Origin of the sequence: Arthrobacter sp. AG367 (assembly GCF_007828995.1) — a bacterium.
Taxonomy (GTDB): Bacteria; Actinomycetota; Actinomycetes; order Actinomycetales; family Micrococcaceae; genus Arthrobacter.
In genome coordinates this window covers 1-57,671 of the sequence record NZ_VIVE01000006.1, presented here as the reverse complement: position 1 = coordinate 57,671, position 57,671 = coordinate 1, and the positions used below count along the sequence as shown (strand labels likewise).

Below are 57,671 nucleotides of genomic sequence, written 5' to 3'. Positions count from 1 at the left end.
CAGGCGAACGGGACCAGCCACAGGACCGCGATGGCCGCGGCCACCACCAGGGTGGCGATCTTGCCCGGGGTCATCGTCTTGCGGGGCTGGCGGGTTTCCTGGCTGGTGTTGGTGCCTGGTCGGGGCCGGCTGATGGTCTGGGTTGCCATGGTTATGCACTCCTGCGGCGGGTGATGACGAACTGCATGACCGAGACGACCACGATCAGTCCGAAGAAGATGTAGGAGATGGCTGCGGAATAGCCCAGCCGGTAGCCGGTGAACCCGGTTTCGAAGATGTACTGCACCACCGGCCTGGTGGACCCTCCGGGCCCGCCGGCGGTCATCTGGTACACCTGGTCGAAGATCTTGAGCGAGGCAAGGACCTGGAGGAGCACGATCATCACGGTGGTGGGGCCCAGTTGCGGCAAGGTGATCGAGAAGAGCTGGCGCCAGGCTCCGGCGCCGTCGAGGGATGCCGCCTCATAGTGCTGCTGCGGGATGTTCTGCATGGCCGCCAGGTACAGCAGGAAGTTGAACCCCACCGTCCACCACAGCGTGGCAATGACGATGGCCCACATGGCCACGTTGGGGTCGTTGAGCCAGGCGACTTTGGGGATGCCGATCCTGGACAGGGAATCGTTGATGAGGCCCAGCTGCGGGTTGTACATCCAGCTGAAGAACAGCGAAACGACGGTGGACGCGAGCAGGTACGGGGCAAAGTAGGACAGGCGCCACAGCCACTGCGCCGGCAGGCCGGCGTTGAGCAGTGCCGCCATCACCAAAGCGACCAGCACCAGCGGGACCGTGCTGATGACGGTGAAGTAGAGGGTGTTGCCGAGCGAACGCCACATGTCGGCATCGGCGAAGGCTTCGGCGTAGTTCGCGAAACCGATCACGCTGTCGTTGGCTCCGGTAAGGGATTTGCCGGTGAGGCTCATATAGATGCCGTAAAGAACCGGCCACACCAGGAAGACGACGAAGAAAGCCAGGAAGGGCGCCGCAAACCCCCAACCGCTGAGGTTGCTCCTGGCGAGGCTCCCGGTCCTGCGCCGGGCTGCTGGTGAAGAACTCATGAAGGACTCCTTTGTCGCTCGGGCGGTTAGACCGGATTTGGCCGGGAAAGAAGGGTGTTGGTGCGCTTTTCGAAGGCGTCCCATCCGGCCGCTGCCTTGTCGCGGCCTAGGAGGACGTTTTGGACGTTTTCGGCAAAGTAGGTCTGCCAGTCGGAACCGGAGCCGCTGAACCAGGCTTCGGGATCGTAGGCAATGACGTCCGCGGCGTTGGCGTAATGCACCTGCGGTGTGAGGGCCTTATACGCCTGGGACTGGACCACGGGCTGGTAGGCGGGGATGTGTCCTGCCTCCGCCCAGGACAGCGATCCTTTGAGGATGTCGCTGACGAACTTGTAGACATCGCGCCGCTTCGTATCGTCCACGTTCAATTGCCGTGGCAGGACGAAGGAATGCGAGTCCGCGTACGCGGCCGGGGTGCCAAAGAGCGTGGGGATCGTTGCAGCGTCCACCGGGAGGCCTGCCTTCTTCATGGTCGGCAGTTCCCAGACGCCGCTGAACAGCATGCCCGAGCCGCCGCGGGCGAATTCCGCGATGCCGGTGCTGATGTCGCCGCTCTTTGCCGCAATGGTGTCGTCGAAAAGCGATGCCATGAATTCCAGCGACTCAATGGCGGCGTCCCGGTCAACCTTCATCGGCTGGCCCGGCGTCAGCGTCATGTCCGCGCCGTGCTGCTTGTAGAGCGTGTAGAACAGCCGCCACATCTGCGATCCGCTGCCGAGGTAGCCAAAGGACAACCCGTGGGCCTGCGTGACCTTCTGCATTTCCTTGGCCATGGCCATGAACCCCTGCGGGGACGTGACCTCCTGCAGCTGCCCGTTACCACCCAGGACGCCGGCCTTGCGGGCAATGTCCGTGTTGTAGAACATGATGAACGGGTGCGAATCCAGGGCGATGGAAAACACCTTGCCGTCCTGCTGGCTCTTCTGCCAGATCCGCGGGGCAAAGTCGGCGCCGGTGACGCCGTGCTCTGCCAGCAGCGAGAGGTCCCAGGGCTCAATCAGGCCGCCCGGGGCGTAGCCCGGGACACGGCTGGCGTGCATGATGGCCAACTCCGGCGGCCGGCCGCCGGCCGAGGCCATGGCGAGCTTGGTGTAGTAGGGCGGGCCCCACGCAAGGACGGTCGGGTGCACCTTGAACCCGGGGTTGGCTTCGTTCGCCTTGTTGATCATGGCCTGCATCTTGATGCCGTCGCCGCCGGACAACAGATGCCAGAACTGGATGTCCCTGGCGGCCGCTGCGGAGGCATTCCCACCGCACCCTGCCAGGGCCGCCGCAGCAATGACGCTGCCCATTGCTGCGGTTCCCGACAACAGCTGCCGTCTCGACAGCTGCCTGCCTGCGAAAAAATCAAACTGCTTCACCCGTCACTCCTTTGGATGGGTCCGCTGAAAGTCATTCCCGCGCCACAAACCGTTGCTGCCGCATGCTGGGCAGCCATGCCCCGCGGGGCCCCCGGTGTGACGCACGCCTCACATTACATCGATGTAATGGCCACCGCAATGGATAATTGTTAGCGTTCGCAAAGTGACCCGCCACTCTCGATTAGGGCTCCCGCGCCAGGATCCCGGTCGGAGGGCAGGAGCCTAGGAGGTACTCTGCCGTTCCACGATCCGGTAATCGATGGCCACTACCTTCTGCGGGCCCTCACGGTCGGCCATGCGCTCGGTCAGGAGGCGCAAGGCCTCCCTGGCCACCTGGCGCTTGTCAAAGGAAACGGTGGTCAGCGACGGCACTGCATACCTGGCGTCGGCGATGTCGTCGAAGCCGGCTACGGCCACGTCGTCGGGCACCCTGATGCCCCGCTTCCACAGCACACTGAGGGCCCCGATGGCCATGGAGTCGGTGAAGCAGAACAAGGCCTCGGGCAGGGGATGCGAGTCAAGGTAGGTGGACAGCGCTTTCGCCGCCGTATCCGGGCTCCACTTTTCGCAGGGGATGATCAGTGAGTCATCCCAGCCAATGCCAAGTTCTTCGAGTGCAGCCTGGTACCCACGGGTGCGGAGGACGGCCGCCGCCGAGCCCCTGCCTTCCGCGGCCCCCAGCACGGCAATACGGCGCCTGCCGGTGCTGCCCAGCGCCAGCGTCATGTCCCGTGCGGCGGCAACACTGTCCACCCATACACGGTCAGCCAGTTTCTGCGTCACCTCACCCAGCAGGACCACCGGAGGCAGGGCAACCCCCACCTTCACGGCACTCTCGTCCAAAACCACGGGGTTGAGGATGAGCCCGTCGATGAGGTTGGACCGCGCCCGCGACATCAGCTCGTATTCGCGCGTGGGATCGGACCCCGTCTCCTCGATCTGCACGCTCCACCCCTGCTCGTGGGCCACCTCCACCACGCTGTGTGCGATCTCGGCGGAGTACGGCGTGGCCAGATCGGGCAGGGCCAGGGCGATGACGCCCGACCTTCCGTTGCGCAGTCCCCGGGCAGAGAGGTTGGGAACGTAGTCCAGTTCCGCCATGGCCTGCTCCACCTTGATCCTGGTGGGGCCGCTGACCGGAACAATGCCGTTCATGACGTTCGAGACGGTCTTTGGCGAAACCCCTGCGAGGCGCGCTACGTCCTTGACCGTTGCGCGCAAAGGCGCCCCCTTGCTCCCGGTGTGGCTTTGGTGAAGATTTTACCCGGCTCCGTGGAGCGTCAGCGTTCGCGCTGGTGGTCCCCCGCCACGGTCTTGGCAGCCTCGACTTCGAGCATGAGCCTGCCGTCCTCTTCAACCAGGGTTGGCTGGTAAACGTGGGGCTTGCGCTTGTAGCTCAGGTAGGCAATGCAGCCGTTGGCCGCGGCCATCTTCTCGAGCATGATTTCGGAACCCGGGACCAGCAGTTCGCCCAGCGGGCGGCCCACCGTGTTCTCCTGGCCTGCCTCGTCGCCCAGCGCCGTGGAGTTCCGCTCCTGGATCACCTGCGCGGCGTTGACCCACCTGCCCCACACGCCCTTGCCGTCCAGCAGCGAAGGTTCCTGGCCCAGCGGCACCGTGGCGGCGAAGTAGCGGGTGTCGAAGCGGCGGTGCGCGAAGTCGGGGCTGCGCCAGTTGACGAGGGACTTGAGCAGGTCGGTGCGCAGGGAGAGCCCGCGCTTGCCCAGCACCTGGGCAAGCGTCTTCTCCTGGTCGGCCACCGCCACGCGTGCCCGCATCCACTCGGACGTGGACGTGGCCTCCACCGTGCTGGACATGTCGGGACCGGCCAGGAGCACGCCGGTCTCCTCGAAGAGTTCCCGGATGGCGCCCCCCACGTGGCGGCGGGCCAGCCCGACGTCGTCCGTTCCCATCTGCTCGGCCCAATGCTGCGGTGAGGGTCCCAGCCAACCCATGGCGTCGTCGTCGGCCGGGTCAAGGGACCCGCCGGGGAACGCCAGGACGCCCAGCGGCGAGGAGCCTGGCCGGTAACCCAGCCAAGTCTCCAGGCCGGTGGGTGAATCACGCAGGAGGACTACGGATGAGGCGTAGCGCGCGGCCCGGGGGGTGCGCTCGCCGTGTTCGAGCCAGCTTTGCGCCGCCCCTTCAAGGTCTTGGGGAAGTGCAAAAAGGCGTCGTGCGAGGTGCGGCAAGGGAAGTGTCCGGTCTTAGCTGAATTCGGCAATGAGCTCGACCTCTACGGGAGAGTCGAGCGGAAGAACGGCAACGCCGACGGCGGAACGTGCGTGCTGCCCGGCGTCACCGAGGACGCGGCCCAGCAGTTCCGAGGCACCGTTGACGACGGCGGGCTGGCCCGTGAACGAGGGATCCGAAGCGACGAATCCCACCACCTTCACGATCCGGGTGATCCGGTCCAGGTCCCCGATGACGCTCTTGACGGCAGCCAGGGCGTTGACGGCGCACACCGCTGCGAAGCGCTGCGCGTCCTCCGGGGAAACGGTGGGCTCGTCGGCGTACCCTTCGGTGCCCGCGGACACCTTGCCCGTAGCTTCGAGTTTGCCGTTAATAAACGGCAACTGGCCCGAGGTGTAGACATGGCTTCCGGAGACGACGGCGGGAACGTAGGAGGCCACCGGGGCGGCGACCTCGGGCAGGGTGATGCCGAGTTCCGCGAGGCGCTGCTCGACGGCGGATACGGGCGCCGCTGCGGCGCTGGACTGGGCTTCTGCGGGGGTGCTCATGCTACTGCTTCTCCCTTTTGAGGTAGGCGACAAGGCCGTTGCCGTCAGGTCCGGGGACTACCTGGACGAGCTCCCAGCCGTCCTCTCCCCACTGGTCCAGGATCTGCTTTGTGGCGTGGATAATGAGCGGAATCGTCGCGTACTCCCATTTGGTCATGAAAGAAAGCGTAGCCCTTGCCGGTAAAGTGGAAAACATGGCGACTCGCAAGAACCCCTTATTCGACACTGCCACCACACTGGGTAAGATCCTTCTTTTCCTTGGTGTGAGCGCAATTTGCGGTGTCCTCGTGGCAGGCCTCCTGGTGCCTGCCGCGGCCGTCTCCGGCAGCGCGGCAAGCGGTTCCATCGACTTTTTCGATTCCCTTCCGGCGGAGCTGAAGGTAGATCCCCCCAGCCAGACCACCCGGATCCTGGCTGCCGACGGCAGCGAGATCGCCAGCGTCTATACCGAGAACCGCACCAAGGTTCCGCTGGACCAGATTTCACCGAACATGAAGAACGCCATCCTCGCCGTCGAGGACAGCAGGTTCTATGACCACGGCGGCGTGGACACCACCGGCATCCTCCGCGCGCTGGTCAGCACCATCCGAGGCAACAAGCAGGGTGCCTCCACCATCACGCAGCAGTACGTCAACAACGTTCTCAACGCCAACCTCGCCGCCGCCGGCGAGGAGGACCAGATCAAGCTGAACGGCGTCAACAAGGGTGTTGGTGACAAGCTCCGCGAGATGAAGCTCGCCATCGCCCTGGAGAAGGAGTTCAGCAAGGACCAGATCCTTGAGGGCTACCTGAACATCGTGTTCTTCAACCGTGATGCATATGGCATCGAGGCCGCTTCCAGGTACTTCTTCAGCACCACCGCCAAGGACCTGACGCTCCCCCAGGCAGCGCTGCTGGCCGGCCTGGTGAACAGCCCCTCCGCCTTTGACCCCATCATCAATCCCGACAAGTCAAAGCAGCGCAGGGACCTGGTGCTGGGACTGATGCTTGACCAGAAGAAGATCACCCAGGCGGAACACGACGCGGCCGTCGCCACCCCGGTGGAGCCCAAGGTGACCCAGCCCAAGCAGGGCTGCGCCTACGCGGCCTCGGCCCCGTACTTCTGCGACTACATCCTGCACCTGCTGGAGAACAACCCTGCCTACGGCGCGGACGTCAAGGAGCGCCAGCGGCTGATCTACGGCGGCGGGCTGACCATCACCACCACACTGGACCCCAAGGCCCAGGCCACGGCCCAGGAGCAGGCCAATGCCGCCGCCGGCGCCAACCCCGACAAGTGGGGCGCCTCCATGGTGTCGGTGCAGCCGGGTACGGGCAAGATCATCTCAATGGCCCAGAACACCACATTCCTGCCCGGCCAGGGCTTCGATTCCCAGCTCAACTTCAACGTGGACAAGCTGGATAAGGACGGCAACGACCTCAACGGCATGGGCGGCGCCCAGCCCGGGTCCACCATGAAGCCGTTCACCTTTGCCGAGTGGCTCAACGAGGGCAAGTCCATGAACACCATGGTCAACGCGGCCCAGCGCGTCTACCCGATCGGCTATCCGTGGCGCAACACCTGCGGCAAGGTTCAGGGTGCCTACAGCACGGCGCAGAAGAACGCGGGCCTGGACGCGGCTGACGACCTCCAGAACGCCGAGCCCCAGTGGTACAAGCCGCTGTCGGTCCTGGAGGGCCTTTACAACTCGATCAACACGGTGACGTTTGCGTCCGCGGCACAGCTGGACTTCTGCGGCATCCAGAAGATCGCTGATGCGGTGGGACTGCACAGCGGCCTGCCCTCAGCGGACGGCAGCGAGCCGAACCCCAAGGTGAACATGATGACGCTGGGCAACCTGCTGGGGTCCACGCAGACCTCTCCGCTGACCATGGCCAGCGCGTTTGCCACCTTCGCTAACGACGGCAAGTACTGCGAGCCCATCGCCATCACCTCGGTGACGGACGCCACCGGCAAGCAGCTCCCGGCACAGTCCAGCAGCTGCCGTGACGCCATCAAACCGGAGGTTGCACGCGGCGTGAACTACGCGCTCCAGGAAGTGCTGAACAGGGGCTCCGGTTCGCTGATCCAGCCCCGGATTTCCACCAAGACCAGCTTCCCCATTGGTGCCAAGACCGGTACGTCCAACAACAACGGCTCCACCTGGGTTGTTGGGCACACCACCGGCCTGGCAACGGCCGCGTGGTTCGGCGACCCGCTGGGAGCACAGGACCGTGCAGGGCAGAACATCACGGTCAACGGCAAGTTCTATAAAGGCATCGATGGTTACATGATCGCCGGTCCCATGTTCTCCAACTACATGGCGAAGATCGCCCCGGCATACGGCACCAACCCGTTCCCGGCACCGCCGAGCAACATGGTCAACGGAACAACCACTACCTCGCCTGGAAGGACCACCCCGCAGGCCACCCAGGCTCCCGTACCGTCCACGCCGGCAACGCAGGCGCCCGCCACCCAGGCGCCGGCCCCCGCCCCCACCAGCAATGGCAACGGGAATGGAAAGGGCAACGGCTAAGCACGCATGAGCATCGACAGCCTGGCAGGCCGCGCCCGCGCAATCGGGCGCGGCTTTGCCGTCACTGCAGGCGCCGGGGCCGCGGCCGGAATGGCAGCCTTCGGCTACGGCTTGTGGGAGAAGAACCAGTTCGTCCTCCGGGAGGAAACCCTGGCCATCCTCCCTCCCGGCCGCGGCCCGTTCCGCATCCTGCACCTGAGCGACATCCACTTCGTGCCGGGGCAGCGGAAGAAGGCCGACTGGCTAAGGTCCCTGGCGGACCTCCGGCCGGACCTGGTGGTGAACACCGGCGACAACCTCAGCCACGTGAAGGCTGTGGACCCGCTGCTGGATGCCCTGAAACCGCTGCTGCAGTTCCCCGGCGTCTTTGTCCCCGGGTCCAACGACTACTTCGCGCCCAGCCCAAAGAACCCTGCGTCCTACCTGCTGGGGCCGTCCAAGGCGAAGCCCAAGCCGGTTGCCCTCGACTGGCCGCGCCTGCGGTCCGGCTTCGGCATGAGCGGCTGGGTGGACCTGACCAATCGCCACCAGTCATTGGTCCTCAACAGCATGCGCTTCGATTTCTCCGGCGTCGACGACCCGCACCTGAACCGGGAACGGTACGCCGGCTGGCCCCGTGGAACGGTCAGCCAGGATGCCAAGGACCACCTCAGGATCGCGGTCATCCATGCACCGTACCAGCGGGTCCTGGACCACTTCACCGAAAGCGGCGCGGACCTCCTGCTGGCCGGCCACACACACGGCGGCCAGCTGTGCATCCCCGGGTATGGCGCCCTCGTGGCCAACTGCGACCTCCCCACTTGGCGGGCGAAGGGCCTCAACGACTGGACAAGCAACGGAAGCACGACGCCGGTCAACGTGTCCGGCGGCATCGGCACCTCACGCTTCGCCCCGGTAAGGATCGCCTGCAAACCCGAGGCCGTCCTGCTGACCCTTACCTCCCCCAACTGAACCGAAAGCATTACGGTCTGCAATGACTGGGCAAGCAGCCGGCCAGCACCGCAAATCCCTGTGAACCGCCTCACGCCAATGGCATAGGGTAGTTGCTAGAGGAAACTACATTCGTTTTAGAGCTTGAGAAGCGGGCATGGCCAAGCAGACTCCATTTTTCCGATCCATCAGCCGTCTTTATCCGCACGTCCGGCCCATCATCCCCAGGCTCCTGCTGGGACTTCTGTGCGCCCTGCTCGCCAGCGTCGTGGCGCTGACCATCCCCCAGGTGCTGCGGGTCCTGGTCAATACCGCGCTGCAGCCAGGGGCCACGCCGGAGGCGGTCTGGGTGTCGGCTGCCGTCATCCTGGTCCTGGGCATCGCTGAAGCCGGACTGGTGGCGCTGCGCCGGCAGTTCGTCATCAACCCCGCCACCACCGTGGAGACCCGCATGCGGGTGTCCCTCTACAACCATCTGCAGGACCTGACCGTCTCCTTCCACGACCGGTGGGGATCCGGCCAATTGCTGTCCCGGGCCATGACGGACCTGAACTTCCTGCGCCGCTGGATGGCTTTTGGCGCCATCATGCTGGTGGTCACCACCCTGACGGTGATCATCGGCGTCGTGGCCATGTTCGCCATGAGCTGGCAGCTGGCCCTGATCTTCCTGGCCGCCGCCGTTCCCATCACCATCAACAGCTTCCGGTTCCGCACCCGGTTCAGCAAGGTGGCGCGGCGAAGCCAGGACCAGGCCGGCGACCTTGCCACCACCGTGGAGGAATCGGTCCACGGCATCCGCGTGCTCAAGGCCTTCGGACGCAGCCGGGAAGCCCTGGAAAACTTCAACGAGCAGGCAGAAGGCCTGCGCCAGACAGAGATCGAGAAGGCACGCCACCAGGCAACGTTCACCATGGTGGTCACCCTGCTTCCTGAACTCGCCCTGGGAGCCGGCCTGGTGGTCGGGGTCATGCTGTGCGCCAGCGGCCAGTTGAGCATCGGCTCCCTGGTGGCGTTCTTCGCCACCGCGGCAGTCATCGCCTCCCCCGTGGAATTCTCCGGCATGCTGCTGGCCATGGCACTCACCGCCAAGACCGCCGTCGACCGCCACTACGACGTGATGGACACGCAAAACACCATCACCAGTCCCGCCCAGCCCCGCCGGCCGGCTGAGCTGGCCGGGGCACTGCGCTTCAACAACGCAACCTTCGCCTTCGAGGACGCCCCGGACAAGCCCATCCTCAAGGACATCAACCTGGACATCCGGCCCGGCGAAACCATGGCCCTGGTGGGCATCACCGGCAGCGGCAAGAGTGCGCTGATCCAGCTGGTGCCGCGCCTGTACGACGTCACCGGCGGCGCCATCACCATCGACGGCGTCGACATCCGGGACTTCGGCGTGGAGGAGCTGCGCCGGATCGTGGGGGTGGCCTTCGAGGACACCACGCTCTTTTCCAATTCCGTGCGGGACAACGTCCTGCTCGGCGCCCCGGCCCGCACAGAGGAGGTCCTGGACGAGGCCCTCGATGTGGCGCAGGCGCACTTCGCCTATTCCCTGCCCGGGGGTGTGGACACGTTGATCGGCGAGGAAGGCCTGAGCCTGTCCGGCGGCCAGCGGCAACGGATCGCCCTGGCACGTGCCATCGCCGCCCGTCCGCGGATCCTGGTCCTGGACGACCCGCTGTCAGCCCTGGACGTCCACACCGAGGAGCTGGTGGAGGCCCGCCTCCGCGAGGTCCTGAAGGACACCACCACCCTGATCGTGGCCCACCGGCCGTCCACGGTGGCCCTCGCGGACCGGGTGGCCCTGCTGGAAGACGGCCGCATCGCCGCCGTCGGAACGCATACCGAACTGCTGGCCCATAACCAGCACTACCGCTACGTCATCGCCAGCCTGGACCGGGAGCCGCGGGACCTGGACTCTGAACTGTCGGCACTTGAAGACAATGCTGGGGAAGTGTCCCGATGAGCACTGCAACGTTCGGCACCGCCAATGAAGACAATGCCCACCTCAGCAAGAGCGACAGCCGGGCAGTACGACGGCGGTCACTTGCCCTGCTGCGATCGCTGATCCGTCCCGTGCGGGCGCGGTTCTGGCTGACCATCGCCATGGTGGTCCTGTCCCAGGCCGCGCGGGTGGCCGGCCCGGCACTGATCGCGTTCGGGATCGACCATGCCCTTCCCGCCCTCCAGGCCGGCAACAACGCCCCCTTGGTGTTCACCGGCGTCGGCTACCTTCTGGCAGCCATTGCGACGGCGGGACTCACCGCCCTGTACGTCACCTCCACGGCGCGGCTCAGCCAGGCGATGCTGCTGGACCTCAGGGTGCGCGTCTTCCGGCACACGCAGCGGCTCAGCCTGGAGTTCCACGAGAAATACACCTCCGGCAGGATCATCGCCCGGCAGACCTCAGACCTTGAAGCACTGCGCGAACTCCTCGACTCGGGGGTCAGTTCACTGGCTTCGGGAATGCTCTTCATGGCCTTCACCGCCGTCACCATCTTTGCCCTGGACTGGCGGAGCGGTTTGCTGGTGCTGGCCGCCGGCGTGCCGATGTTCTTCCTTTCGCGCTGGTACCAGAAGCACTCGCAGATTGCCTTCAGGGAGTCCCGCGTGGTCTCCGCCCGGCTGATCGTGCATTTCGTGGAGACCATGACCGGCATCCGCGCCGTCAAGGCCTTCCGCAAGGAGAAGGAGAACTCGGAGCGCTACGGGAAACTCGCCGAGGACTACCGCCTGGTCACAGTCCGCTCCATCAACCTCAACGGCATCTTCCAACCGGGACTGGTGCTGATTGGCAACGTCTGCGTTGCCGTGGTCCTGCTCTTCGGCGGATTCCGGGTGCTGGACGGCGGCCTGGCAGTGGGCGTACTCCTGGCCCTCATCCTGTCCACCAAGCGGTTCTTCCAGCCGGTGGACCAGATGGCCATGTTCTACAACTCATTCCAGAGCGCGCAGGCAGCACTGGAGAAGGTGTCCGGACTGCTCGAAGAGGTTCCCACGGTCCGGCCACCCAGGAACCCGGTGGCCCTGCCCAGCGCCACGGGACGCATCGACTTCAACGGCGTCGAGTTCCGCTATGGCGACGGTCCGTTGGTGGTGCCGCGCCTGGACCTGCACATCCCGGCCGGACAGACAGTGGCGCTGGTGGGACAAACGGGCGCTGGAAAATCCACCCTGGCCAAACTCATCGCCCGGTTCTACGACGTCACCTCCGGAACGCTCACCCTGGACGGCGTGGACCTCCGCGACCTGGCCACCACCGACCTCCGCCGGAACATCGTCATGGTCACCCAGGAGGCCTTCCTGTTCAGCGGCTCGGTGGCGGACAACATCGCCCTGGGCCGGCCGGAGGCATCACGCGCCGAAATCGAAGAGGCCGCCAAGGCAGTTGGCGCCCACGAATTCATCCTTGAACTTCCCGAGGGCTACGACACCGACGTCAACAAGCGCGGCGGCAGGGTCTCCTCCGGCCAGCGGCAGCTGATCAGCTTTGCCAGGGCGTTCCTGGCGCAGCCGGCCGTGCTGATCCTGGACGAGGCAACCTCCTCACTGGACATCCCGTCCGAACGCCTGGTGCAGGCCGGACTGGCCCGCCTGCTGGCCGGCACGGAAGCCAGACGCCGGACGGCGTTGATCATCGCCCACCGCTTGTCCACGGTGGAGACGGCGGACCGTGTCCTGGTGGTGCACGACGGGCGGATCGTGGAGGACGGCACGCCGGAGGAACTGATCGGGGGCGGCGGACGCTTCGCCGACCTGCATGGGGCGTGGAAGGACTCCCTGGTCTGACCCGCGTCCCGCCCCGGACCGGGCTGGACCGGGCTGGATTTCGCATCGGGACCCGGAATCGGCTATCCTTGTAAAGTTGCTTTTGCAGCGGATCGGGATGTAGCGCAGCTTGGTAGCGCGCTTCGTTCGGGACGAAGAGGTCGCAGGTTCAAATCCTGTCATCCCGACCATAACGAAAAGAGGGTCTCCTTGCGGAGGCCCTCTTTTTTGTCTCGATGTGGTCACGGCCCGGCACCCCGGGGTTAAAACGAGTGGCCCCGGAGCTGTTGCTCCGGGGCCACTCCCGCCTCCTGTGTGAGGAAGCTGTTTAAGCGGGATCAGGCCAGTTGCCCACGTACGTTGTGTAGGTAGTATCGGTCTTCTTGTCCTTCTTCACCTTTGCTGAGGCGGGATCAGGCCAGTTACCAACAGCTACCGACACACCCGAATTATCGGCGACGGAACCTGAAGCCAGGACGGCCGGAGCCGCCGCAGAAAAAGCCAGGGCCCCAGCCAGGACGGCCGCGGTTGCGATCTTCTTCAACATATAAGTTCCTCAATACGAGTCGGATTCGTTACAAAGCCAGCACTGTCCTTGTTGACACACATTGTAAAATATTTTCCACAGGGACTGTCAAGCATTCGGCAGCCCAAGTGTCCAAAAGGAGGAAACGCGTGGGCAACGGGTTCGGAGAAAAGCTCCGCGCGGAGCGCCTGGAGCGTGGACTGACACAGGCCGAACTGGGCAAGGACCTGTATTCACCCAGCTACATTTCGCTGCTGGAAACCGGCCGCCGGGAGCCGACAGCCGAAGTAATTGAAGAATTGGCACGCAGATTGGAACTGGCACCCAAGGCGCTGGAGGCTTGGAGCCAGCCAATTTCCGTGAGCGACGCCGAGTACGTGCTGGCAGGCCTCTATGCCCGCCAGGCGTGGGACCTTCGTGATTATCCACTGGCGGCAAGCCACGCTGCCACGGCCGCAAAGATTGCCCTCGAGGGGCGGAACACCAGCGCCTGGTGGAACATGACCTATATGCAGGCCGAATGCCTCATCAAGCAGGGAAACTGGCGCGAAGCCCAGAAGATCATGGAGCATTTGCTGGAGCATCCCATGGCCAGGGAATCGGCAGGCCTTGCCGTACGGGCACACCAGATGCTGGCGGGTATCTACCAGGGACAAGGCCAGCTGAGCCTTGCCGTGGACCAGGGGATCCAGGCAGTGGACCTCTGCAGGCAGCTTCCCAAGGGATCCACCCTGATCATCAACGCCCATCACGCGCTGATCGGGGCGCTTGCAGAAAGCGGGCGGCTCGACGAGGCCTGGAAGTATTGCCAGGCCATGATCGACCACGTGGATGAGCTTTCCATGACGCAGCTCGCCGGCGAGGTGGCCTGGGTTGTGGGGAACGTTGCGTTCATGCGGCATGACTACACGGAAGGCGTCAAACACCATGAGCGGGCAGCACGCCTGCTCTCCCCCGCCAATGACATCGAACTGTGGGCCCGGTTCAACAAGGCCTCCGCAGCCGTCCGGCTTTCCTCGGGCATCGTGGAGCCGGAGACCCTGTCGGCAATCGAACGTGCCGAACTGGCCTTGTCGATTGTGGGTGGGAACAAGTCCGATCAGCTGGAGGTCGCCTTCATCCGTGCCCGCTGGCTGTACCTGACCGGGGACATTGTGGCCGCCGTCGAAAAGCTGCGGGAAATCCACGCCGAACGCGCGGAGCTCGCCACGCACACCGCGGGTGAAGTTTCCCTCCTCCTGGGCAAGTCCCTCAAGGCCGCGGGTGATACGGACGAAGCACTGGTGCATCTCGAGGAAGCCCAAAAGGCCTTCGCCACTGCCGGCGCCCAGGACCGGGTTCAACAGGCGCTGGACGCGATCCTCGAGATTAAGCTGGCGCAGAAACGCGCCGCCGCTGCGGCTGCGAAAGCCAGCTGACCAGGCCAGGTAAACCCGCAGTGCGGGCTTACCTGGCTTCCGGTTGTTCTAGGAGAACGCCTTCCCCGTGATCTTCTCGTATGCTTCGACGTAGCGGCTGCGGGTCCGTTCCACTACTTCAGCGGGGAGCGCCGGCGGCGGCGTGTCCGAGGCCTTGTCCCAGCCGGACTCCGCCGATGTCAGCCAGTCCCGCACATACTGTTTGTCGTAGGACGGCTGGGCCTGGCCCGGCTTGTAGGTGGCAGCGTCCCAGAAACGCGAGGAATCCGGGGTCAGCACCTCGTCGCCCAGGGTGATCGACCCGGAGGCTGCGTCGTAGCCGAACTCCACCTTGGTGTCCGCCAGGATGATGCCGCGCTCCCGGGCGATCTTTTCCGCCGTCGTGTAAATCTTCAGCGTCAACTCACTGAGGCGGCCCGCGATGTCGTCGCCCACCAGCGCCACTACGGCGTCGTAGGTGATGTTCTCATCGTGCTCCCCGATCAGCGCTTTGGCCGACGGCGTGAAGATGGCGTGCTCCAGCCGGGATCCGTCCACCAGCCCTTCCGGCAGCGGGATGTTGCATACGGTTCCGGAGGCCTTGTACTCCTGCAGGCCGGAGCCCGTGAGGTAGCCGCGTGCGATGCATTCCACCGGGAACATGTCCAGCTTCTTGCAGATCATGGCCCGGCCTTCAACCTCGGCCGGGACGCCGTCCTCCACCGTGGAGCCGAGCACATGGTGTTCCACGCCCAACTGGTCGAACCACCAGAGGCTCAGTTGCGTGAGGATGCGTCCCTTGTCCGGGATTTCGCTGGACAGCACATGGTCAAAGGCGCTGATGCGGTCGCTGGCCACCACCAGTACGCAGTCCTGCCCAACGCGCTGCGGGATGGATTCGTCGGCGGGCTCATAGAGGTCGCGTACCTTGCCGGAGTAGACGTGGGTCCAGCCGGGAAGATCCAGTGTTTTGGTGGCGTAGCCGCGGTTCTCTCGGTTTTCAGTCATGTCAGGCCTTTGCTTTCACGATGGGCATCGAACCGGTGGCGCCGTAAGGAACCTTGATCTCGCCACGGGCGGCTTTGCGGGCGATGTCGGTGCGGAACTGCGCCCCGTCCAGCTGGACCAGCTCCACGCCGTCGTACGCTTTCTCGCGCGCCTCCACCAGGTCACTGCCCAGGGCGACAACCGCCAGGACACGGCCGCCGGCGGACACCACCTTGCCTTCCTTGTCCAGGGTGGTTCCGGCGTGGATAACGTGCACGCCGTCGAGCGCTTCCACTTTCTTGAGGCCACGGATCCGGTCACCGGTGCGGGGCGTGTCCGGGTAGTTTTCGGAGGCAATGACGACGGCGACGGCGGCCTCCTTGGACCACCGCAGCTCCTCAGCCTTGTCCAGTTCGCCCTTGGCGGCGGCCATCAGCAGCGCACCGAGGGGGGTCTTGAGCCGGGCGAGGACGGCCTGGGTTTCCGGGTCGCCGAAGCGGACGTTGAACTCGATCACGCGGGTGCCGCGTGACGTGAGGGCCAGGCCGACGAACAGCACGCCGACGAAAGGGGTGCCGCGGCGGGCCATCTCGTTGACGGTGGGCTGGGCCACGCGTTCAAGGACTTCCTGCACCAGTCCCTCGGGGGCCCACTCAAGCGGGGTATAGGCACCCATGCCGCCGGTGTTGGGCCCTTCGTCGTTGTCGAAGATGCGCTTGAAGTCCTGGGCGGGCGAGAGCGCCACCGTGTTCTGCCCGTCGCAGAGCACAAAGAGGGAAACCTCCGGGCCGTCCAGGAACTCCTCGATGACCACGGAGCCGCCGGCGTCGAAGCAGGACTGGGCATGTGCCAAAGCTTCATCGCGGTTGCGGGTGACAACAACACCCTTGCCCGCGGCGAGTCCATCGTCCTTCACCACGTAGGGGGCGCCGAAGGTGTCCAGTGCCGATGCTGCTTCCTCGGCGTTGGTGGCCACCATGGCCATCGCCGTGGGGACGCCGGCTTCCGCCATGACCTCCTTGGCGAAGGCCTTTGAGGCCTCCAGCTGGGCTGCTGCCTTGCTGGGTCCGAAGACGGGGATCCCGGCTTCGCGGACGGCGTCCGATACGCCTGCGGCCAGCGGAGCTTCCGGGCCCACCACCACGAGGTCTACACCGAGCCGTGCGGCCAGCCCGGCGACGGCGTCGGGATCGTTGCCGTTGATGTCGTAGGTGGGAACCAGTTTGCTGATGCCGGCATTGCCAGGTGCCGCGTGGACCTCGGACACGTTGGGGTCGGCGAGCAGGGAGCGGACAATGGCGTGTTCGCGGCCTCCGGGGCCAATGACGAGTACCTTCACAGTGTCCAAGGGTACTTTGTGCACCCTCCCCGCTCCTAAGCTGTGTCCTCCCCCGCCTGGTCAATCCGGAGTCCCGCCCGCTCCGAACCATACATATGACAAAGCTGCGAAACAGGATGACAGGCGCCGGAACCATGGCCGCGTTGGCAGGCGTGGTGGCAGCCGCCGTCGTACTTGCCGTTGCGGAGCTGATTGGCGCATTTTTTACCGCCCGCGCCACCCCCCTCTTTGCCCTGGGGTCAACCTTCATCGACTTCACGCCGCCGTGGCTCAAGGACTTTGCGATCGCCACGTTCGGCACCAACGACAAGACAGCGCTATTCGTGGGCATGGGCCTGACCATTGCGGTGCTCGCCTGCATCCTGGGCGTGGTGGCCTACCGGAAATGGGCCCTCGGCGTCCTGGGTGTACTTTTCATGGGGGCCGTGATCGTGGCCAGCGTGGTGACCCGCGCCGGCGTGGGGCCCGCCGACGCCATCCCTTCGGTGCTGGGAACCCTGGCCGGACTGGTGGTCCTGCACCGCCTGATGGTGCCGCTGTGGGGGCTGAAGGCGTGGCCGGAAGCACCGGCGGATACAGCGTCCGACGGCGGCGAACGGCCTGGGGGCGAAGGCACCAGCCGCCGGCGCTTCTTCGCCACTGCCGGAGTCACGGCCGTAGCCGCGGGCATCGCCGCCACCGGTGGGCGGCTGCTGGCTGCGGCGCGCAGCAATGTGGCCCAGGCCCGTGAAGCGTTGAGCCTGCCAACGCCGGCGAAAGCTGCAGCCGCCGTACCGGCCGGGGTCCAGTCCACGGTCCCCGGCGTCCCGCCGTGGCTGACGCCCAACGGCGAGTTCTACCGGATCGATACGGCTTTGAGCGTGCCGGAAATCAACGTTGACGACTGGGAACTGCGCGTTCACGGGCTGGTGGAGCAGGAAGTGACGCTCACCTTCCAGGACCTGCTCGACGCCGAGCTCATCGAATCCCACGTCACGCTCACCTGCGTGTCCAATCCAGTGGGCGGCAACCTCGCCGGAAACGCCAAGTGGCTGGGCCTGCCCATCCGTGAGGTGCTGGCGCGCGCCAAGCCCAAAGACGGAGCAGACATGGTGCTGTCAAAGTCCATCGACGGCTTCAGCGCTTCCACTCCCCTTGAGGTTCTGCAGGATGACAGGGACGCCATGCTGGCCATCGGCATGAACGGTGAGCCGCTTCCGCTGGAGCACGGCTACCCCGTGCGGATGGTGGTCCCCGGACTGTACGGGTTTGTGTCCGCCACCAAATGGGTGGTGGACCTGGAGGTCACCCGTTTCGCGGACAGCAAGGCCTACTGGACCGAGCGCGGCTGGTCCGAGCGCGGCCCCATCAAGACGATGGCCCGCGTGGACGTGCCCAAGTCCTTCGCGAAGGTGCCGGCCGGGAAAGTCGCGGTGGGCGGCACCGCATGGGCCCAAACTCGCGGCATCAGCAAAGTGGAAATCCAGATCGACAACGGCGGGTGGGCGGAAGCCACCCTCTCCGCCGAAGCGTCCACCGTTACCTGGCGCCAGTGGTCCTATGAGTGGGACGCCACGCCCGGCCCCCACTACATCAAGGTACGGGCAACCGACGGGACCGGGGCGGTCCAAACCGACCAGCGCGCAGATCCCGTGCCTGACGGTGCGTCGGGCTGGCAGTCGATAATGGTCACCGTGCAGTAGGCCGCAGCCCGGAGTGCCCGGGCTTCTGCGGGGCTGGCCCATAGACTGGCAGTATGCCGCATAATCCGCATGCCACCTTCACTGTTGACTCCGCCGTCGAACTGGCCGTGATCGAACGCAGCGGCTTTGTGGAGTCGCGGCACATCGGTTCCGCCGTGCTCCTGTCCGCCGACGGCTCAGTGGTCACCGAACTCGGAGACATCAACACGCCCATCTTCGCGCGGTCCACGCTCAAGCCGTTCCAGGCATTGGCCGCCATGCAGTCCGGCGTTCCGCTGCGGGGCGCCCAGGTGGCCATTGCCTGCGGAAGCCACACGGGCTCCCTGGACCACATGGACGTGGTGGCGGGCATGCTCAAGGCCGCCGGAGTCCGTGAAGACCAGCTGCAGTGCCCCGAGGCCTGGCCGCAGGATGAAACGGCCCGGAACTGGCTGGTGCGCTCCGAAAAGGGCAAGTCGCGGCTGGCGTACAACTGCTCCGGAAAGCACGCCGCTTTCCTGTGGGCCTGCACGGAAAACGGGTGGGACACGCACAGCTACCTGGAGCCGAACCACCCGCTGCAGCAGCGCGTGCGCACCGTCGTGGAGGAATACACGGGTGAGAAGATCGCCCACCTGGGGATCGACGGCTGCGGCGCCCCCGTGGCGGCTGTCTCCCTGAAAGGCCTGGCCAGGGCTTACTCCCAGCTCGCCAAGGCTCCCGGGGACCAGAGCTTCAGCGCCAGGGCCGCCACCATCGCCACTTCGATGCTCGATTACCCCTGGGCGGTACAGGGCCGTGGCGAGGCCAACACCCTGGTGATGGACGAGCTGGAGATCATCGCCAAGATCGGGGCAGAGGGGGTGCTGGCCATGGCCACTCCGCAGGGCGTGTCCGTGGCCGTCAAGATCCTGGACGGAAACATCAGGGCCACCTTGCTGGTGGCCCTGACGCTGCTCGCCGCGGCGGGGGCCGTGGAGATCCCGGGAGTTGCCAGCGCCCTGGAGCAGGTGGTGGAACCGGTGATGGGCGGCGGACGGCCGGTAGGGAAGATCCGCCTGGGCCCTGCTGTTTCCGCCCTCCTGGACTGATGCCCCTTCCCACACCAGACATCAAAGGAAGGCTGACCGCATGGCCGTAGCCCGCCGTCGTATTGACGTCCAGCAAGGCGAAGCAGCCCTGAACGCATGGCTGGAAGCTGCCCAGCCGTCGTCGGACGTTCCCTTGCCGCGAACCGTCCTGGCCACTGCCGTCAGGTACTCGCTGGAGGAGCTGACGGCGCGTGCACCGGGAAACTCCGTGGAGGTGCGCGTCCCGCCGTTCGGCGTCACCCAGTGCGTTGAGGGCCCGCGGCATACGCGCGGCACCCCGCCCAACGTGATTGAGTGCGACGCCGCCACCTGGCTTGCGATGGTGACGGGACAGATGGAGTGGGCCGACGCAGTCAGCGCCGGAAAGGTGGCCGCGTCCGGGCTGCGCGCGGACCTGTCAGCCCTGCTGCCCCTCTAGCCCCTCCGGCCCTTCGCGCTGCTCCGGCCCGGCAGAAGCCTTAGCCGCGGCCGATGAAGGGCATGCCCGCAGCGGTGACCACTACTGACCCCACGCTGGCCGAGGCCGGCATGTTGGCCATCATCAGTACTGCGCGGGCCGCGTCCGCCACCGGAAACATGGGCTCCACCTTGCGGCTGCCGTCTGCCTGCAGGGCCCCCGAGCCGACGCCGATGGTGTCCATGATGTCGGTGGCGGTGTTGCCGATGTCGATCTGCCCGCAGGTGATGCCGTAGCCCCGGCCGTCCAGTTCGATGCTCCTGGTCAGGCCTGTCATGGCGTGCTTGGTGACCGTATAGGCCACCGTCCGCGGCCGCGGTGAATGCGCCGAGATGGAGCCGTTGTTGATGATCCGGCCGCCCTGGGGTTCCTGCGATTTCATGGTCCTTACCGCCGCGGCGGCGCACAGCACGGACCCGGTGAGGTTCACGGCAAGGGTGGCGTTCCAGTCTTCCAGGCTGATCTCATCCACCCCGGCGGCGGGACCGAACACGCCGGCATTGTTGAACAGGACGTCCACCCGCCCCCACTTCCGGCGCGCTGCCTCGAAAAGCCGTTCGACGTCGTCGCGCCGGGTGACGTCGCACGGCACCACCAGGGCCTCCGCGTGGCCGTCCGCCGTTTCAGCAAGTTGGGCCTCGCGGCGGCCGGCCAGCACCACGCGGTAGCCGTCGGCCAGCATCTGCCGGGCAACCTCCCGGCCAATGCCGGAGCCGGCCCCGGTCACTACGGCGACGCGTGCTGTGGGAAGGGAAGTGGTCATGCGGTCTCCTGGCCTAAAACTGCGCCGGCACGGCCGGCTTGTTCAGCGGCCAGCCTATGACGGTCTTGGGACGCGGCGCAGCGAAGGTCCGCACCTTGGAGGTGGAAAGGCCCATCCGGACCAGCGATTCGGCGATGGTTACGGCCGAGGCCACACCGTCCACCACGGGAACGCCTGCCCGTTGCCGGATCTGTTCGTCCAGCCCCGCCATCCCGCCGCAGCCAAGGACAATCACCTCGGCCTTGTCCTCAGTGACGGCCAGCATGGCCTGGTTGATGATTGCCTCAACGGCGCGTTCCGGTTCCTCCTCGAGTTCCAGGACCGCCATTCCGCTGGCACGGACGGAAGCACATCTTGCGTCCAGGCCGGCCAGCTTCAGCCGGTCCTCGATGAGGGGAACCGTCTTGTCCAGCGTGGTGACCACCGAGTACTTATGGCCCAGGAACATGGCTGTGCCGGCGGCAGCCTCGGTGATGTCGACCACCGGCACGTCCAGCAGTTCCTGGAGCCCTTCCCTCCCGTGCTCGCCGTAGCCGGCCTGGATGACGGCGTCAAACGTTCCCGGGAAGGAGGTGACGGCGTCCATCACGGCGATGGCAGCCAGGTAGCTTTCGAAGTTGCCTTCGCAGGAGTCCGCGCCGAACCTCGGGGTGATTCCCACGATTTCCGTGCCGGGAGCGGCAACACTGCGTGCCGAGGCCGCGATGGAGTCAGTCATTGATTGCGTGGTGTTTACGTTGGCGACAAGTATGCGCATTGGGTAGGTCCTTGGCTTGTGACTGGCTCAGTGGGTACTGACGACGGCGATGGCTTCCCCGTCGTGGTCGTCCAGCCTTTGGTTGCGGTCGGCGATGAAGAAGTACAGTGCCGCCGCAATGCCCGCTGCGAAGAACCAGGCGAAGGGTGCCGCGGCAGCCAGTGCCGGTACGAAGGCGATCAGCAGGGCAAGGACGGCGGCCGGAACCATGGCGATGATCGCCCGGGGGTTGACGCCCTTCCTGTAGAAGTACGCGCCCTCCGGTGATGCCGTGTAGAGCTCGGGGACGTTGACCTTGCCACGGCGGATCAGCCAGTAGTCAGCCATGACGACGCCGAACAGTGGGCCGAGCAAGGCACCGAGGCCGCCCAGGAAGTACACGATGACCAGCGGGTTGTTGTATAGGTTCCAGGGCAGGATGACCAGGCCGATGGTGGCGGAGACCATTGCTGCCTTGCGGAAGTTCAACCGCCGGGGGAACAGGTTGGTCAGGGCGTAGACAGGGGCGACGAAGTTGGCCATGAGGTTCACTGCGATGGTCAGGATCAGCAGGGCAAGGCACGCAAGGACCAGGAAGAGCGTGCTGGGGATGGTCTGGACGATATCCGAGGGGCTCTTGATGATGGTCCCGTTGATTTTGAACTGGCCACCGGCCATGACCACCACGATGGCGCCGAACACGAGCATGTTGATGGGGATGCCCCAGAAGTTTCCGCGGACCACGGCCTTCTTTGAGACGGCTGAGCGGGTGAAATCGCAGAAGTTCAGGACGAAGGTGCCGTAGATCGAAACCCAGAGGGCGCCGCCGGCGAAGATCGTGAGCCACATTTCCGGCCCTTCCAGGGCCTTGTTGGAGGTCCAGGCGATGCTTCCGCCGGCTTCCACGAAGATCCAGACAGCCATTGCGGCCATGGTGGCCAGGATGACGGGGCCGGCGAAGGCCTCGTATTTGCGGATCATCTCCATGCCGAAGCTGACGATGACCAGCTGGACCACCCAGAGGGCCACGAATGCCATCCACCCCAGCGTGGACAGCCCCAGGAGGGAGTCCTGGTCCAGGTCGTGGAGGCCCGGGAACATGGCCACGAGCATGACGCGGAAGACAACGGACGCCAGGTACGTCTGAATGCCGAACCAGGCCACGGCCACCGCGCCGCGGAGGAGGCTGGCGATCTGGGCGCCCCTGATGCCGAAGCTGATGCGGCTCATGACCGGGAAGGGGACGCCGGTCTTCACCCCCATGAAGCCGGAAAGGGTAAGGAGGCCGAACAGCAGCGCGGCACCAATGCCGAGTGCCATCAGGATCTGCCACCCGCCCAGCCCCAAAGCGAACAGCCCGATGGCGAAGGCGTAGTTGCCCAGGCTGTGCACGTCATTGGCCCACAGGGTGAAGATGCTGTAGCTCGTCCAGCTGCGGCCCGTGCGTTTGGTGGGGGCAAGGTCTGCATTGTAGAGGGAAGGGCTGATGCTCTTGCCGGAAGCCGCGCTGGCCGATTCGCACAGGGCTTCGACACTGCCGGCCGGGTGGACCGGCCCGGCTGACGGCGCTGTCAGGTCCAGGTCCGCGTCAACGCCCGCCGATGGAGGGGTCTGCATAGGGGTCTCAATTCTTTGGTGGATTCCGTGTGGTGAGGCCGACCTTGGGTCGTTTCTGTTATTCCACATTGCGGAATCGAGATATTGAATAGTGAAATAAGAGTATGACCTGCGTCACGGGGGCGTCAAGCAATGCCGGCATGGGCGGGCAGTCACAAACTGTTTCTTCCTCCCGGCCTGCGCACTCTGCGGGCTCAGGGGCACCGGTCACATTGACCATACCCCCGCGTCTGACTAATCTCATCTAGCAATAATGTTTTCTCGTAATATGAAAACTTAAGCCGAGCATTCGAAGATGAAAAGAGGCTGCCGTGGCTGCAGGAGAAGATACCTCCCATATCCTCAGCGGGTTGACTAACCAGCTGCCTGATCGTGATCCGGAAGAGACTGCCGAGTGGGTTGAGTCCCTGGATGCGTTGATCAGGGAACAGGGCACCGAGCGTGCCCAATACATCATGCGGAGCCTGCTGCAGCGCGCCGGCGCGCAGAGTGTCGGGGTGCCGATGGTGACCACCACCGATTACGTGAACACGATCCCGGTGGACCAGGAAGCCCAGTTCCCGGGCAACGAGGAGTACGAGCGCCGGTACCGGGCCTACATGCGGTGGAACGCCGCGGTCATGGTCCACCGGGCGCAGCGGCCCGATATCGGCGTCGGCGGGCACATCTCCACCTACGCCGGTGCCGCGACCCTGTACGAGGTCGGGTTCAACCACTTCTTCCGCGGCAAGGACCACCCCGGCGGCGGGGACCAGGTCTTCTTCCAGGGCCATGCCTCCCCCGGGATGTACGCCCGGGCGTTCATGGAAGGACGCCTCTCCGAGGAGGACCTGGACGGGTTCCGGCAGGAAAAGTCCCGCGAGGGCCATGCCCTGTCCTCCTACCCGCACCCGCGCCTGATGCCGCACTTCTGGGAATTCCCTACCGTGTCCATGGGCATCGGCCCGATGAACGCGATCTACCAGGCCCAGAACAACCGGTACCTGCACAACCGGGGCCTGAAAGACACCTCCGACCAGCAGGTCTGGGCGTTCCTGGGCGACGGCGAAATGGACGAACCCGAATCCCGCGGCCTGCTGCAGCTGGCGGCGAACGAAAACCTGGACAACCTGAACTTCGTGATCAACTGCAACCTCCAGCGCCTGGACGGGCCGGTGCGCGGCAACGGCAAGATCATGCAGGAACTCGAAGCGTTCTTCCGCGGCGCGGGCTGGAACGTGATTAAGGTCGTCTGGGGCCGGGAATGGGATGACCTGCTCACCCGCGACACCGACGGGTCCCTGGTGAAAATCATGAACGAAACCGTCGACGGGGACTACCAGACCTACAAAGCCGAGTCCGGCGGGTTCGTCCGCGAGCACTTCTTCGGCAAGACCCCGCAGACCAAAGACCTCGTCGCGGACCTCACCGACGACCAGATCTGGAACCTCAAACGCGGCGGCCACGACTACCGCAAGGTCTACGCAGCCTACAAAGCCGCCACCGAATTCAAGGGCAAACCCACCGTCATCCTCGCCCACACCGTCAAGGGCTACGGCCTGGGACCGCGGTTTGAAGGCAGGAATGCCACGCACCAAATGAAGAAGCTGACGGTCGAGGATCTCAAGGACTTCAGGGATTACCTGCGGATCCCCATCTCGGACGAACAACTGGACGCCGACCCATACCGGCCTCCCTATTACCACCCGGGCCTGGATGCACCCGAGATCGCCTACCTCCTTGAACGGCGGCGGGCGTTGGGCGGATCGGTTCCCGAGCGCCGCAGCCGATACAGTGCTGTGGAGCTTCCGGATGAAAAGTCCTACGAGGTAGCCAGGCGGGGTTCTGGCAAGCAGCAGGCCGCCACCACCATGGCCTTCGTCCGCCTGCTCAAGGATTTGCTCCGTGACAAAAAGTTCGGGGGCAGGATTGTGCCCATCGTGCCGGATGAATCACGCACGTTCGGCATGGATGCGTTCTTCCCCACCGCGAAGATCTACAACCCCGAGGGCCAGAACTACCTGTCCGTGGACCGCGACCTGGTCCTGGCCTACAAGGAATCCCCCGCCGGGCAACTGATCCACCCCGGCATCAACGAAGCCGGCGCCGTGGCAGCCTTCACCGCCGCCGGGACCTCCTACGCCACCCACGGCGTGCCCCTGGTCCCGGTCTACGTGTTCTACTCCATGTTCGGCTTCCAGCGCACCGGCGACGCCTTCTGGGCCGCAGCAGACCAAATGACCCGCGGCTTCATCATCGGCGCCACCGCAGGCCGGACCACCCTCACCGGCGAAGGCCTCCAGCACGCCGACGGCCACTCCCCCCTGCTCGCCTCCACCAACCCCGCCGTGCTCACCTACGACCCCGCCTACGGCTACGAAATCGGCCACATCATCCGCTCCGGCCTCGAACGCATGTACGGGCCGGACTCAACGGACAAGAACGTCATGTACTACCTCACCGTGTACAACGAACCCATCGTCCAGCCCGCCGAACCCGAAAACCTCGACATCGAAGGCGTCATCAAGGGCATCTACCTGCTCGCACCGGCAAAGATCGACGGTCCCCGCACCCAGATCCTCGCCTCCGGCGTCTCCGTGCCCTGGGCCATCGAAGCCCAGCGCGTCCTGGCCGACGACTGGAACGTCTCCGCCGACGTCTGGTCCGTCACCTCCTGGAACGAACTGCGCCGCGACGGCCTCGCCGCCGAAGAAGAAGCCTTCCTCAACCCCGGCCAACCCGCCCGCACCCCGTTCGTCACCCAGCAACTCGAAGGCGCCACCGGCCCCATCGTCGCCGTCTCCGACTACATGAAAGCCGTCCCCGACCAGATCCGGCAGTTCGTCCCCAACGAATTCGCCACCCTCGGCGCCGACGGCTTCGGCTTCTCCGACACCCGCGCAGCAGCCCGCCGCTACTTCAAGAACGACACCCACTCCATCGTGGTGAAAGTGCTGCAAATGCTGGCGGCGAGGGGCGAGGTTGAGGAGGGCGCGCCGTCGTATGCCCTGGACCGCTACAAACTCCTGGACGTCAACGCCGGCACCACCGGTGGCGCGGGCGGCGACGCCTGAGACGGGGAAACCGCGCCAAATTCCGGAGGCCTTTGGGCCTATTGACGACGGTGCAGCTGCGGTCTGTACTTGCCCTGTAAGCCCGTCCCTGTTGTGTGAAGGAGCAGCGGTGGAGTCCGATGCTGCGGACGTCTTTTTGTAAACTCCTCGGAATTGACTACCCCATCATGCAGGCGGGAATGGGGCCCTTCGGGAGCGATGCAGCACTGGCTGCTGCTGTTTCCAACGCAGGCGCTTTGGGCAGCCTCGGCGGTGCACTTCGCACCGCCGAGGATCTTCGCGGCAGCATCCGGCGAATCCGGGAGCTCACCGGGCGGCCTTTCGCGGTGAACTTCACCCAGCCCTGGCTGCAGGGCCACCCCGAGTCCTTCGACATAGCTGTGGAGATGCAGGCGCCTGTGATTTCCATGGCGCTGGGCGATCCGTACGGGTTCCCGGCAAAGGTGCATGCAGCGGGTGGCCTTTTTGTACAGCAGGTCCACACTGTCCAGCAGGCCCGGCTGGCTGCGGACCGCGGCGCGGACGTGATCATTGCCCAGGGAGCTGAAGCCGGCGGGTTCGGCGGGAGTATCTCCACGTTGGTCCTGGTGCCGCAGGTGGTGGATGCGGTGAATCCCTTGCCGGTTCTGGCTGCGGGTGGAATTGCAGACGGCAGGGGCTTGGCGGCTGCCCTCATGCTGGGCGCCCAGGGAGCCAATATGGGGACGCGTTTCCTGGCGTCGACAGAAGCATCGATCAGCGAAGGCTGGAAACGCTCCCTGGTAGCCGCCGAAGCCCAGGACGCCGTCAAGGTGGAGGTCTGGGACGATATCTTCACGAAACCGGGGAGCGGTGCCTTCGATGTGGTTCCCCGCGCCCTGCGGACCCCTTTCATAGATCAGTGGCAACCCAACCGGGCTGGAGCGGTGCACCAGTCGGCCCGGCTCCAGGAAGAAATTGGAACGGGAATCCGGGAGGGGCGGATGGAGGAGTATGTACCATTCACCGGCCAGTCCGCGGGGCTGGTCAGCAGCATTCTCCCGGCCGCAGGGATCGTGCAGGAGCTCGTGGCTGGAGCCGTTGGCGCATTGCGGCGTGCCCGGGAACTTGGTGTGTAAAAGGCCACCGCCTCGGAAGCACTACAGTGCAGCTATGACGAGCATGGATGCCCGCGGAGCGGAATCGGCTGGCCCCAGGGTGACGGGCATTGTGCTGGCAGCCGGAGGCGGGACCCGGCTGGGTTTGGGTCCCAAGGCCCTGTTGCCGTATCGCGGTCGGCCGCTGGTTGAGGCCATCGCAGGCAGGCTGCTCGACGGCGGCTGCCGGGAAGTGGTGGTGGTCCTGGGGGCTGGAGCAGCTGATGTTGAGGCTGCTGCCCGTTTGGACCACTGCCGAGTGCTGACCAACGTGGAATGGCAGTCAGGAATGGGCAGCTCCTTCCTGCTCGGGAACCAGGCCGCGGCTCCGCAGGACCACCTGCTGGTTGCGCTGGTGGACCAGCCGGGCCTGACCTCCGAAACCGTGGAGCGGCTGCTGGACCGCCACCGCCCCGGACGGATTACCGCTGCCGCCTACCGCCGACGCGACGGCCCCGGCGATGGCGGGGACGCTGAACTCCAGCGCGGCCATCCCCTGCTCATCGACGTGTCCCTGCGGGAAGCGGTGTGTGCAACAGTGAAGGGCGACGCCGGCGCACGCGGCTTCCTGCGGGCGCATCCGGAACTGGTGGATGAGGTGGATTGCAGCGACCAGTCAACGGGTGAGGATGTGGATACCCCGGACCAGTTGGGGCTTCTCCGTTAGCAACCGAGGGTGGTCAGGCATGGGCGTGCAGGAACTTCTCAAGGGCATCCTCCCAGGGGGACGTGCCGTGGTGAACGATGTCGATGCTGCCCGGCTGTGGTCGTTCCGGCCACCTTGGTGGTTCCCAGTCCTGGTGTTCGCTTGTGTAGTGGCGGCCTGTGGGTGAGGTCCAGCCGGGTGGTTCGTTCGTGGTGGCCGGGGTGGGTTTCCAGGCGGTGGTGTGCCGGAGCCTGTGGTGTTTCGGGCAGGGCTGTCCCAGGTTGCTGATTCCGGTGGTGCCGCCGTGGTGCCAGGCGAGGAGATGGTCGGCCTCCGTGTCCAGGGAGTTGTTGCTGCAGCCCGGGAACGGGCATTTCCCGTCCCGCATCCGCAGCCAGGCCCGCATCGCCCTGGGAACCCGGTAACTCTTCCGGCCGATCTCCAACGGCGCCCCGTCCCGCGGGTCCACCAACACCCGGTAAAACGAGCCCGCCCCGTCCGCGACCAGTCGCCGCGCCATCGACGCCGGCACCGGACCATACCCGTCCAGCATCGCCGGTTCATCGGTCAGGCCCATCAGCGCGAACACCGGAACCGTAACCAGGACCTCGGCGCGGACCGATGGCGACTGGTGGCCAGTTCCCGATGCGGCGCTGGTCCCGCTGCCGCTGGTGCCGGCGCCCGGCCCGGCAGCAGCCACGACGCCGGCAGTGGCACTGGCACTGGTGAGACTGGTGCTGCCGCCCCGGGTGTTACCGCTGCCGAGGATCGCGGCGGTGAAACTGTCCGCGCGCAGCTGGGGCATGGTCCTGTCCTCGGCCGGCCCCTGCAAACCTCGTGCGGCAGCGGTGAGCCGGTTCCACCCAGCCATGGCCTGGTCCGCGGGCAGGTACGCGCCCAGCCACGCCATCCCGTCCCGGTCCGGCCGGAACTCCACCCGCCGCTCCGCCACACCCCTGGCGTGCCGCTTCTCCATCGATTCGGCGTGGTGGCGTTCCCGCCAGGTCCGGGCCTTGACCCGGAACCGGTGCGCCGGCAGTTCCCCAACCGGGCACCCCCTGGCCGGGGGAAGGGCGTCCGGGTCCGGCGTATCGGGTGGCAGGAAATGCGCCTCCAACGCCGCCGCCCCCGCCGCATCAAGGGACGCCGTCTCGTCTGCCAGCACTATCGCGTGCTGCCACGACAGGGTCCCGGACTGCAGCGCCTCCAAAGTCCGCGGCAATGAAACAGTCAGGGCGTGGGAGGTGGCCAGGAACGACGCCGCCGCCCGCGGACCCAGGGCCAGCACGCACCCGATCTCCGCCGCGACCGCCATTTCCTGCGCCACCATTGGCACGTCCGGCCCCGCCACAGCATGCGCAGCCTCCGCGTACGCCACCGCAGCCTTCGCCTTCACCCCCGCAACCCGCGCCTCCACCTCCCGGGCCCCGGCAAGAATCTCCAGGCAGCCATCCGCCAGACCGGCCAGCGGATCAGAACCCGCATCAGCATCCGCGAACGCCTCCAGACCCGCCCCATCCACCTCAGCCTGAAGCACAGCAAGGGCAGCACGGATCTCCTCGAACGCCCTCACAACCGCCGCCTTCCCCATAAACCAACTATGACAAGGGGGTCCGACAATTATGATCCTGCTCCAACGCCCATCCCCCAGGCAGCGCTGGGTTGGATGAAACCCGCAAGAGGCACCCACTGTGCGTCCGTTTTGGGGATGCAGGCCATGCTCCGGTACCCTATTGAGGTTGGTGACGTGTCCGAGCGGCCGAAGGTGCAACACTCGAAATGTTGTTTGGTGTAAAAGCCAACGTGGGTTCAAATCCCACCGTCACCGCCATATAGGAAAAGGCCCTGGGCTCCCTTGTACATCAAGGAAACCAGGGCCTTTTGCTTTCCCCGGGCCATGTGTCCTCAGCGGCCAAAGCGTCAGCGCGCGGGATCGATCATCGTCATGCCCGCGACCTTAACAGTGTCGAACTGCGGGAGCATGTCAGCGGCCTCGGTCAGCCCGATAACGCGTTCGATGAGCTTCTGCGGTTCCAGTGACCCCGACTCGATGAGGGCGAGCATCTGCGGGTAGTCGGCCGCAGCCATCCCGTGGCTTCCGAACACATCCAGTTCCCAGGCAATAACGCGCGCCATAGGCACGCGGGGGTGACCCTCTATGGGCGGGAGGAGGCCGATCTGGACGTGCCGTCCACGGCGACGAAGGCTCAGGAGCGCGTCGGCGCACGTCTGCTCGCTGCCGACAGCATCAATGGAGACATGGGATCCTCCCGTGATCGCATGCACCTGTGCGGGGATGTCCGAGCCGTCCGCGACCAATACGTGGTCTGCGCCGAGGGAAGCGGCCACCTCCAGGGCGGCGGGGTTCCGGTCGACAGCCACAACCTTTCCGCCGAGCGCCTTCGCAACCATGACGGCGCTGAGCCCCACACCGCCTGCCCCGACGATAGTGACCCATTCATCGGCCGCAAGCCGGGCCCGGCCCGTGAGCGCCCGGTAGGCAGTGGCGAAGCGGCATCCCAGGCTGGCCGCTGCTTCGAAGCTGACCCCTTCGGGAATTGCCACGAGATTGGTGTCGGCCGCATGGATCACACCTTGCTCGGCAAAGGAACCCCAATGGGTGAAGCCTGGCTGCTGCTGCTCCGGGCAGACCTGCGCGTTGCCGCCGAGGCACCATTCGCAGGCGCCGCAGCCTTCCACAAAGGGTGCGGTCACGCGGTCGCCAACCGTCCATCTGGTCACACCCGAACCAACCACGGCCACAACGCCGGCGAACTCATGGCCTGGAACGTGCGGCAGAGCGATGTCGTCGTGGCCTACCCATGCGTGCCAGTCACTGCGGCATAATCCGGTGGCCACGACGGTGATCACCACACCGCCGGCAGGCGCCTCCGGGGCGTCGACCTCGTGAACCGCCAGCGGCCCGGCAATGCTGTTCATGACAATCGCGCGCATAGTGTCCTCCAGGCATCGAATTCGTCCCGTCCTGTTCAGCCGGGAGTCCGGCGACATCTTCGCACGCGGCGATGGTGCATCGAAAACCCTCCCCTGTGTCCTGCCGCGAAGCCGCACATGCTGGCCAGCCACGGATGCTGCCGGGAGCATTGGCGTCACTGCCGGTCTCCGCAGGATTAGAGAATCCGCTGATACATCCGGTGGTCCTGCCACCTGCCGGCTATCCGGAGGTAGTCGGGGGCCGTGCCGTAGGCCACGAAGCCATTCTTTTCCAGCACTCTTTGCGACGCCGTGTTGTGCACCAGGGTTGCTGCCTCGAGTCGGTGAAGTCCCAATGCAGCCTGTGAAATATTGACGGCCGCCGCTACTGCCGCCGTCATAAGCCCTTTCCCTTGGGCTGTGCGGGAAATCCAGTAACCAACGTGCGCGTTCTGGAATGCGCCACGCACGATTGAGCTGAGGGTCAGCAGCCCGACGATACCGTCATGTTGTGCCAGCACCATGGGAAGTGCCGTGCCCGAATCGAGTTCAACAAGCCGCCGCTCAACCACGTCCCGCTGGCCCTGGACGGTGTAGAACTCCTCAGGCCGGACAGGCTCCCACGGGGCGAGATATGACCGGTTCTCCTGAAACGCCGCTGCCAGCGCCTCTGCGTCCGACGCCCGGACGGGACGGAGCACAACACCTTCGGCAATCACACAGGAAAAGTCCACTGCTTCACACTACGCCGAGCCCATATAGGCGCCCACGTCCAGGACGGCGTCACTGCGGGGTCGGCAGCGGCGGACGCCCCTGCGCTTCCGTCTCGACGCGCTTTTTGATGCCCAGGAGCATGGCGCGGTCCATGACCAGGTAGCCGGGTCGAAGAAGGAAGTCCGTCACACGAAGCCCGGCAGGGCGTCCCGGGCCCGTGCGCGTCCTGAGCAGCAGCCTGGTACCGGCAGCACCTGCATCGTGGAGGACGAACTGCCAGGTTCCTGTCACTTTTCCGGGCGGGGCACCAGGGCTTGAGTCCAGAACAAGGTGTCGGCCCTCCTCCAACTCCACCACGCGCGGCCCGCGCCGGCCGCCCGGGTAACCTTCCGGCGTGAAGGCGATGATGTCCCCCACCTGCAGGTCCTGCCACTCCGGATGAATGCGGTCCGCGTTCGTGACACCCAGGTGCAGCAATCCGTTCTCCACCGCCGTGTAGGAATACAGCCCCGCCCGGTCCACACCCATTTGCACTATCCAGGGCCACACCTGGTCGGGACGGGCGGAGACAGTGACCGCCATGGTCTGGATGTCCTCGGGATCGGGAATCAATTCGTCCCCCGGGAGGGGCATTGTTCTTTCGGGCTCCGTGGTTCCCCATGTCCCCAGGGCACGCGGCACGAGGGCGTGCGTGAGAAACCCGGCAGCGGCCGCAGCACCAAGGAATCCGGAAAGCCGGCGGCGGGAAGAGGTGGATGAATGATTCGTGCCTGTCTTCGGCCGAATGACGGCCAGGACATCCGACGCCGTGCTGCTCATGGCACGCCTCCCTTTGGTTGAGGTGGTTCCGCGATGCCTTGCAGCCTACAAACCATCATCTGGCCGCCACAGAGTCCAAGGCCCCCCTTTGCGGCCGCCCTGCAACGACTGACGTCCCAGGCAGGCAACTGCCTGGCAACCACCCATCAAGAAGTCATCAGGCAGTGCGAAGAACGTGGCGGTGTCCCGGAACCCAGCCCTGGCCTTCCGGGCATGAAGGAGGCGCCACCGCTGTTGCGGCGGCGCCTCCTTCTTCAGTACCTGCTCAAAGCCGGGTGTCGAACGAGCCGCAAAACACGTTCTCGTTGAACGTTCCCTGGAACGCGGACTTGCCCTGGATCTTCTCTACCGCGGCACGGATGGCTTCCCGAGTCCCGGCATGCGCGTGGATTGCCGTCTTCACCATGGGCACGTCAATCAGGTGGTTCGGCTGGTTGAGGGACACGAACACCGTGGGCACCTCCGTGACGTACCACGGGATCTCCGCGGCCATCGGCGAGGACCACTTGATCCGGATGGCGGCCTCCTGGGCGAAGCCCTTGACGTTGGCAAAGACAAATGCGGCGTCGTACTTTTCCGCGTAGTCCCCGGTGGCTTCCTCGGAGATGACGGACATGAAGTTCACCCCGGTCTCCCCCGCCGCCTCGCGCTGTTCAGCCGTCCGGTACAAGAACACTTCGAAGCCGGCGGCCTCCAGTTCCTCCTTCACCACGTCCAGGTAGGCCAGCGGATCTGCCCGCGTGAAGTCGGCGCCGCCGGAAATGCCGTACAACCGGATCCGCGGATGAGTCCCGGGGGTGATGGGCAGGTTCCCTGCCGTGTCCTTCACCAGTGTGACGGTCTTGTCGGCGATCTCGGCCGCAATCGCCCGGTGCGCCTGACTGCCGATCACGGCCAGCGCCTCGGCCGGCGGCACCAACTGGTCAGCGGATTTCAGGTGCAGCCCCAAGGATGCCTTCAGTCCGAGGATCCGCCGCAGGGCGTCGTGCAGCCGCTGCTCGGTGATGACCCCGGACTTGTATCCGTCCAGCATGTACTGGAAGTCCTCGGCGGGGTTTCGGAAGAACAGGAACATGTCGCAGCCGGCCGCAATCGTTGCCGGAACCAGGTCCTTCCGCTTCATTGCCTGCGTCAGGCCCACCATCTGCGAGGCGTCGGTGAGGACCAGGCCATTGAAGCCCAGTTCGCCGCGCAGCAGGTCCTGCAGCAGTTCCGGGGACAACGTGGCCGGCAGGATCCCGGCATCAGGAAGACCCGGCCGGAAATGCCGCGAGACCTCCGGCGCCCCAATATGGCCCACCATGATGGACTGCACGCCGTGCGCAATCATCTCCCGGTACACGTGCCCGTAGGTTCGGTTCCATTCCTCGTACCCAAGGGTGTTGTAGGACGTGACCACATGCTGGTCCCGCTCGTCGATGCCGTCGCCCGGGAAGTGCTTCATGGCGCAGGCAGTGGGTGATTCGCTGATGCCGTCGAAGTACTCCTTGGCGCGCTCCACCACCACCTCCGGCGTATTGCCGAAGGACCGTGTGGAAATGACGGTGTTCCGCCAGTTGTAGTGGATGTCCACGATCGGCGCGAAGGCCCAATTGCAGCCCAGGGCAGCCGTCTCCACGCCTGCCACCTGCCCCATCTGCCGGGCGATGTTCCAGTCCGGGTGCGAGCCTGCCTGCAGGTGCGTGGATACGAACGTGCCGTCGTCGCAGCTGCCGGCCCCGCCCATCTCCGGGTTGGAGGCAATCAGCAAGGGAATCCGGGACTTGGACTGCGCGTAGCGGATATGTTCCTGGACGGCGGCGGACGGGCCTGGCCGGTACCGCATGCCGCCCACGTGGTAGTTTTCCAGCACCCCGTCGAGGTATCCGGGCGAGTAGTCGTTGTTGTGGTTGATGAACAGCTGCCCGATCTTTTCCTCGAGCGTCATGGCACCAATGGTGCCTTCCACCCAGGCGATCGCGCCGGCGTCGAGCATGAATGGCGCTGCCGAAAGGTCGACGTCGAACTGGCGCGGCCTGGTGCCCGCGGCCCCCTTGGCAGGAGGTACGACGGCGGCAATCCCCTTGAGTGCCTCCGCCACCACGTCCTGAACGGGTGCGGCGATGTCAACCACCACGCCGCGCTCGTCTTCCTGCAGAGGTTCCAGTGTGGCGAGTTGGGATTCCAGCAGCGCGGGAGGCATGAAGTGCCCGGTCCGTCCCTCGGTCCGCGCCTTCAGAACCTCCTTGCTGCCGTCCAGGTGCAGGAAGACGGTGTCCGGGGCCTGTTCCCGGATGGCGTCCCGGTAGCTTCGGCGCAGGGCAGAACACGCCAGGACCAGCCCACCGTCGCCCGCAGCCGCCAGCTTGCTGCCCACCGTTGCGAGCCATGGCCAGCGGTCCTCGTCCGTCAGCGGTGTGCCCGCAGCCATTTTCGCGACGTTCTCCACGGGGTGGAGGGAATCGCCGTCAACGAACGGGACGCCCAGTTCGCGGGCGACGAGGTCACCGATGGTGGTCTTGCCGCAGCCGGAGACGCCCATGACGATAATGCGATGTTTGATCATTGTTTGGTCCTTGCCAGTCGTGGCGGTCTTACCAGTCGTGGACGGTGCCGTCGACGAGGCGGTTGTAGGGCAGGTAGGCCTGCTGGTAGGGGTAGGCCGCGGCGGCTTCTTCGTTGAATTCGACGCCGATGCCCGGCTTGTCGCCCGGGTGCAGGTACCCGTCCACGAACGTCATGGACTGCTCGAAGACCTCGTTGGTCTTGGCCGAGTGCTGCATGTACTCCTGGATCCCGTAGTTATGGATCGCCAACCCCACGTGCAGCTGCGCCGCGAAGCCCACCGGGGAAATATCGGTCGGACCGTGGAAACCGGACTTGATCTGGTACTGCGCCGCGAAATCCATCACCTTCTTCAACGGACTGATCCCACCGAAGTGCGTGGACGCCGCCCGCACATAATCAATCAACTGCTCCTTGATCAGCGTCTGGAAGTCAAACACCGTATTGAAGATCTCCCCGATCGCCAACGGCGTGGTGGTGTGCTGCCGCACCAGGCGCAGCCCCTCCTGGTTCTCCGCCGGCGTGCAGTCCTCCAACCAGAACAAGTCATACGGCTCCAACGCCTTGCCCAGCTTCGCCGCCTGGATCGGCGTCATCCGGTGATGCCCGTCATGCAGCAACGGCAACTCCGGCCCAAACTCGTTCCGCACCGCCTCAAACACCGTGGGCAGGTGCCGCAGATACGCCCGGGTATCCCAGTCCTCCTCCTGCGGGAACGCACCCCGCCCGGCCGGCTCATAGTCATACCGCTCCCCCGACGCCTGCGCCTGCGCCGCAACCCCATACACGGCCTTGATCCCCGGGATCGCCGTCTGGATCCGGATCGACTTGTACCCCAACTCCAGATGCTCCCGCACCGAATCAAACAACGACTCAATATCCGCACCCGAAGCATGCCCATACGCCCGCAACCCGTTCCGCGACGCACCACCGAGCAACTGGTACACCGGCAACCCGGCCACCTTGCCCTTGATATCCCACAACGCCATATCCACCGCAGCGATCGCCGCCATCGTCACCGGACCCCGCCGCCAATACGCACTCCGGTACAGGAACTGCCACGTATCCTCAATCCGGTGCGGATCCTTGCCAATGAGCAACTGCGCGACATGTTCCTTCAGGTAGGCGGCGACGGCGAGCTCGCGGCCGTTCAGGGTGGCGTCGCCAATGCCCGTCACGCCCTCGTCCGTGGTGATCCGGAGGGTCACGAAGTTTCGGGTGGGGCTGGTAACGAACACTTCCGCGGCAATGATTTTCACAGCTGGTCCTTTCGGAGACGGTCGGTCGGAGGGGGCGTTGTGGCGGGAAGGAGTGTTTTCGGTGGTTAGTGGAGTTCCGCGTGGGTGGCGGCCTGCCGGCTTGTACCGGCGGCGGCTACAGCCTGGCGGGCTTTGATCTCGGCGACGATTTCCGCGTGGGCAGTGTCAGTGAGCCTGTAGAACTTCATGATGGCCATGCCCAGCCCACAGAGGACCAGGGGCACCAGTCCTGCGGCAAGCTGCAGCCCTTGGATGGTGGCCTCGCTTTGGCCGCTGTCCGACCGGACGTAGCCGGCGCTGGCAATGGCGTAGGCCATGACGGCTCCGCCCAGCGCCTGGCCCATCTTCCGGGTGAAGGAGAAGAGGGAGTAGATGATGCCTTCGGTTCGGACACCCGTACGTGCTTCGCCATACTCCACAGTGTCCGCCTCCAGTGCCCACACCACGATGTTCATCATCTGCACGCCCAGGAGGCTGATGACGAGCCCGGTAAAGGCCAGGTAGGTCAACGAGTGCGGGGCCAGCATGACCACCAGCGAACCGAGCACCACCAGGCCTCCGGCTGCCAGGTACAGGGCCTTCTTCCCCCAGCGCCGGACCATGGCCGGCGTGAGCACGATGACCACCACGGCCAGGACCACGTTGATGACGGCCATGGGCTGGGCAAGGCTGACATTCTGCAGCACGTCCCGCAGGTAGTAGACCTGGATGGTGGACAGCCCCGTGCTGGCGGTAAGCATCAGCAGGGATGAAATGCAGAGCATGAGCAGTGGACGGTTGCCCTTCAGGGTGGCCAGGGACTGCTTGAAGGTCACCTTGGGAACCTCGCGGTGGACCACTTCCCGGGTAGTGAAGACGGTCAGCAGGTAGAGCGCCATGCCCACCACTACGAAGGCAATGGTCAGCGTGGTGAAGAGTGGCTGCAGCTGCGCGGCACCCTGTTTGGTGAGCGGCGTGATGAAGAACAGCAGGCCGGAACCCACAACGAGTGAACCGCAGGAGCGGGCAGCGCCCAGTTTGGCACGCTCCGCCGGCTGCTGCGTCATGGCGCCGGCCAGCGAGCCGTACGGGATATTGACCATGGAGTATGCCAGGCCCAGGCCGGCGTAGGTCAGGTAGGCATACGCAAGCTTGCCGTCATGGCTCCAGTCCGCCGGGACGGAGAAGGTCAGGGCACTCATGATCAGCAGGGGAAGGCCACCGAAGAGGATGAAGGGGCGGAACTTGCCCAGCTTCCTGTGGAAGGTGCGGTCAACGATCCGGCCCGCGAAGATGTCCGCAAAAGCATCAAAGACGCGCACCAGGAGGAAGAGGGTGCCTGCTGCCGCCGCTGAGATACCGGCGACGTCCGTGTAGTACAGCAGGAGGTAGGTGGTGGAGAGGGTGAATGCAAGATTGTTGGCAAGATCCCCCGCGCCATAGCCGAGGATGCTGAGCTTGGTCAGCCTGTTCATTCTGAGAGTCCTAACGCGTCATTGCGGTGGTGGCCAAGAGAAGAAGTGCGGGCCGCGTGGGCGCGCCGGGTGTTGCTCCGGCAGTAATACTAACGAAACGGCAAACCCAGTGGCAACCGGTTGCCAAAAATTGCCATAATTTCGTTTCACACAAAATCTGCCCGGCACGCGCACGTGCCGGGCAGATTTGACTCATGATTATTCGGAAGCGGAACGCCCGGCAGCGGTGCCGCACAGGCTTTCCACCAGTCCCACCACACCGGCATCCCCTGCCAAGGCAGGATCGACAACTGCCAGCAGCGCCTTGGTTCGCTCAGTGCCTGGCAGCCGGTTGGCGGCTGTCACGGCCTGCTCCAGAGGGTCCTGGAACGGGGAGGCGGTGGCACTGTAGTCCATCCACACGGCAATCATCAGCGCCGCCGCGGCACCGGACCGTCCGGCGGCGCGTTCAGCCTGCAGCACCGGGACAGCGCGCATCCGAAGTTTGGTACTGCCGTCCATGGCGATCTGGGCCAGGTTATGGGCGATCCTCGCGTTGCTGAAACGGGCCAGGAGAGCCTGCCGGTACTCGGGTATCCGCAGGTCGGCGGGGCCGGCAAGGTTCGTTTCTGCTTCGTCCCAGAAAGCCTCCACTGCCCGCCTGCACCAGGGGTCGGCCAATGCCTCCGCGACGGTCGCATGGCCCCGCAACTGGCCCGCATAAGCCAGCAGTGAGTGTGCGCCGTTCAGCAGCCACAGTTTCCGGTTCTCGTAGGGTTCGATGTCCTGGACGAACAGGGCACCTGCGTCCTCCCATCGCGGGCGGCCCGCGGGGAAGTCCCCGCTGAGCACCCAGCTTGAAAAGGGTTCAGCCACCACCGGGGAATTGTCCACGTAACCGCAGGCTTCCCGGACGGCGGCGAGGTCCCCTTCCGTGGTCCTGGGCGTGATCCGGTCCACGGATGTGCTCACGAAGCTGACATTGCCCGTGACCCACGCGGCGAATTCGGAATCCCAGGCCCCGGCAAACCCCGCCACTGCCTGCCGTGCCACCGTGCCGTTGTTGGACAGGTTGTCGCAGCAGACAATCGCGATCGGCCCGGAACCGGCATCCCGGCGGGCGGCGAGCGCAAGCACCAGCCGTCCCAACGGCGTGGTGGGCCGTCCGCTGCCGGAACCCAGCAGCGCAAGGTCGGCGGCGACGTCGGGCGCCTTGGTGTCCAGCTTGCCGTCCGCACCCAACCCGTAGGCGGCCTCGGTGATGGTCAGCGTAACCAGGGCGGTCTCCGGTGCAGCCACGAGGGCGGCAAGCCGCTCGATGTCCGCACCGTCCAGGGCCTCCACGATGCTGCCCATGACAGTAAAGGAGTCGCCCTCGTCTGCGCGTTCCACCAGCGTGTAGAGACCATCCTGTTCAGCCAGGGCAAGGGCCGCATCCGGCCGGCGGCCAGTGAAGGCGGCGATCCCCCAACCGGCGGAATCTGATGCCTGTTGGGTGTACCAGGCCTGGTGCGAACGGTGGAAGGCGCCCAGCCCCAGGTGGACAATGCGGACCGGCGCCTTGGGCACCTGACGGAGCGTCCGGTTCAGCCGCGGAAGCTCCGCAGTGGGCGGCGTGGCCGACGGAGGGGACGTAAAGGGGGCACTCACAGCTTGAACACCCGGCGGGGCGAGGCGTCCACGATGTCCACGATCAGTTCGTGCGCCCGCTCTTCGGTGACCCGGTGCTCGGCCACGAGCCGCGCCAGGAAGGAGGCTTCGATCCGCCGGGCCGTGTCATGGCGGGCCGGGATGGAGCAAAAGGCCCGGGTGTCATCGATGAAGCCGGAGGACCGGGAGAAGCCCGCCGTCTCCGTCACGGCAGACCGGAAACGGAGCATGGCGTCCGGCGCATCCAGGAACCACCACGGCGCTCCCAGGTACACCGACGGGTAGAACCCGGCCAACGGGGCAAGTTCCCGGGAGAACACCGTCTCGTCGAGCGTGAAGAGGACCAGGTGGAAGTCCTTGGCGGTCCCGAAATCCTGCAGCAGGGGCCGGATGGCCTCGGTGTAGTTGACCGCCACAGGAATATCGTGGCCGGTATCCGCCCCGAACGCCTCGAACGTGGGGGCATGGTGGTTGCGGAAGGATCCGGGGTGGACGGTCATCACCAGGCCGTCCTCCACGGACATCCGCGCCATCTGGTAGATCATGTGCGCTTCGAAGGCTTCCCTGTCAGCTGCATCCGCCTGGCCGTTGCGCCCGCGCTCAAAAAGCCGCTCCGCCTCGGCGTCGTCCAGCTTCAGGGTGGCAGGAGTGAAAACGCCGTGGTCGGCCGAGACGGCGCCCCGCTCCACGAAATGCCTGCGCCGGGACTCAAGCGCCTTGATGTACCCGGCGTAACCCGAAGCGCCATCCCCCGCCGAAGCGATCAGGCGGTCCACGTTGTCCCGCCAGGCCGGGTGCGCCATGTTCAGGTACTGGTCGGGGCGGAAGGTGGGCAGGACGCGCCCGGCAAAGGATGGGTCCGCGTGCAGCGCGGCGTGGCTGTCCAGTGAGTCCAGGGGATCATCCGTGGTGGCCAGCACCTCGATGTTGAATTCCTTGAACAGCTCGCGCGGCCGGAAGCCCGGCTCAGAGAGCTTGGCCTGCAGGGCGTCGTAAAGCCGGTCCGCGTTCTCCCGGGACGGTTCCTCCGCCAGGCCGAACACGTGGGCGAACTCCTGCCGGATCCAGTAACCGGATGCCGTTCCCTCAAAGGTGGGCCAGGCGGCACAGAAGTGGCGCCAGACCTCCCGTGACGCGGCGGGTTGGCTGCCCAGCCCCAGCTGGTCCATGGGCACCCCGCCGGCGTGGATCAGCCGGGTGACGTAGTGGTCCGGGGTGACCAGCAGGGCAGCCGGGTCCGGGAAAGGGGTGTTCTGCTCGATGACCGCAGCGTCCACGTGCCCGTGCGGGGAGATGATGGGCAGCCCTTCCACAGTTGTGAACAGTGACCGTGCGATGCTCCGGACACCCGGATCAGCCGGCAGCAGCCGGTCGGGGTGTTCCGCAATCGGCGTTCCCACGGGTCATCGCCTCCCTGCGGGGACGGAAAGTCCCGCCAGCGCGGCCGCGGAGCGGAGGTAGTCAAGGTTATCTGCCGTCCGTTCAGCCAGCGGGAGTTCGGTGGAGAAGTCCTCCACCGTCACCCAGCCGTCATAGCCATGGGCCGCTAGTGCCTTGAAGTACTCCAGCACGCTGCCCTGGCCGGAACGCAGCGGGGCCCACTCGTTCCGGAAGATGGCGGCACCGGAGTCGTCGGTGTTGCCGCTGTTGACCCAGACGGCGTTTTTGACGTGCACGTGGGCCAGGTAGTCGCCCAGGAGCTGGAACGCAGGGAGGTAGTCCTCCTGGCCTTCGATCAGCAGGTTGCCGAGGTCATGGATGACTCCCACGTGGCGCGGATCAAGTCCGTCCAGCAGCCGCAGCGCGGACGAGGCCGAAGCGGTGATGGTGCGGTGGTGCAGTTCCACGAGTGCCTTCACGCCGTGGTGGGCAGCCCGTTCGGCGATCCACTCGAAGTCACGGCGGGCACCGGCAAACAGCTCAGGGTACGGGGTACCGCTGGCCGGTTCGTTCCCCCAGACGGCCGTTCCCAACGGAGGGGTGGTCACCCGGACCTGCCCGGCGCCGAGCCTGGCAGTGGCGGCCAGCATCCGGTCAACGTCCGCATGGTTGTCGCACCGTGCATATCCCCCGATGCCGGAGAATTCCAGGCCCGCGCCGGATGTGAGGGCGGCAATCCGGTCCAGGTGGTCCTCCATGCCGGTGAGCGGGACGGTGGCCTTGTTGCCGGCCCAGAAGCCCGGCTCGGCAGCGTCGGCCTGGTCGGTGATCCGCCACTCAATGCCATCCCAGCCCTGCCGGGCCAGGTGCTGCACTGCTTCGTCGGGGGTCCATTCGGGGGTTGATGCGGTAAATACTGAAAACTTCATGGCTCAGGCGCTTTCTGCCGAAGTGCCGCCGGTGCGGACTTCGAGGTCGTTGTACTTGCCGGCCAGGACATCGTCGAAGAGGACGGGCTGGCCAAGCGTGGCCGAAACGTAGACGGAACGCACCGCGGCGAGTGCGTTGACGGCGTCGCTGACGGTGACGCCGGCCTGCCGCCCACCGGCGATGGCGCCCAGGATGTCCCGGTACTGCCGGACGTGGCCGGCCGGATACACGGTGGGGTCCGCGGCCTTGTAGTCCTCCTCGGGGTATTTGGCCAGTTCCTCTTCCGCCTGGTTGCCCCCGCCCTGAAGGCCCATGTCCGCGGACTCGCCGCCCGCGTCCTTGCTGTGGAAGTACTGCAGCCGGTCGTTGTCCACCACCGCCGAGCCCTCGGACCCCATGAGCTGGACGCGCACGGTCAGCCCCGGGTAGGCAGCGGTGGTGGCGTGCAGGACGGCCAGGCCGCCGTTTTCGAAGGTGATGGTGGCAACGGCGGTGTCTTCCACCTCGATGCGTTCGTGCGCAAGCCTGGCGGTGTGCGCATGGATCTCAACGGGGCGTCCCATGAACCACAGCAGCAGGTCCACCGTGTGGACACCCTGGTTCATCAGCGCACCGCCGCCGTCCATGGCCCAGGTGCCACGCCAGTCGCCGGAGTCGTAGTACCCCTGGCTGCGCCACCAAGCCACGGAAGCGATGGCGGACGTCAGCCGCCCGAAACGTCCCTTGGCCACAGCGTCGGCAACAGCGACGCTTGACTGGTCAAACCGGTGCTGGCTGATCACCGAGGCAACAATCCCCTTAGCGGCCGCTTCCTTGGCTGCGGCTTCGATTTCCTGGGCCCGGGTGAGGTCAACGTCGAGTGGCTTTTCGATCACCACGTGCTTACCGGCGGCCAGGACTTCCAGGCCCTGCTGGATGTGGAGGCCGCTGGGGGTGGCCAGGGCCACAAGATCGATGTCCTCAGCCGCAAAGGCCTCCGCCTGTGTGCTGTACAGCGCCGGCCTCTGGCCGCCGCGCTGTTCGATAAAGTCCGCCAGGGCCTCGGCGGCGGCCGGGATGGCATCCACCAGTGCCACGATCCGTGCTTCCGGAAACGCCTCGAGGGCTACGGCGTGGGTGCGCCCGATGACGCCGCATCCGGTGATGGCTACGTTAAGGGTGCTCATGCGGTCTGGACTCCTGCTTCTGCGGTGACTTTTGCAAAGGCGCGTGCTGCGATGCCGAACGCGGTGGGGCCGGAGAAACCGCCCAGTCCGTGGGCACCGGCGAGGTGCGGCTCCAGGGAGGCGAAGCCCTGGTACCCGTCTGCCTTCAGGGCCTCCACGGTGCGGAGCACATCCCCGTCGCCTTCACCTGCCGGCACCACGTGGCCGTTTTCGAACAGTGCGTCCTTGACCTGCAGGTACTCAAGGTGCGGACGCAGTTTGGCGTATCCCTCATCGAAGGGCTTGACCCCCACCTGGACGAAGTTCGCGGCATCCCATGCCACCTTCAGCGCGGGCGAGTTGACCGTTTCGATGATGTCCAGGACGCGGTCTGGTACGTCGCCGAAAATGTCTTTCTCGTTCTCGTGCAGCAGGATCACGCCCGCTTCCTCAGCCACATCGGCGAGCGCCCGCATGCGTTCGATGACGGCATCGCGGATGGACTCCACCTGCACGGACTCGCCGTAGTAGAAGGAGAAGATGCGGATGTACCTGGCGTCCAGGACCTTGGCGGCGTTGACCGCCCGGCGCAGCCGTTCCACTTCGTGCTCCACCGGCAGGCTGACGTCCACCTTGCCAATGGGGGAAGCGACGGCGGAGACCTTCATGCCCTTCTCCGCCAGCAGGGATGCCAGGGACTGGAGCTGTTCATCGCTCAGGTCCACGATGTTGGTGCCCCAGGCGCTGCGGACTTCAATGTGGTTGGCGCCGAGGGCCTGCAGCACTGCTATCTGGACCGCTGGGTCGTCGTCGATCTCGTCGCCGAAGCCTGACAGCTGCCACGTGACCTGGGTGGTCGAAACCATGGTTATTTAACTCCTCCGGCGGTGAGCCCGCCTACTAGGTAACGCTGGAAAATCAGGTAAAGAATGACCACAGGAGCGGCGCAAACCAATGCCGCCGCCATCATCTGGCCGTAGAACGGAATGGCGCCGCCTTCCTGCGAAGCACCAAAGATTTGGAGTGCGACGGCGGCCGTCTGGCTTTCCGGGCGGGTCATCACCGAGGCGAACAACACGTCATTCCAGCCCAGCAGGAAGGCGAAGATGCCCGAAACCACGATGCCGGGCCAGCTCAGCGGAAGGATGATCCGGAACAGGACGCCAAGGTGGGACGCGCCGTCGATCCGTGCTGCTTCTTCAAGTTCCTTGGGAAGCCCGCGAAGGTAGGTGACCATCACCCAGGTGGAGAACGGCATGGCGAAGGTGAGGTAGGTCACGAACAGGCCCCACTGGGTTCCGATCACCTGTATGCCGAGGTAGGTTGCCGCCGAGGAAAACAGGACGAAGACCGGCAGCACCATGAGGGTTCCGGGCACCGACTGCAGTGCCAGCAGCCCGCGGAGGATGGTCAGCCTGCCGCGGAAGCTGTAGCGGACCAGGACGAACGCAGTGGAGATGGACATCGCTGCGGAGACCACCGCGGTTGCTCCCGCCACCAGGACGCTGTTGGTGAGGCCGGTGGCCAGGCCAACGCTGGTCCAAATCTTCGAGTAGTTATCGAATGTGACTGAGGACGGCCAGAACTCGCCATTGGCCACCCCGATGTCCGAGTTCACCGAAGCCAGGAAGATGTACAGCACAGGGATCAGGACAAGTGCGCCGAGGAATACCAGGATGATGACCAGCAGGGGGCCCGGAAGGAGCCGGAGCACCTCATGCTGGCGGTGCGAGCCCGGACGGTCAACGTCAACGGTTGACGCACTCCGCCGGGTGGCTGTCGTGGTGCTCATTTCTTCGCTCCTGGTGTTTCGGCGTCGTCAAGCTTGACGGCACGGAGGTAGACGAACAGCGGAATGGCGATCAGCACCAGGGAAATGAAGGCCATTGCGGCGCTGAGTCCAAAGCGGAAGCTCTGGAAGCTGGTGACGTAGGTCAGGATGGGGAGGACTTCGACGTCGGCCGGCGCAGGGACGCCGAACAGCACGAACGGGAGGGTGAAGTTGTTGATGTGGTGCAGCATCCCGATCAGGAAGGCCAGAGCCAGCGGGCCCTTCAAGTACGGGAACACTACGTACCGGAGCTTGTTCCACCACAGCGCACCGTCGAGTGCCGACGCTTCGTGCACCTCATGGTCCACCGACTGCAGGCCGGACAGGGCCAGCAGGTAGATGAACGGCCACGATGCCCAGATCTGGACCAGTACCAGCGTCCAAAAGGTCTGCGGGCCGTTAAGCCACAGCCCCACGTGGATCCCCACGGTGGCCAAGGCCTCGTCCACGATCCCGCCGGGCTGGAGCATGGTGCGCCAGACGGTGGCCACCACGAAGGATGGGAGGACGTACGGGATGAGGAAGACCGAGCGGATCACTGCCCGGCCCTTGAACGCGTTCTGCGTGGCCACCGCGGCGGCGATGCCCAGCGGCAGCGTCACCACCATGGCCAGCAGCGAGTAGCTGACACTGAGCCAGACGGCGTGCAGCAAGGGCGATGCCGTCACCGCTTCAACGAAGTTTTCGGCTCCGATGAGCGGCGCACTGATCCATTTCCGCAGGGTGTACTGGTCCAGGTTGAGGACGGACATGTAGATGCCCAGCAGCAGCGGGACCACGATGATGATGATCATCAGGACCCCACCCGGGATCAGCATCCAGAGCGGCCGGTTGCGTTCGCTCATTCCCTTGCGGCGTCGGCCGCCCCGGTGGCCGGGCTGTTGCCCGGCGTCGTGTGAATCGCGGGGCGCCCGGCCCGCGGCGGAATCCACCGCAGGCCGGACTTCATGAGAGGCGTCGGTTGACATCAGAACCTATCCTTTGGAGGCCCGGTCCAGGGAAGCCTGGCCCTTGTTCTGGGCGTCCTTGATCCTTTGTTCGAGTGCTGACTCGTCCACCTTGCCCGCGGCCAGGTCCGGGATCGACTGCACGGTGACGTTGAGGAGGCCGAGCTGGATATCGCCCCAGGCGCCAGTGAACGGTGTGGCCTTGGACGTGGCGGCGGCGTCAGCCACCGGCTTGAGCTTGGGGTCTGTCAGAGCGGCCAGGGCTTCGGCGTTTGCAGGCAGGTCGCCGAAGGTCTTCTGGTAGTTCAACTGCTCGTCCTTGGAAGTGATCAGTTTGATGTAGGCGAAGGCAAGGTCCTTCTGCTTGGAGTAATCAGCCACCACCAGGTTGTCGCCCGAGAGGATGCTGGCGGCCTCGCCATCGGACTTGGACTGCGTCTCGCCCGGTGCGACCGTGGGCATCAGGGCGTACTCGTACTTCCCGGCAACTGCGGACTTGTCCAGGGTGGGGATGGAGCTGGAGGTGGTCATCATCAGGTAGCCGGCCTTGCCGCTGGCGAAGGCCGCCACGGCGTTGCTGTTGCTCCAGCCGACGGAAGCAGGGTCAACGACCTTGTCCTGGGTCAACCAGCCGAAGTACGTCTGGTAGGCCTTCTTGACGGTGGGGTCGTCCATCTTGAGCTTGTTACCGTCGACCAACGGGTTTCCGGCCTGGACGGCCATGGCCCAGATGAACTTCCAGGGGTCATAGTTGTCCTTGTAGCCCGTGGCGATGCCATAGGTATCAGCCTTGGTCATCTTCTTGGCCTGGGCTGCGAGCTCGTCCCAGCTGGTTGCGGGCTTGTCAATGCCGGCCGCGGCGAGCAGGTCCTTGTTGTACGCCATCACGAACGGGCGGCTGACGAAGGGGATGCCGGCCTGGTGGTCCTTGTCCGGGCCGGAAATACCGAGGGCAGCCTGGTTGAAGCGGTCCTTGCCGCCAACCTTCTTCCAGTCGTCATCCGAGAGGGTGACGAAGGCCTTGGTGGCATAGGCCGTGGGGGTGAAGGTGGTGCCGAGTCCGTAGACATCCGGCCCCTGGCCGGAGACCACGGAAGTCTGGATGCGGGTGAGCTCGTCGTTGGCCGAGGCGAAGGTTTCAAACTTCACGTCGGCCCCGGTTTCAGCCTTGAACTTGGCGGCAATATCGCTCTGCCACTGTTTCTGCTGCTCGGGGTATTGGCTGAGAACGCCAGTCAGGACGTTCAGCGTCTTGCCCGTCCCGTCCACTTTGCCGTCCGCATTCGTGGACCCTCCCCCACCGGTCCCGGAACCCGAACCGCAACCGGTCAGGGCCAGTGCTGCAGCCGTAACAATCGCCGCAAGCCCAGTAGTCGATTTAAACCTCATTGTTTTTCTCCTCTAGGACACCCACATGGCCACATCCGTCCTGTGGCGGAAATCACTGCAGGCGACTCGAATGCCAGTCTAGGAAGCATGCAACAACTCCGGCAAGCGGTTGCCAAAAGTTGCCAAAAATGGTGGGATTAAGGCACAGAGTCAGGGGCCTCGCCGGCGTTAATTGTCGACGGCGGTTCGTCCAGCCAGCGAGGAAAGGTCCAGCGTCATGGCTGATCTACCCGTCGAAGGCACCACGCGTGGTGCGCTAGACCTTAACGCCAGTGCAAACCGGCCGCCCACCATCCGCGACGTGGCGGAACTGGCCGGAGTGGCCACCTCCACGGTGTCACGTGCCCTGTCGCGGCCGGACCGGGTCAATGCGAGGACCCGGCAGCGGATCGAAGAGGCAGCCGCGGAGCTGAACTACGTGCCGAGCTCCCAGGCGCGGGGACTCAGTTCGGGGCGCACCAACGCCGTGGCGGTGCTGGTGCCCGATATCACCAACCCGTTCTATTTCGACATCATCCGGGGCACGCAGCACCAGCTCAAGGCAGCCGGTTACACACAGCTGCTGGTGGACACTGAAGAATCCAACGAGGTGGAACTCGATGCATTGCACAAGATGCGCAAATCCGCCGACGGTTTCATTCTCGCTGCCTCCCGCCTGACGGACGCCCAGCTGGCGGAGGTCTCGCGGACGCAGCCCCTGGTCACCTTCAACCGCGCCTCCACCAGCGCTCCCACGGTCATGATCGATACGCCGTCGGCCATCATCCAGGCCCTGGAACACCTGGCCTCCCTGGGCCACCACAAGGTCTGCTACGTCGCCGGACCACCCACGTCGTGGTCAAACCAGATGCGGTGGAAGGTCTTCGAGGAGGACGCGAAACGGCGCGGTATGGAGGTCCACCGGATCGGGCCCTACACCCCGAAGACGACGTCGGGGGCTGCCGCGGCAGACGCGGCGGTCAGGACGGGTGCCACTGCCTGCATCGTCTTCAACGACCTGTTGGCCATCGGCATGCTCCAGCGCCTCCAGGCCCGCGGCATCCGCGTCCCGGAGGACATGAGCATCATCGGGTCCGACGACATCTTCGGCGCGGACTTCTGCAACCCGCCCCTGACCACCATTTCAAGTCCCATCGAACAGGCCGGCCGGGTGGCGGTGTCCATGCTGCTGGCCCAGCTCAACCCGCTGGCGGGAAGAGCCGCCCGGCAGCTGGCGGTCATGCCCACCCACTTGACCATCCGGGAGTCCACAGGCCCTGCACGACTATAGGAAGGCGAGGCTCATTTTCCCCCCGGACGTCCGCGGCGGGCGATGGCGTCAACGACTTCCTGCCTGGAAAGGCCCCGCTGGCGCGGGTCCAGGTGGGGGCCGCTCCGGCGGGCGTACGACGGCGGGAGCCACCCGCCGTCGTACGCCCGCCCTGGAAAATCAGTGCTTAGGCTTCCACCAGCCTGGACCCCGCCGGAACCCCGGCCGGAACCTCCGCGGGAACGCCCGGCTCACCGCGCCCGTACAGCCAGTCGTTGTACTGGAAGTTGTTGTCGCCGCGGCTCTTGAACAGCATGTTCCGCAGGATGCGTGCCACGCCGCCCACGTGCCAGGACTCGCCCCAGATCCGGGCGGTGCGCTGCACTCGGGCCGTCCGCGCGGCGCGGGCTTCGTTGAACCCGCGGAAGGCAGCTTCCCAGGCGCCGGCGTCGATGCCCTCGGGCGTGAAGACCTTTTCGCGGGCCACGTCCTGCAGGACTGCCGCGTCCTCCAGCGCCTGGCAGGCACCCTGGGCCAGGTACTGCAGCATCGGGTGGGCGGCGTCGCCGATGAGTGCCATGCGGCCGGAAACCCAGTTCTCGATGGGGTCGCGGTCGTACATGGGCCAGCGGATGCCGGTGGCCAGGTTCTTCAGGGCTTCCTGCACGGCGGGGACGCAGTCCTTATAGGCTGCCTCGAGCTCGTCCACGCCGCCGTACTGCTCTTCGCCGCGCTCGAAGGACGGGGACTTGAACACCGCCACGGTGTTGAGCAGCTGGCCCTTGCGCAGCGGGTACTGGACCAGGTGGCAGTCCGGTCCCAGGTAGACGATGACGTCCTCCAGGTCCGCGGCCGGGGTCTCCTCGGTGATGGGCACGGTTCCGCGGTACGCCACGTAGGCCGAATTCACCGGACCGTCATTGGCAACGGTGCCGCGCAAGGTGGACTTGAGCCCGTCCGCAGCCAGGATGGCGTCGGCTTCAAAGACCTCGCCCTTGGCGGCGTAAGCGCGGGCCCGGTCGCCGTCGGTTTCCACCTTCTGCACCAGGACGTCGTTCACCAGGGTGACGCCGGCTTCCTGGCAGGCTTCGAGCAGGATCCGGTGCAGGTCGCTGCGGTGGATGACGACGTAGGGGGCGCCGTAGCGCTCCTCGAACTCACCGCCCAGGGTCTGGCGGGTCAGCTCCTCGCCGGTGATGGCGTCGCGGAACACCAGGTGCTTGGGCTGGACGCCAATTTCCAGCGCCTTCTCCAGCAGGCCCCAGCGCTTCAGGACGCGGGATGCGTTGGGGGCCATCTGCAGGCCCGCACCCACTTCACCGAAGGCCGGTGCCACTTCAACCAGGGTGACGTCGGCGCCGTTTTCGCGAAGCGCCAGCGCTCCGGCAAGCCCGGCCATGCCGCCGCCCACCACGAGGACGTCGGTGGACGCTTTGACGTTAGACATTGGAAACTCCTACTGCTGTTGATTTCTTGATTTTGATGCCGACTGCTGCGAGCAGGACTGCTGCTGCGGCGGCTGCTCCGGCAAACGCCAGGAAGTTTGAGTTGACGCCCAGGCCCGCTGCGAGCAGGAGCCCGCCGGCCTGCGGTGCGGCCACTGCCCCGATGCGGCCCACGCCGAGTGCCCAGCCAAGGGCAGTACCGCGGAGGTGTGCCGGATAGTGGCTGGCCACGGCCGCTATAATCAGGCACTGGGTGCCGTGCGTTCCCACGCCGGCAAGCACCAGCATGAAATAGACGACGGCGACGGGCGGCCCGGACACCAGGACCACCAGGGCGACGGCGGCCACCGCCGCTGCCGCAATCGCCGTGGGAATGGGCCCGAACCTTGTGCCGGCCCAGGCGGTCAGTACCGAGCCAGCCACGGCGCCCAGGTTGAGCGCCAGCGCGAACGTCAGGGCGGAGCCAAGGTTGTACCCGGCCAGCTGCATCAGGTTGGGCAGCCAGGTGCCCAGCCCGTACCAGGCGAACAGGGTCACCAGGGTGCCGATGGCAAACAGCAGGCTGGTGCCGAGGTAAGGCGCCCGGAGCAGGGAGCCGAATCCCACGGACTCCTTCGCGGTGCTGCCGCCGGTTGTCTTGGGTGCCAGTGTTTCCGGCAGGTAGCGGAACCCCAGCGGGATCACTACCACCAGGGCGACGACGGCCACGAGGAACATGATGGGCCAGCCGAAGGCCGGAATCAGCGGAATGCCCACCAGCGCGGCGAGGGAGCCGCCGATGGGAACGCCGGACATCATCAGGGTGGCGATGGTTGACCGCCATTTTTCCGGCACGAGTTCGGCCACCAAAGCGTTCGCTGAGGGCACCAGGCCCCCCAGTCCGATGCCGGCCAGCAGGCGGAGGCCGCCGAAGACCGGCGCATTGGGGGCAAAGGCGCAAAGGATGGTGAACGCGGAAAACACGATGGCGCAGCCGATGATGGTGCGCCGCCGGCCCCAGGTATCGGACATACGGCCGGCGAAGACCGCTCCGATCATCATGCCGACAAAGGCCATGGACCCGATGGTCCCGGCCGTGGCCTTGGTCAGGCCCCAGCCGGTGTCGCTGATGAGTGAGCCCTGGACGGTGCCGTAGACGATCAGGTCGTAGCCGTCGAAAACGACCAGCAGCCAGCACACCAGGACGGCAAGTACGGAACGCCGGGGGAACCCGGAAAGGCCTGCGCCCGAGGTGGGGGCGGCCATGCGCTGCGGCGCTGCAGCGGAAGTTGTGTGATTCATCCCACCACTGTGCTGGCAGTCATACCAGCGCGCCCATATTATTCTGTCATGCAGAATCTTCCTGCCCGGCGGAAGCCCACCTACTCCATCGAAGCGGTGGATAACGCCCTGCAGCTCCTCCAGCTCCTGCGGGACGTCGGCAGCCTGCGGCTCAAGGACGCTGCGGCGGAGCTCGGCGTTGCGCCGTCCACGGCACACCGGCTCCTGGCCATGCTGGTGTACCGGGGCTTCGCGGTCCAGGATGAAACGCGCCGGTATGTGCCGGGCCCCGCGATGGGCGCCGGCCCGGCGGGCTTGAGCTGGACACGCCAGCTGCGGGACATCTCCCGGCCACACATGGAACTGCTGTGCGCGCGCACCAACGAGACCGTCAACCTCATGATCCGGGTGGGCACAAAAGTCCGCTTTTTGGACACGGTGGAAAGCACCAACATCCTGCGCGTCGGGGACCGGCAGGGGACCCTACTCCCCGCGCATAAAGCTTCGGGCGGGAAGGCCATCCTGGCGGAGCTCGATCCCGCCGTGCTGGAGCAGCTGTTCCGCAGCCCCAACGCGGAACTGGGCGGCGACTACATCCCGGACGCCGACTACCCCGCGTTCCTGCGCGAGCTTGAGTCCGTCCGCGCCAACGGATTTGCCGCCAACTTCGAGGGTACCGAGGAGGGCATCAGCGCCTTTGGGATGGCCCTGCACAACGGCAAGGGCATGGTGGTGGGCGCCCTGAGCGTGGCCACTCCCGTGGCACGGTTCCGGCCCCTGTTCGACGCCGGGCTGGTGGGCGTCATGATGGAGACCCGGCGCCAGCTGGAAATAGACATCGCGGCCAATCCGGCGGACGGGGCAGCCGGAAGCTGACCGGCAGGGCCGAAGGAATTCTGCATGCCAGAATATGCTGGGGATCACAGCAGATCTTCCCTAGGGTCGAATCCACGTCGCAATCAGTCCGCACGCAAGGAGAAGGCCAGTGTCGATCAGCGCTGAAAACCAAACGCACGAATCCGTGGCGCAGGAACACCACGTTCCCGAGCCCACCCCGGAGGAGGCTGCGCAGCTTGAGCAGCTGTACCGGGATTTCGATAAGGAAAACCTGATTCCGTTGTGGACGGAGATCGCGGACCTAATGCCCATGGTCCCGTCCCCGAAAGCAGTGCCGCACGTCTGGCGCTGGAATGACCTGTACCCCCTGGCCGCCCGCGCCGGGGACCTGGTGCCGGTGGGCCGCGGCGGGGAACGGCGCGCCATTGCGCTGGCCAACCCGGGCCTGGCCGGCACGCCTTACGCCACCCCGACGTTGTGGGCGGCCATCCAGTACCTGGGCGGCCGTGAAACGGCCCCGGAGCACCGCCACTCGCAGAATGCGTTCCGGTTCGTCGTCGAGGGCGAGGGCGTGTGGACCGTGGTGAACGGGGACCCTGTCCGGATGTCCCGCGGCGACTTCCTGCTCACCCCGGGCTGGAACTTCCACGGCCACCACAACGACACCGACGAGCCCATGGCGTGGATCGACGGCCTGGACATCCCGTTCGTGCACTACGCGGACGCCGGGTTCTTCGAGTTCGGCACCGAACGCGTCACCGACGAAGCCACCCCGGACATCTCCCGCTCCGAGCGGCTCTGGGCCCACCCCGGACTCCGCCCGCTCTCCGGCCTCGATGACACCACCAACTCCCCCATCGCGGCGTACCGGTGGAAGTACACCGACGCCGCCCTGCGCGAACAGCTGCTCCTCGAGGACGAGGGCCACCCGGCCACCGTGTCACAGGGCCACGCCGCCGTTCGGTACACCAACCCGACCACGGGCGGGGACGTCATGCCCACCATCCGCGCCGAGTTCCACCGGCTCCGCGCCGGCGCCTGGACGGAGACGGTCCGCGAGGTGGGCTCCAGCGTCTGGCAGGTCTTCGAAGGCACAGGCACCGTGACCCTGAACGGCGAAACCAGGGCCCTGGCCAAGGGCGACCTCTTCGTGGTGCCGTCCTGGGCCGCCTGGTCACTGCAGGCCGAATCCGAGTTTGATTTGTTCCGGTTCAGCGACGCCCCCATCTTTGAGCGCCTGAATTTCAACCGCACCTACATCGAAGGACGCACCAAGTAATGAAACTCCTCACCCTCCGCCTCCCCGCCGGCACCGGCAGCGGCAAGAGCACGACGGCGGTCCGCCAGGACGGCGAGACCCTCACCGAAATCCCGGGCTTTTCCGATGTCGGGGCACTCCTGCAGGACCCCAACTGGGAAACCATCGCCAAGGATGCCAACGGCGCAACGCACGCGTTCGACGGCGCCGACCTCGCCGCCGTCGTGCCTTCCCCGGGCAAGATCATCTGCGTGGGCCACAACTACCGCAACCACATCAAGGAGATGGGCCGCGAGGTTCCCGAGTACCCCACCCTGTTCGCCAAGTACGCCGAGTCGCTGATCGGGCCCAACGATGACCTCGCGCTGCCGCAGGAATCGGACACCGTGGACTGGGAAGCCGAGCTCGCCGTCGTCATCGGCAAGGCCGGCCGGCGCATCCCGGAGGCAGAGGCTGCCGGGCACATCGCAGGGTACTCCGTGCTGAACGACATCAGCATGCGCGACTACCAGTTCCGCACCATCCAGTGGCTGCAGGGCAAGACCTGGGAGAAGTCCACCCCGTTCGGCCCGGCCCTGGTCACCAAGGACGAATTCACCCCCGGGCCGCTGATGACCTCGGCAGTGGACGGCGACGTCCAGCAGTCCACCCCCACCAGCGACCTGGTCTTCACCCCGGAATACCTGGTCTCCTACATCTCCACCATCATCACCCTGAACCCGGGCGACGTGATCGCCACCGGCACCCCCGGCGGCGTGGGCCACGCCCAGGACCCCAAGCGCTACCTGCAGGAGGGCCAAGTCCTGGTCACCACCATCGAGGGCCTGGGCCAGCTGACCAACCGCGTGGTCAAGGAAGCCTGATGGTTGCCCGGCACGACCAGGCCAGCGACCCCGTGCTGCTCGAGGGGCTGCTGCAGGCCCGGCGCGGCACCGCGTTCTTCGCCCGCAAGCTCAACGAGCTCCCCGACGCGGAACTGGACGGGGGCTCGCTGCTGCCGGGCTGGACCCGCCGCCACGTTGTAGCCCACGTGGGCTACAACGCCAGGGCCATCGCCCGCCTGGTCGAGTGGGCGGCCACCGGGGTGGAAACACAGATGTACCCGTCCGTTGAGGTCCGCAAACACGAGATCGACTTCGGCGCCACCCTCAGCCCCATCGCCCTGCGGAACCTGTTCGACCACTCCGCCGTGCACCTGAACGTCGAATGGCGCGACCTGCCCGCCGACAACTGGCACCACAAGGTCAAAACCGTCCAAGGCAGGACCGTCCCCGCAGAAGAAACCGTCTGGATGCGCACCCGCGAAGTCTGGGTCCACGCCGTGGACCTGGACAACGGGGCCACCTTCAAGGACATCCCCGCACCCGTCCTGGAACGCCTGCTCAAGGACATCACCGGCGCCTGGCATGCGCGCGGCACCGACGCCGGGCTCCTCATCACAGTGGACGGCACCGGCTTGTCGTTTGGGGATACCGCCGCCCCGTCGCCCACCGTGGTGTCCGGTTCACTGGCCGCCATCGCCCAGTGGGCCGCGGGCCGCGGCACGGACGGAACCACGGCGAAGCGCGACGGCGAAGCAGCTACCCCGGCGCCGCCGGCACCGGCCTGGATCTGACAGGCCGCCGTGGCACCCGCCACAGCACCGCACCAGAGGCGGGCCAGCACCGGCTGGCCCGCCTTTCGGCGTTCCTGCCCGCATGTCCCGTCACGTGCGGTGCATCACCTCAGGCTGGAGCCTAAAAAGGATCCCCTGGACTTGGAGCAGGTTCCATAAAATCAGCCCAGGACGCTGGATAGCATGAGGTGACCGGACAGAGCCGTCCGGTGGGATCGACGCAAAAGGACAACCCATGGCCGCGGTTACGGTGGATGACATCCTCTCGGATCTTCCCCTCGGCTTCGCCAGCCTCATCCTTCGCCCGGCCCCCTCGGCGCCGGACATCGAACGGTTCCTGATCGTCGACGCCGACGATGAAGCAGCCCAGGCCGGCAAAGCCTTTGTCCTGCTCATCGGGGTCCGTGGCCGTTCGGCGCTGCCTGCCCTCCGGCGCCTCCTGAAGGACCCGCCCCCGGTGGTCGCCGTCAAGGGCCAGCGCGAAGACCTGGCGGAAGCGGAAGAACTCCTCCGCGCAGCCGGATCGGGACTGCTGCTGGTGGATCCGGCAGCAGACTGGGACCGCCTGCTCTCCATTGCCAAGGACCGGATCCAGCCGCGCAGCTACCAGAGCGAAGTGCTGACCCTGCTCGAGGAAGACCTGTTCGCGATCGCCCAGACCACAGCGCGGCTCACGTCCAGCCACGTGCTCATCGAGGATGCGGCCAACAAGGTCCTGGCCTACTCCACCGTCACCAATGACATCGACGAACTCCGCAAGGCTTCCATCCTGGCCCGGCGCGGCCCCCGCAAATACGAACTGCTGCTCAAGGATCTTGGCGCCTACCGCGAACTGCACCGCACCCGGCAGCCGGTCCGGGTACCCGCACGGCCCCAGGACGGGCTGCGGGAACGGGTGGCCATCGCGCTCTTTGCCGGCGAACGGATCATGGGCTACATCTGGCTCCAGGAGACCGGAGCCGGCTTCGGCCCGGACGTTGAGTATGTCCTCACGGGATCCGCGGCACGCGTCTCGGCCGAACTGATCCGGTACCGCAACCAGCAGTCCGTCCATATGCGGGAGGACCGGATTGTTCGGATCCTGTCAGGTCCCGCGGAGGCCGCCGCCAGCGCGCACAGCGGAAAAATCCCTTCGGAACGTCCCGCCGCCCTCATCCTCATCGGCATGTCCGACGCCGACTCGCGCGCCGACGACGCCGCACTCAAGCACGGGGAACTTGCCAATCTCGCCTCCATCCACGCGGCCGCGTACAAGCCCACCGCCGTCGTGGGCCAGTTCAAGGGTGACACCGCCATCATCGTGCCTGACCTACAGTCCAGCACCGCGGAATCGGGGCTGCGGTCCCTTGCCGAGGCAATCGTCCGGGATGCCCGCAAGCACCTCGGCATCAGTCCATTCGCGGCCGTGGGCCCCTTGGTGCCGGACCTGTTGTCCCTCCATACGGTGACCGGGGTGACGGAGGCGCTGCTGGCCTGCGTGGGCACGGCAGAACCCGGCACGGTTGCCGCGGTGGGCGATTTCGAAGCGGAAATCCTCTACCGCGAGGCGGTGCGGAACTTCCACACCTCACCCTTCCGCCACCGCGGCCTGGCAGCGCTCCTCCAGGAGGACGCCGAACTCGCCGACACCCTCCGCACGTATTTCGATGCGTCCTTCGACGTCGCCGAATGCGCCAGGCGGATGAACCTGCACAAGAACACTGTCTACTACCGGGTGGCCAAAGCCACCCGGGTGACCGGCCTCGACTTCGGCAGCCCCAGGGATTCCCTGGTGGCGCTGCTCCACCTCCAGGAGTGGGCCTCCACTTCCTACGACACTTCAGGCAGGAAATGACCACAACACTCGGCGCACCACCCCTGGACATCCTCCTCGAGGACATCGTCCGGCGTCACCGTCCGCGGAAGGAAACGGGTGCAGTACCCCGCAACATCCCCTTCCTGGCCAAGGTTCCCTTCGACCGGTTTGGCATTGCCGTCGCCACCACGTCCGGTGACGTTTTTTGCTCCGGTGACGCCGATGTCCCCTTCTCCATCCAAAGCATCTCCAAGGTCTTCACCCTGGCCATGGCGCTGCAGGGCGGCCGGTCCGCCCGGCTGTGGTCTCGGGTGCTGCGCGAACCGTCCGGAACAGCCTTCAACTCCCTGGTCCAGCTCGAGGCCGAACATGGCATCCCGCGCAACCCCTTCATCAATGCCGGGGCGCTGGTGGTCACCGACCACCTGATGCAGGAGACGCCCGACGCCGCCGCGCACCTCCTGCGGTTCCTGACCGGACAAGCGGGTCACCAGGGACAGGCGGACAGCCGGGGACAGGGGCCGTTCATTGACGAGGCAGCTGCCGCCGGTGAACTGGCCGGCAGCAGCCGCAACCTTGCCCTGGCGCATTTCCTGAAGGACTTCGGGAACCTCACGCAGCCTGCGGAATCAGTGGTGGAGAACTACGTCCGCCAGTGTTCGATCATGATGACCTGCGCGGAGTTGGCCAAGGCCGGCCTGTTCCTTGCCAATGACGGACAGGGAGCCGCCGGCACCGTGTTGTCCCGGAGCGAGGCCAAGCGGATCGGCTCCATCATGCTGACGTGCGGCATGTATGACGCCGCCGGCGAATTCGCCTACCGCGTGGGCCTGCCCGGAAAGAGCGGGGTGGGCGGCGGAATACTGGTCATCGTGCCGGGCCAGTGCGCCATCTGCGTCTGGAGCCCGCGCCTGGATGCCAAGGGCAATTCCCTCGCCGGCACGGCAGCCCTTGCCGACCTCTCCGACCGCACCGGCTGGTCAGTTTTCTAGTTTTTCCCATCCAAGACAGATCTTCCCCGGATCGAAAGGAAATACCCATGCCCAACAACCCCAATGACGAGGTTGGCTTCGACCACATAATTGATGGTGGTCACGCGCATGCGTCCGAGACCTCCCTGCACGCGGAGGACAAGGGTTACCACAAGAACCTCAAGCCCCGGCAGATCCAGATGATCGCGATCGGCGGCGCGATCGGCACCGGCCTGTTCCTGGGCGCCGGCGGCCGGCTCAACGCCGCGGGCCCGTCCCTGGTCATCGCCTACGCGGTCTGCGGGTTCTTCGCGTTCCTGATCCTGCGCGCCCTGGGCGAACTGGTCCTGCACCGGCCCTCCTCGGGCTCGTTCGTCTCCTACGCCCGCGAATTCTTCGGCGAAAAAGCCGCATTCGTCTCCGGCTGGTTCTACTGGATCAACTGGGCCACCACCACCATCGTGGACATCACCGCCGCCGCCCTCTACATGCACTTCTTCGGCAACTA

49 protein-coding genes and 2 tRNA genes (1 of these 51 running past the window's edge) are annotated in these 57,671 nt (G+C 65.7%); 21 read left to right on the top strand and 30 right to left on the bottom strand.

What is annotated here, in order from left to right; all coding sequences use genetic code 11:
• From FB478_RS15415 to FB478_RS15385, 7 genes are all read right to left on the bottom strand, one after another.
• Positions 1–149, bottom strand: partial view of a carbohydrate ABC transporter permease gene (locus FB478_RS15415; RefSeq protein ID WP_018768977.1) — the 5' end (the start) only. It extends 748 nt beyond the left edge of the window; only the first 149 of its 897 coding nucleotides appear in the window; the start codon lies at positions 147–149; its stop codon lies beyond the left edge, outside the window.
• Between the two features lie 2 nt (positions 150–151).
• Entirely contained in the window at positions 152–1,054 is a 903-nt protein-coding gene (locus FB478_RS15410) for a carbohydrate ABC transporter permease (protein ID WP_018768978.1), read from the bottom strand.
• Positions 1,055–1,080: 26 nt separating this feature from the next.
• Positions 1,081–2,346: an extracellular solute-binding protein gene (locus FB478_RS15405; RefSeq protein ID WP_377204863.1), complete on the bottom strand. Its 1,266-nt coding sequence runs from the start codon at positions 2,344–2,346 to the stop codon at positions 1,081–1,083.
• Between the two features lie 291 nt (positions 2,347–2,637).
• The gene (locus FB478_RS15400) at positions 2,638–3,636 is read right to left on the bottom strand and encodes a LacI family DNA-binding transcriptional regulator (protein WP_026265720.1); all 999 of its coding nucleotides are present in this window, start codon (positions 3,634–3,636) and stop codon (positions 2,638–2,640) included.
• Positions 3,637–3,695: 59 nt separating this feature from the next.
• Positions 3,696–4,607 carry an NUDIX hydrolase gene (locus tag FB478_RS15395; RefSeq protein ID WP_144601055.1) on the bottom strand — a complete coding sequence of 304 codons (912 nt, stop codon included), beginning with the start codon at positions 4,605–4,607 and terminating at the stop codon, positions 3,696–3,698.
• 15 nt (positions 4,608–4,622) lie between these two features.
• Positions 4,623–5,156 (bottom strand): RidA family protein, encoded by a 534-nt coding sequence (locus FB478_RS15390; protein WP_018768982.1) that lies wholly within the window; start codon positions 5,154–5,156, stop codon positions 4,623–4,625.
• A gap of 1 nt (position 5,157) precedes the next feature.
• On the bottom strand, positions 5,158–5,313 hold the full coding sequence (locus tag FB478_RS15385; RefSeq protein ID WP_009359196.1) for a DUF4177 domain-containing protein: 156 nt from the start codon (positions 5,311–5,313) through the stop codon (positions 5,158–5,160).
• A gap of 37 nt (positions 5,314–5,350) precedes the next feature.
• On the opposite strand from FB478_RS15385, the gene FB478_RS15380 reads away from it, so the two are divergent.
• The 5 genes from FB478_RS15380 to FB478_RS15360 all read left to right on the top strand — a co-directional run bounded on the left by FB478_RS15380 (position 5,351) and on the right by FB478_RS15360 (position 12,561).
• Positions 5,351–7,672 (top strand): transglycosylase domain-containing protein, encoded by a 2,322-nt coding sequence (locus FB478_RS15380; protein WP_144601054.1) that lies wholly within the window; start codon positions 5,351–5,353, stop codon positions 7,670–7,672.
• Positions 7,673–7,678: 6 nt separating this feature from the next.
• Positions 7,679–8,623, top strand: a complete 945-nt coding sequence (locus FB478_RS15375; RefSeq protein ID WP_144601053.1) for a metallophosphoesterase — start codon at positions 7,679–7,681, stop codon at positions 8,621–8,623.
• 136 nt (positions 8,624–8,759) lie between these two features.
• Positions 8,760–10,568, top strand: a complete 1,809-nt coding sequence (locus FB478_RS15370; RefSeq protein ID WP_144601052.1) for an ABC transporter ATP-binding protein — start codon at positions 8,760–8,762, stop codon at positions 10,566–10,568.
• A complete protein-coding gene (locus FB478_RS15365; RefSeq protein WP_056392561.1) occupies positions 10,565–12,391 on the top strand; it encodes an ABC transporter ATP-binding protein in 1,827 nt (608 codons plus the stop codon). The genes FB478_RS15370 and FB478_RS15365 overlap by 4 nt, the downstream gene beginning before the upstream one ends.
• 93 nt (positions 12,392–12,484) lie before the next feature.
• Positions 12,485–12,561 (top strand) — tRNA-Pro (locus FB478_RS15360).
• 137 nt (positions 12,562–12,698) lie between these two features.
• On the opposite strand, the gene FB478_RS15355 is transcribed toward FB478_RS15360, so the two are convergent.
• The gene (locus FB478_RS15355) at positions 12,699–12,917 is read right to left on the bottom strand and encodes a hypothetical protein (RefSeq protein WP_018768987.1); all 219 of its coding nucleotides are present in this window, start codon (positions 12,915–12,917) and stop codon (positions 12,699–12,701) included.
• Between the two features lie 128 nt (positions 12,918–13,045).
• Here FB478_RS15355 and FB478_RS15350 point away from each other — a divergent pair, with 128 nt between their 5' ends.
• Positions 13,046–14,314: a helix-turn-helix domain-containing protein gene (locus FB478_RS15350; RefSeq protein ID WP_144601051.1), complete on the top strand. Its 1,269-nt coding sequence runs from the start codon at positions 13,046–13,048 to the stop codon at positions 14,312–14,314.
• Positions 14,315–14,362: 48 nt separating this feature from the next.
• Here FB478_RS15350 and FB478_RS15345 read toward each other — a convergent pair whose 3' ends face one another.
• Both FB478_RS15345 and purD read right to left on the bottom strand, forming a co-directional pair.
• The gene (locus FB478_RS15345; RefSeq protein WP_144601050.1) at positions 14,363–15,301 is read right to left on the bottom strand and encodes a phosphoribosylaminoimidazolesuccinocarboxamide synthase; all 939 of its coding nucleotides are present in this window, start codon (positions 15,299–15,301) and stop codon (positions 14,363–14,365) included.
• A gap of 1 nt (position 15,302) precedes the next feature.
• Complete coding sequence (gene purD / locus FB478_RS15340; RefSeq protein WP_144601120.1) at positions 15,303–16,619, bottom strand: phosphoribosylamine--glycine ligase; 1,317 nt, start codon at positions 16,617–16,619, stop codon at positions 15,303–15,305.
• 95 nt (positions 16,620–16,714) lie between these two features.
• Between purD and FB478_RS15335 the strand changes: the two genes are divergently transcribed.
• Genes FB478_RS15335 through FB478_RS15325 form a run of 3 tightly spaced genes read left to right on the top strand, consistent with a single transcriptional unit; the run spans position 16,715 to position 19,789 of the window.
• Positions 16,715–18,301 (top strand): molybdopterin-dependent oxidoreductase, encoded by a 1,587-nt coding sequence (locus FB478_RS15335; protein ID WP_144601049.1) that lies wholly within the window; start codon positions 16,715–16,717, stop codon positions 18,299–18,301.
• 53 nt (positions 18,302–18,354) lie between these two features.
• Positions 18,355–19,371: an asparaginase gene (locus tag FB478_RS15330; protein ID WP_144601048.1), complete on the top strand. Its 1,017-nt coding sequence runs from the start codon at positions 18,355–18,357 to the stop codon at positions 19,369–19,371.
• A gap of 40 nt (positions 19,372–19,411) precedes the next feature.
• Positions 19,412–19,789, top strand: a complete 378-nt coding sequence (locus tag FB478_RS15325; protein WP_144601047.1) for a sterol carrier family protein — start codon at positions 19,412–19,414, stop codon at positions 19,787–19,789.
• 40 nt (positions 19,790–19,829) lie between these two features.
• On the opposite strand, the gene FB478_RS15320 is transcribed toward FB478_RS15325, so the two are convergent.
• Genes FB478_RS15320 through FB478_RS15310 form a run of 3 tightly spaced genes read right to left on the bottom strand, consistent with a single transcriptional unit; the run spans position 19,830 to position 22,944 of the window.
• Positions 19,830–20,591 carry an SDR family oxidoreductase gene (locus FB478_RS15320; protein ID WP_144601046.1) on the bottom strand — a complete coding sequence of 254 codons (762 nt, stop codon included), beginning with the start codon at positions 20,589–20,591 and terminating at the stop codon, positions 19,830–19,832.
• Positions 20,592–20,604: 13 nt separating this feature from the next.
• A complete protein-coding gene (locus FB478_RS15315; RefSeq protein ID WP_144601045.1) occupies positions 20,605–21,348 on the bottom strand; it encodes an aspartate/glutamate racemase family protein in 744 nt (247 codons plus the stop codon).
• A 27-nt stretch (positions 21,349–21,375) separates the two neighbouring features.
• A complete protein-coding gene (locus FB478_RS15310; RefSeq protein ID WP_144601044.1) occupies positions 21,376–22,944 on the bottom strand; it encodes an NCS1 family nucleobase:cation symporter-1 in 1,569 nt (522 codons plus the stop codon).
• A gap of 311 nt (positions 22,945–23,255) precedes the next feature.
• Between FB478_RS15310 and aceE the strand changes: the two genes are divergently transcribed.
• From aceE to nboR, 3 genes are all read left to right on the top strand, one after another.
• The gene (gene aceE / locus FB478_RS15305; protein WP_144601043.1) at positions 23,256–25,997 is read left to right on the top strand and encodes a pyruvate dehydrogenase (acetyl-transferring), homodimeric type; all 2,742 of its coding nucleotides are present in this window, start codon (positions 23,256–23,258) and stop codon (positions 25,995–25,997) included.
• 119 nt (positions 25,998–26,116) lie between these two features.
• Entirely contained in the window at positions 26,117–27,094 is a 978-nt protein-coding gene (locus FB478_RS15300; protein WP_056391380.1) for a nitronate monooxygenase family protein, read from the top strand.
• 34 nt (positions 27,095–27,128) lie between these two features.
• Positions 27,129–27,779 (top strand): nicotine blue oxidoreductase, encoded by a 651-nt coding sequence (gene nboR, locus FB478_RS15295; protein WP_056391383.1) that lies wholly within the window; start codon positions 27,129–27,131, stop codon positions 27,777–27,779.
• A gap of 13 nt (positions 27,780–27,792) precedes the next feature.
• Here nboR and FB478_RS15290 read toward each other — a convergent pair whose 3' ends face one another.
• Positions 27,793–29,349: an HNH endonuclease signature motif containing protein gene (locus tag FB478_RS15290; RefSeq protein ID WP_144601042.1), complete on the bottom strand. Its 1,557-nt coding sequence runs from the start codon at positions 29,347–29,349 to the stop codon at positions 27,793–27,795.
• Between the two features lie 150 nt (positions 29,350–29,499).
• On the opposite strand from FB478_RS15290, the gene FB478_RS15285 reads away from it, so the two are divergent.
• A tRNA-Ser gene (locus FB478_RS15285) sits at positions 29,500–29,589 on the top strand.
• An 89-nt stretch (positions 29,590–29,678) separates the two neighbouring features.
• Here FB478_RS15285 and FB478_RS15280 read toward each other — a convergent pair.
• The 14 genes from FB478_RS15280 to FB478_RS15215 form a co-directional block, all read right to left on the bottom strand.
• A complete protein-coding gene (locus tag FB478_RS15280; protein ID WP_144601041.1) occupies positions 29,679–30,713 on the bottom strand; it encodes a zinc-binding dehydrogenase in 1,035 nt (344 codons plus the stop codon).
• Positions 30,714–30,889: 176 nt separating this feature from the next.
• Positions 30,890–31,426 carry a GNAT family N-acetyltransferase gene (locus FB478_RS15275; protein WP_056392116.1) on the bottom strand — a complete coding sequence of 179 codons (537 nt, stop codon included), beginning with the start codon at positions 31,424–31,426 and terminating at the stop codon, positions 30,890–30,892.
• 49 nt (positions 31,427–31,475) lie between these two features.
• Complete coding sequence (locus tag FB478_RS15270) at positions 31,476–32,225, bottom strand: hypothetical protein (RefSeq protein ID WP_261377424.1); 750 nt, start codon at positions 32,223–32,225, stop codon at positions 31,476–31,478.
• A 265-nt stretch (positions 32,226–32,490) separates the two neighbouring features.
• Complete coding sequence (locus tag FB478_RS15265; protein ID WP_144601040.1) at positions 32,491–34,770, bottom strand: gluconokinase, GntK/IdnK-type; 2,280 nt, start codon at positions 34,768–34,770, stop codon at positions 32,491–32,493.
• A 28-nt stretch (positions 34,771–34,798) separates the two neighbouring features.
• Entirely contained in the window at positions 34,799–36,028 is a 1,230-nt protein-coding gene (gene manD / locus FB478_RS15260; protein ID WP_144601039.1) for a D-mannonate dehydratase ManD, read from the bottom strand.
• Positions 36,029–36,093: 65 nt separating this feature from the next.
• On the bottom strand, positions 36,094–37,482 hold the full coding sequence (gene uidB, locus FB478_RS15255; RefSeq protein WP_018772185.1) for a glucuronide transporter: 1,389 nt from the start codon (positions 37,480–37,482) through the stop codon (positions 36,094–36,096).
• A 198-nt stretch (positions 37,483–37,680) separates the two neighbouring features.
• Positions 37,681–39,030 carry a mannitol dehydrogenase family protein gene (locus tag FB478_RS15250; RefSeq protein ID WP_261377428.1) on the bottom strand — a complete coding sequence of 450 codons (1,350 nt, stop codon included), beginning with the start codon at positions 39,028–39,030 and terminating at the stop codon, positions 37,681–37,683.
• Between the two features lie 77 nt (positions 39,031–39,107).
• Complete coding sequence (gene uxaC / locus FB478_RS15245; protein ID WP_144601038.1) at positions 39,108–40,511, bottom strand: glucuronate isomerase; 1,404 nt, start codon at positions 40,509–40,511, stop codon at positions 39,108–39,110.
• A 3-nt stretch (positions 40,512–40,514) separates the two neighbouring features.
• Positions 40,515–41,420 (bottom strand): sugar phosphate isomerase/epimerase, encoded by a 906-nt coding sequence (locus FB478_RS15240; RefSeq protein ID WP_144601037.1) that lies wholly within the window; start codon positions 41,418–41,420, stop codon positions 40,515–40,517.
• A gap of 3 nt (positions 41,421–41,423) precedes the next feature.
• Complete coding sequence (locus tag FB478_RS15235) at positions 41,424–42,587, bottom strand: Gfo/Idh/MocA family protein (protein WP_144601036.1); 1,164 nt, start codon at positions 42,585–42,587, stop codon at positions 41,424–41,426.
• On the bottom strand, positions 42,584–43,432 hold the full coding sequence (locus tag FB478_RS15230) for a sugar phosphate isomerase/epimerase (RefSeq protein ID WP_056391232.1): 849 nt from the start codon (positions 43,430–43,432) through the stop codon (positions 42,584–42,586). The genes FB478_RS15235 and FB478_RS15230 overlap by 4 nt, the downstream gene beginning before the upstream one ends.
• Positions 43,433–43,434: 2 nt before the next feature.
• Positions 43,435–44,358 carry a carbohydrate ABC transporter permease gene (locus FB478_RS15225; RefSeq protein WP_018772179.1) on the bottom strand — a complete coding sequence of 308 codons (924 nt, stop codon included), beginning with the start codon at positions 44,356–44,358 and terminating at the stop codon, positions 43,435–43,437.
• Positions 44,355–45,365, bottom strand: coding sequence for a carbohydrate ABC transporter permease (locus FB478_RS15220; protein WP_144601035.1), 1,011 nt, complete (start codon positions 45,363–45,365; stop codon positions 44,355–44,357). Before FB478_RS15220 ends, FB478_RS15225 begins: the two co-directional genes overlap by 4 nt.
• Before the next feature lie 6 nt (positions 45,366–45,371).
• The gene (locus tag FB478_RS15215) at positions 45,372–46,733 is read right to left on the bottom strand and encodes an ABC transporter substrate-binding protein (RefSeq protein WP_186447811.1); all 1,362 of its coding nucleotides are present in this window, start codon (positions 46,731–46,733) and stop codon (positions 45,372–45,374) included.
• A gap of 217 nt (positions 46,734–46,950) precedes the next feature.
• On the opposite strand from FB478_RS15215, the gene FB478_RS15210 reads away from it, so the two are divergent.
• Positions 46,951–48,003, top strand: a complete 1,053-nt coding sequence (locus FB478_RS15210; protein ID WP_144601034.1) for a LacI family DNA-binding transcriptional regulator — start codon at positions 46,951–46,953, stop codon at positions 48,001–48,003.
• Positions 48,004–48,169: 166 nt separating this feature from the next.
• Here FB478_RS15210 and FB478_RS15205 read toward each other — a convergent pair whose 3' ends face one another.
• Both FB478_RS15205 and FB478_RS15200 read right to left on the bottom strand, forming a co-directional pair.
• Positions 48,170–49,429: an FAD-dependent oxidoreductase gene (locus FB478_RS15205; RefSeq protein ID WP_144601033.1), complete on the bottom strand. Its 1,260-nt coding sequence runs from the start codon at positions 49,427–49,429 to the stop codon at positions 48,170–48,172.
• Positions 49,422–50,708 (bottom strand): aromatic acid/H+ symport family MFS transporter, encoded by a 1,287-nt coding sequence (locus tag FB478_RS15200; RefSeq protein WP_222430067.1) that lies wholly within the window; start codon positions 50,706–50,708, stop codon positions 49,422–49,424. The genes FB478_RS15205 and FB478_RS15200 overlap by 8 nt, the downstream gene beginning before the upstream one ends.
• Positions 50,709–50,756: 48 nt before the next feature.
• On the opposite strand from FB478_RS15200, the gene FB478_RS15195 reads away from it, so the two are divergent.
• From FB478_RS15195 to FB478_RS15165, 7 genes are all read left to right on the top strand, one after another.
• Positions 50,757–51,563: an IclR family transcriptional regulator gene (locus FB478_RS15195; protein WP_018772173.1), complete on the top strand. Its 807-nt coding sequence runs from the start codon at positions 50,757–50,759 to the stop codon at positions 51,561–51,563.
• Positions 51,564–51,672: 109 nt separating this feature from the next.
• Entirely contained in the window at positions 51,673–52,803 is a 1,131-nt protein-coding gene (locus FB478_RS15190; RefSeq protein ID WP_144601032.1) for a cupin domain-containing protein, read from the top strand.
• Positions 52,803–53,645: a fumarylacetoacetate hydrolase family protein gene (locus tag FB478_RS15185; protein WP_018772171.1), complete on the top strand. Its 843-nt coding sequence runs from the start codon at positions 52,803–52,805 to the stop codon at positions 53,643–53,645. Before FB478_RS15190 ends, FB478_RS15185 begins: the two co-directional genes overlap by 1 nt.
• The gene (locus FB478_RS15180) at positions 53,645–54,397 is read left to right on the top strand and encodes a maleylpyruvate isomerase family mycothiol-dependent enzyme (protein ID WP_144601031.1); all 753 of its coding nucleotides are present in this window, start codon (positions 53,645–53,647) and stop codon (positions 54,395–54,397) included. The genes FB478_RS15185 and FB478_RS15180 overlap by 1 nt, the downstream gene beginning before the upstream one ends.
• Before the next feature lie 235 nt (positions 54,398–54,632).
• On the top strand, positions 54,633–56,231 hold the full coding sequence (locus FB478_RS15175; protein WP_018772169.1) for a CdaR family transcriptional regulator: 1,599 nt from the start codon (positions 54,633–54,635) through the stop codon (positions 56,229–56,231).
• Positions 56,228–57,184 (top strand): glutaminase, encoded by a 957-nt coding sequence (locus tag FB478_RS15170; protein ID WP_018772168.1) that lies wholly within the window; start codon positions 56,228–56,230, stop codon positions 57,182–57,184. Before FB478_RS15175 ends, FB478_RS15170 begins: the two co-directional genes overlap by 4 nt.
• Positions 57,185–57,231: 47 nt before the next feature.
• On the top strand, positions 57,232–57,671 hold a 440-nt coding region (locus tag FB478_RS15165), incomplete at its 3' end, for an amino acid permease (protein WP_144601030.1).

Excerpts from the sequence above, each read along its gene's own strand:
- FB478_RS15345 (WP_144601050.1), bottom strand. The coding sequence starts at position 15,301 with ATGACTGAAAACCGAGAGAACCGCGGCTACGCCACCAAAACACTGGAT.
- FB478_RS15235 (WP_144601036.1), bottom strand. The coding sequence starts at position 42,587 with ATGAGCACCCTTAACGTAGCCATCACCGGATGCGGCGTCATCGGGCGC.
- FB478_RS15335 (WP_144601049.1), top strand. The coding sequence starts at position 16,715 with ATGACAAAGCTGCGAAACAGGATGACAGGCGCCGGAACCATGGCCGCG.
- uidB (WP_018772185.1), bottom strand. The coding sequence starts at position 37,482 with ATGAACAGGCTGACCAAGCTCAGCATCCTCGGCTATGGCGCGGGGGAT.
- FB478_RS15410 (WP_018768978.1), bottom strand. The coding sequence starts at position 1,054 with ATGAGTTCTTCACCAGCAGCCCGGCGCAGGACCGGGAGCCTCGCCAGG.
- FB478_RS15185 (WP_018772171.1), top strand. The coding sequence starts at position 52,803 with ATGAAACTCCTCACCCTCCGCCTCCCCGCCGGCACCGGCAGCGGCAAG.
- FB478_RS15240 (WP_144601037.1), bottom strand. The coding sequence starts at position 41,420 with ATGAAGTTTTCAGTATTTACCGCATCAACCCCCGAATGGACCCCCGAC.
- FB478_RS15375 (WP_144601053.1), top strand. The coding sequence starts at position 7,679 with ATGAGCATCGACAGCCTGGCAGGCCGCGCCCGCGCAATCGGGCGCGGC.
- FB478_RS15330 (WP_144601048.1), top strand. The coding sequence starts at position 18,355 with ATGCCGCATAATCCGCATGCCACCTTCACTGTTGACTCCGCCGTCGAA.
- FB478_RS15230 (WP_056391232.1), bottom strand. The coding sequence starts at position 43,432 with ATGGTTTCGACCACCCAGGTCACGTGGCAGCTGTCAGGCTTCGGCGAC.
- FB478_RS15215 (WP_186447811.1), bottom strand. The coding sequence starts at position 46,733 with ATGAGGTTTAAATCGACTACTGGGCTTGCGGCGATTGTTACGGCTGCA.
- FB478_RS15265 (WP_144601040.1), bottom strand. The coding sequence starts at position 34,770 with ATGATCAAACATCGCATTATCGTCATGGGCGTCTCCGGCTGCGGCAAG.
- FB478_RS15405 (WP_377204863.1), bottom strand. The coding sequence starts at position 2,346 with ATGGGCAGCGTCATTGCTGCGGCGGCCCTGGCAGGGTGCGGTGGGAAT.
- FB478_RS15300 (WP_056391380.1), top strand. The coding sequence starts at position 26,117 with ATGCTGCGGACGTCTTTTTGTAAACTCCTCGGAATTGACTACCCCATC.
- FB478_RS15385 (WP_009359196.1), bottom strand. The coding sequence starts at position 5,313 with ATGACCAAATGGGAGTACGCGACGATTCCGCTCATTATCCACGCCACA.
- FB478_RS15280 (WP_144601041.1), bottom strand. The coding sequence starts at position 30,713 with ATGCGCGCGATTGTCATGAACAGCATTGCCGGGCCGCTGGCGGTTCAC.
- FB478_RS15370 (WP_144601052.1), top strand. The coding sequence starts at position 8,760 with ATGGCCAAGCAGACTCCATTTTTCCGATCCATCAGCCGTCTTTATCCG.
- FB478_RS15200 (WP_222430067.1), bottom strand. The coding sequence starts at position 50,708 with ATGAATCACACAACTTCCGCTGCAGCGCCGCAGCGCATGGCCGCCCCC.
- FB478_RS15195 (WP_018772173.1), top strand. The coding sequence starts at position 50,757 with ATGCAGAATCTTCCTGCCCGGCGGAAGCCCACCTACTCCATCGAAGCG.
- FB478_RS15220 (WP_144601035.1), bottom strand. The coding sequence starts at position 45,365 with ATGTCAACCGACGCCTCTCATGAAGTCCGGCCTGCGGTGGATTCCGCC.
- FB478_RS15210 (WP_144601034.1), top strand. The coding sequence starts at position 46,951 with ATGGCTGATCTACCCGTCGAAGGCACCACGCGTGGTGCGCTAGACCTT.
- FB478_RS15355 (WP_018768987.1), bottom strand. The coding sequence starts at position 12,917 with ATGTTGAAGAAGATCGCAACCGCGGCCGTCCTGGCTGGGGCCCTGGCT.
- FB478_RS15390 (WP_018768982.1), bottom strand. The coding sequence starts at position 5,156 with ATGAGCACCCCCGCAGAAGCCCAGTCCAGCGCCGCAGCGGCGCCCGTA.
- nboR (WP_056391383.1), top strand. The coding sequence starts at position 27,129 with ATGACGAGCATGGATGCCCGCGGAGCGGAATCGGCTGGCCCCAGGGTG.
- FB478_RS15170 (WP_018772168.1), top strand. The coding sequence starts at position 56,228 with ATGACCACAACACTCGGCGCACCACCCCTGGACATCCTCCTCGAGGAC.
- FB478_RS15290 (WP_144601042.1), bottom strand. The coding sequence starts at position 29,349 with ATGGGGAAGGCGGCGGTTGTGAGGGCGTTCGAGGAGATCCGTGCTGCC.
- FB478_RS15380 (WP_144601054.1), top strand. The coding sequence starts at position 5,351 with ATGGCGACTCGCAAGAACCCCTTATTCGACACTGCCACCACACTGGGT.
- FB478_RS15310 (WP_144601044.1), bottom strand. The coding sequence starts at position 22,944 with ATGCAGACCCCTCCATCGGCGGGCGTTGACGCGGACCTGGACCTGACA.
- FB478_RS15225 (WP_018772179.1), bottom strand. The coding sequence starts at position 44,358 with ATGAGCACCACGACAGCCACCCGGCGGAGTGCGTCAACCGTTGACGTT.
- FB478_RS15320 (WP_144601046.1), bottom strand. The coding sequence starts at position 20,591 with ATGACCACTTCCCTTCCCACAGCACGCGTCGCCGTAGTGACCGGGGCC.
- FB478_RS15180 (WP_144601031.1), top strand. The coding sequence starts at position 53,645 with ATGGTTGCCCGGCACGACCAGGCCAGCGACCCCGTGCTGCTCGAGGGG.
- FB478_RS15205 (WP_144601033.1), bottom strand. The coding sequence starts at position 49,429 with ATGTCTAACGTCAAAGCGTCCACCGACGTCCTCGTGGTGGGCGGCGGC.
- FB478_RS15365 (WP_056392561.1), top strand. The coding sequence starts at position 10,565 with ATGAGCACTGCAACGTTCGGCACCGCCAATGAAGACAATGCCCACCTC.
- FB478_RS15315 (WP_144601045.1), bottom strand. The coding sequence starts at position 21,348 with ATGCGCATACTTGTCGCCAACGTAAACACCACGCAATCAATGACTGAC.
- FB478_RS15175 (WP_018772169.1), top strand. The coding sequence starts at position 54,633 with ATGGCCGCGGTTACGGTGGATGACATCCTCTCGGATCTTCCCCTCGGC.
- FB478_RS15325 (WP_144601047.1), top strand. The coding sequence starts at position 19,412 with ATGGCCGTAGCCCGCCGTCGTATTGACGTCCAGCAAGGCGAAGCAGCC.
- FB478_RS15270 (WP_261377424.1), bottom strand. The coding sequence starts at position 32,225 with ATGAGCAGCACGGCGTCGGATGTCCTGGCCGTCATTCGGCCGAAGACA.